A 55602-nucleotide genomic window follows, 5' to 3' on the forward strand; every position below is an offset into this window, starting at 1 on the left:
TCAATTGTCAAAGAACAGACATCGCAGACGCGAGGTCGTGGCCCGTACGCTTTTGGCTTCGGGGCCGTTCGAGTGTCGCTCACGCGGCTCTCTTGAATTTCGCAGAGGGCAGATCTAGAAGCGAACCGCTTCGTCGCCAGCGGCGCACCGCCCTCGTTGGTGAGGCGTATATGGGAAGCATCGGTTTCGTGTCAAGCACCTTTTGGTGAAAGAACCTGCTAATTCCATTGCCGGCTTGGCATCGTGCTGCGTTCCCCGGGTTTCAGTCAGATCGAGCCATGTTGGCTGCAGGGATGGGGTTACGACAGCAATGCTCGTTTTCGGTTAATCCACAGCCTGATGCCGCTGGCGGAAGAGGAGGGATTCGAAACCCCGATAGCGGGTGTCCCCGCATAACGACTTAGCAAGCCGCCGCCTTCAGCCGCTCGGCCACTCTTCCATTTGTCAGCTCCACTCTTCCTATTGCCAGCCGTTGATCAGTTGTGGATAATTTGGAGGCGCCAGCCGGACTCGAACCGGCATACACGGAGTTGCAATCCGCTGGATAGCCGTTCTCCCACGGCGCCTTGACGCTTCGCTTCTAAGGGACGCCACCTCCTGCATCGCTTGACGGACAATGATTGGTGGAGGGAGTAGGATTCGAACTACGAACTCTTAAGAGGGCAGTTTTACAGACTGCTAACATTAACCGCTTGGCCACCCCTCCGAATATCCAAGGTCTGCCGCTGGCGGAGGGGGAGGGAGTTGAACCCCTGAGGCCCTTGCGGGCCTACCCGCTTTCAAGGCGGGCGCATTCAACCGGGCTCTGCCACCCCTCCATATTGGTGCAGCCCGATTTTGGTGCGGACGGCGAGATTCGAACTCGCAACGGGAATACCCGGCCGGGTTTAGGCCGGCTGCGTCTACCGATTCCGCCACGTCCGCCCGCCACGTCCGCAAGTGCTTTTCCAGCTTCGCGCCGCGTTCGCAAAGATCGCGAACCGGGATGGTCGGAGTGGCAGGATTCGAACCTGCGGCCCCCTCGTCCCAAACGAGGTGCGCTACCGGGCTGCGCTACACTGCGGCTCTCCGAGCCCATAGGCCGAGCCGTACGCGTCTGCCGGTTCTCGCCACCAGATGCTTGAGACCAGATCCCCTGTAAGCCGGGTTCTGTCGAGGGCTGCCATTCCTCTTGGACGCCTGTCGCCAGGCGCCTCCTTGCCCGCCACCAAAGCCCTCCCCGACACAGGTCACAGGGCACTTCTTGCGGTTGCTTCCCCCACCCTGTCGCCCGTTTCACCCGTCCCGACTGGGACGGCTCGTCTCTGTTGCCGTGGCTCGCCTCGCGGCGGGCAGGCATTACCTGCTGGGGTGTGTCGGCGAAGCCCGGACTTTCCTCGCTCCACGACATTCGTCGCTTAGTGCGTGGCAGCCCGGAGATCTGGTCTCTTCTGGTGGACCGGCTGGACCGCCATGATCCCAACGTTCTCACCTAGAAAATTTGAGCCGCACAGGGCCAGAGTTAACTATCCCCATGCGGCGGACCGTCTCCGGTTCTGCCAGTTAAATATGCGAACAAAACGGGAAAGTTCAAGCATCACGCGCCCCATGTCCGGTCTGCCAAGGGGCATTCACCGCAAACGGGACCGGAGCCCGAGCGTTCCGGCGATCTGCATGGCGGCGCGGCCAAACCGGCTGGAACCATTCGGCCCGGCTGTTAGTTCCATCAGCGAAGAACGGGACCGCCGAGCGAGCGTCGCAGCGCGACAGGCCTGAGGTCCTCAACAAATCTTCCAGGCCAATATCGCTAAACGTCCGCTGGTGCCGTTCTGGGCACGAACAGGGAGCTTCACCATGAAAATCGCTGAGATAATGACCCCCAACGTCCATCTCGCCAGTCCTGGCGAGTCGCTCCAGAAAATCGCGAAACGAATGGCGGTTGATGACGTCGGATTTCTGCCCGTCGGAGAAAACGACCGACTCGTCGGATCAATCACCGACCGTGACATCGTCGTACGTGCCGTCGCCGAAGGCAAGGACGGCAACGCGACGGTCCGCGACGTGATGACCACGGATGTCAAATACTGCTTCGAGGACGAAGATATCGAGCACGTCGTCCAGAACATGGGTGACATCCAGGTCAGGCGGTTGCCTGTCCTCAACCGCGACAAGCGCCTTGTGGGTGTGGTCTCGCTCGCGGACGCGGCGCTGAAGGAAGATCCGGCAACCGTCGGAATCGCGATGTCCGGCGTGGTCGTCCCCGGCGGCGCACACGCGACGTAAGCGCTCTGCCCGGCAGGCGAGATCGGACTGAGTTCAGCGGCCCGCACTAGCATCGGACCCAAAGTGGGTACCGGTGTGGGGCATCCGATGCTCAACAAAAAGAGCAGCGGCGGCACGAGTCGGTTCGAAATGGCCTCTAGCGTTGTCGCGTCTCAAAGAGCCCAAAGCGACGGCTCGACCGAGCCCTAGCCACACCTTCCCGCCCATATATGCCGGGAGCATCGATGACGCCCCCGGGCTGCACTGGTATTTTGCACGTTTCCGCTTGCACTCTTGCCGTGGCTCAGAGCTACGATTGGGCGATGTCAGTTCGGTGCCCCAGTTCAAAGTGCGAGCAGTGGCCGTCGCCAGCGATCTAGAAGCTCTTCAGGGGTTCCTGCTGGAGGGAGTTGGCCTGTTCATGACCAACCATGCGCGCGTCAAGTCGGACGTTGCCGCCGGAAGACTGGTTCGTGTCCTGCCCAAGTGGGCGGAGCCCGAACCAACGCTCTATGCGATCCGGCCTGGAGGCCGCGTTCAGCCCCGCAAAGTTAAAGCATTCTTGGACTTTCTCATTCCGCGCCTCGATTTGAAGATGATTGACAGCAAAGCTAGCAACATCTGAAGCCGATCCAGCGCGCCACCCTTTGGCGGCAGCCGGCTGATCCGGTTTTGACCGAGCGTAGCCCCTATCAACGTTACAGCGATTTAATGTGCAAGCGAGCGGGAGAATTGCCATAAAGCTTTGATATCGACGAGTCATCCTGCGGGTCGGAGTGCGCCGTCGCGTCTACTTCACCTTGGGAACCGTAGGCGGTATATTTGCCAACCGGAGCGCCGATGGCCACCTGGAAACAGATCGTTTTTGCACTTGTGATCCTCGTCGCGGCTGCGGCCGCCTGGGTTCGCTTTTTTCCAGGCGCGCCGGATGTGCTGGCGCGCTGGGGCATCGACTGGGCTTATGCCGCAACGCCACCAACGGGCGCCGTCGATAACGCCGGGCAAGCAGGCAGCAGCAACGCCGCCGGTCAGCGGGTGGCTATCGTCGCATTGCCGGCAGCCGCCGCCATCATCAACGATCGCCTGCAGGCGATCGGCACCGGCCGCGCCAACGCCTCGGTGACGGTCAATCCCTACAGTTCCGGCCGCCTCGTCGAATTCCTGGTCGAGTCCGGCGCCCATGTCGAAAAGGGGCAGGTGATCGCCACCCTCGATTCCGACACCGAGGTGATCGCACAGGACCGCGCCAAAGTTGCTTTGCAGGACGCGCAGGCCAAGCTCGACCGGGTCAAATCGCTGCGGGCTTCCAACGCTGCGACAGCGGTCGCCGTTGCCGATGCCGAAGTGGTGCTGGCCAATGCCAAGCTGGCGCTTCGCGATGCGGAACTGGCCTTGCAGCGCCGCTCGATCGTCGCGCCGATTGCCGGCGTCGTCGGCATCCTGCCGATTGCCGCCGGCAACTATGTGACCAGCCAGTCGGCGGTCGCCACCCTCGACGACCGCTCCAGCATACTGGTCGAATTCTGGGTGCCGGAGCGCTTCGCCGCCGCCGTCAAGATCGGCGCGCAATTGTCGGCAACGCCGATCGCCAATCCCAACAAAGCCTATACCGGTACGGTTTCCGCTATCGACAACCACATCGATGAAGCCAGCCGTACCCTTCTGGTCAAGGCAAAGATCGCCAACCCGGCCGATTCGCTGCGTGCCGGCATGTCCTTCCAGATCTCCATGAAATTCCCCGGCGACAGCTATCCGGCGGTCAGTCCGCTGGCGATCCAGTGGGGTTCGGACGGTGCCTATATCTGGGCCATCGTGGACGGCAAGGCCAAGCGGGTGGCCGTGCGCATCATCCAGCGCAACACCGAGACTGTGCTGATCGACGCCCCGATCGTCAGCGGCGACATGGTGGTGACCGAAGGCACCCAGAGCGTTAGCGAAGGCAGCGCGGTCCGCATCGCCGGCGAAGAACAGCGCGCCGCGGACGCCGACGGCTGATGACCGCAACCAACAACGCCGCCAGCGATACAGGCTTCACCGCACTGTTCATCCGCAGGCCGGTGATGGCCTTGGTCTTGAACACGCTGATCGCGGTCGCCGGCCTTGCTGCCTTCTACGGTGTCGAAGTCCGCGAACTGCCGGATGTCGATCGCGCCGTTGTCACCGTTAACACGACCTTTGAAGGCGCTGCGGCCGAGACCGTCGACCGCGAATTGACCGACGTGATTGAGGGCGCGGTCGCCCGCGTCTCCGGTGTGAAGACGATCTCGTCCACCTCGTCCTTCGGCACGAGTCGCGTCACCATCGAATTCAACGACGGCGTCGACCTCGACGTCGCCGCCTCCGATGTGCGCGATGGCGTTGGCCGCGTCGTCGACCAGATGCCGGACACGGCGGATGCGCCGCGCATCGTCAAGGCCGACGCCAATTCCGAGCCGGTGATGCGGCTGGCTGTCACCTCCGACACCATGTCGGTGCAGGACATGACGGTGCTGGTCCAGGACCAGATCGAGGACGAGCTTGCCGCCGTGCCCGGCGTTGCCGACGTCCAGGTCTATGGCGACCGCGACAAGATCTTCCGTATCGATGTCGACCAGAACAAACTTGCCAGCCTGGGCTTCACCGTCGCCGACCTGAGGACAGCGCTGGCTTCGGTCGCTTTCGATTCGCCGGCCGGCTCGATCACCACGACCAACCAGGACCTGATCGTGCGTCCGACGGCGGACGTGACCACGCCGGAGGAGTTCGAAAACATCATCATCGGCGGCACGACCCGCATCCGCGACGTCGCCACCGTCACGCTCGGCCCCGATATCGGCCAGACCACGTTGCGTTCGAACGGCAAGACCGGCATCGGTCTCGGCATCATCCGCCAGGCGGAATCGAACACGCTGGATATTTCGACCGGCGTCAGGGCCGCAGTCGCCGCGCTGCAAGCGGATCTGCCTCAGGGCATGTCGATCAAGGTCACCAGCGACGATGCGGTCTTCGTCAACGGCGCGGTGCATGAGGTCGAGATCGCACTCGGCCTGTCCGTCTCCATCGTGCTGATCGTCATCTACGTGTTTCTCCTCGACTGGCGCGCGACGCTCATTCCGGGGCTTGCGATGCCGGTCGCCATGATCGGGACGATCGCCGCCATCTATCTCGCCGGCTTCTCGGTCAACATATTGACGCTGCTCGCCCTGGTGCTGGCGACGGGCCTGGTCGTCGACGACGCCATCGTCGTTCTGGAAAACATCGTGCGACGACGCAACGAAGGCATGGGACCACGCGCCGCAGCCGTGCTTGGTGCCCAGGAAGTGTTCTTTGCCGTCATCGCCACGACGTTGACGCTGGTCGCAGTCTTCGTGCCGATTTCCTTCCTGCCCGGCCAGACCGGCGGCCTGTTCCGCGAATTCGGCTTCGTTCTCGCCATATCGGTGCTTCTGTCCGCCGTCGTGGCGCTGACGCTTTGTCCGATGCTTGCCTCACGCATGCTGTCGGCCGCGCCGCTTCACCACGAAGGCGGCAGCGGCATCGGCGCCCGCATCGGCGGTGCACTGAACACGCTCTACCGGCGCTGCTTGCGCACCTGCCTCGACGCGCCGTGGATCGTACTCCTGGTCGCGCTGCTGTTTGCAGCCACCGCCTTCACGCTGTTCGGCACGATTCGCCAGGAACTGACGCCGACCGAGGATCGTGCCGTCGTGCTCATGCGCGTCGACGCGCCGCAAGGCGTCAGCCTCGATTACACGACCGAGCAGATGCAGAAGATCGAGAAGCTGATCCAGCCGCTGCGCGATTCCGGCGAAATCCGCAATACGTTCGAGAGCGCCGGCCGGAACGGCGCCTACAATGCCGGCTTCATGGTGATGACGCTGGCGCCGTGGGACGAGCGCGACCGCAGCCAGCAGCAGATCATGGCCGACATCAGCCGGCTCACCCGGCAGGTGCCGAGCGTGCGCGTCTTTCCGATGCAGCCCAACAGCCTCGGCATTCGCGGCGCCGGCAACGGCCTGCAGTTCGCGCTGGTTGGCAACAATCGCGCGGCGCTCAGCGACGCTGCTGTGAAGATCATCGCCGAGATGCGGAAGGACGCCCGCTTCCAGTCGCCCCGGCTCTCCGTCGACCCGACGCAACCCCAGCTTTCGGTGGCCATCGACCGCGAGCGCGCTTCCGACCTCGGCATCGACATCACCGGGCTTGCCGATACTTTCCAGGCCATGCTCGACGGCAATGATGTCGTCGACGTCTACATCGCCGACCGCAGCTACGGGGTGAAGCTCGTCTCGACGACCAACCCAATCAACGATCCGACCGACCTGGAGAACATCTTCCTGAAGACGGCCGACGGCCGCTTCGTGCCGATGTCGACGATCGCCACCTTGACCGAGCGCGCCGTGCCGCCCTCGCTGACCCGCGAGCAGCAGCAGCCGTCGGTGGCGATCACCTCCAATCTCAGCGGCGATTTCGCGCTCGGCCAGGCGCTCACCCGCGCCGAGGCAATCGCCACGCCGCTCCTGCCGCCGGGCAGCCGCATCGTCCCCTTGGCCGAGGCGGCGACGCTGGGCGAGACCAACAGCGCCATGATCACCATCTTCGGCTTCTCGCTGGTCATCATCCTTTTGGTGCTCGCCGCTCAGTTCGAGAGCTTCGTCAGTGCGGTCATCATCATGGCGACGGTGCCGCTCGGTCTTGCCTGCGCGATCTTTGCCCTTTTGCTCAGCGGCACCAGCCTCAACGCTTACAGCCAGATCGGCCTGGTGCTGCTGGTCGGCGTCATGGCCAAGAACGGCATCCTGATCGTCGAGTTCGCTAATCAGTTGCGCGACCGCGGGCTCGGCGTCCGCGAGGCGATCGAGCAGGCCTCGACCATCCGGCTGCGGCCGGTGATGATGACGATGATCTGCACCGTGCTCGGCGGCGTGCCGCTGGTGCTGGCGAGCGGCGCCGGCGCCGAGGCGCGCATCGCGCTCGGCTGGGTGATCGTCGGCGGGCTGGGTCTCGCCACCGTCTCGACGCTATTCCTGACCCCGGTCGCCTATCTCCTGCTCGGCCGCTTCGTGACGCCGAAGGTGGAAGAGGCATCGCGGCTGAAGCGCGAGCTCGAGGAAGCCGCCTACACCAATGTCGAGCCGGCTGAGTAGGCCCTTCCGTTTTGCGGAGAGGATGCCGTTTAACTAATTGCCTGTGAAATCCGGCAGTCGAAAATATGGATTTCTCGGATCAAAGGGATACTTTGGTTCACCCTTGCCAGTTGAAACGGCACCCGCGATCAGCACCCCGTTCGGTCCAAATTGATAGTCGATGCCGGCGCAAAGGTGGGCGAGATCCTGGTAGTTAAAACTACGCAGCGCACTACCACCTTCGAATGCGGCTGCTTTGAGTTGCAGGCGTGAGCGGCTCAATCATCCTATCGCAAGGCTCTGACCTTGGCCTTATTGAGCTTGGACCACTGGCATTCGGCGCCGATAACTCGCGCCAGCATGATATTTCTAACTGCGGTCGCGGCTGGATCATCCAAAGGGATCGAATATTTCTTGAGAAAATCGTACTCGGGTCGTTGGTCATCGACTTGCGCCAAAAGGGCGGGAACTTGTCCGCGGCCTCGGCGAAAATTGTACTTGCCATCGACACAAGGACAACCCCGACAAACCGGTGTAACCACATGGACGTAACCTCGAGCTATTCTGATTCAGGACCGTGCCATTCGGCTTGGCCAGTTCGTAGGCACGCGCCCCCATCGCGTCGGCCAGCGGGCACGACCGCTGTCACGTGAGTCCGGGACTTTACCCGTGGAGAGGATGATCGTACTTCGGTAAGCCTTGTCAACGCGAGCCTTCTGCTGGGCGAGGCAAGGGCGCGCGGAGGAATTGCGATGAGCTATCTGGATGAGCTGTTTTCGGTGGCCGGCAAGACCGCGCTGGTGACCGGGGCTGCGACCGGCATCGGGCGCATGGCGGCGACCGCTTTGGTCAGGGCCGGTGCTACCGTGATGATCGCCTCGCGCAAGGGCGAGGATTGCATCAGGGTTGCCGGCGAACTGAACGGCCTCGGCGGCTCCGGCCGAGCCGAGGGCTTTGCCGGCGACGTCTCCAGCGAGGTTGGCATCGCGGCGCTGGTTGCCCAGGTCAAGGCACGGACCGAACGGCTGAATATCCTGGTCAACAATGCCGGCGTTTCCTGGGGCGCGCCGCTGGAAACCTTCCCCTACCATGCCTGGGCCAAGGTGTTCGGTGTCAACGTCACTGCCGTCTTCCATCTGACGCGCGAGCTCCTGCCGCTGCTCGACGCCGCCGCCAGCGATGCCGATCCGGCCCGGGTGATCAATCTGGGTTCGGTGATGGGTACGCAGCCGCTGGCCGACGACGCCTATTCATACTCTGCCTCCAAAGCCGCGGTTCACCACCTGACACGCACCTTGGCGATCGAGTTCGCCGCCCGCCACATCACCGTTAACGCTTTCGCCCCCGGCCCCTTCCAGAGCCGGATGACCGCCTTTGCCACCGCGACCGAGGACCAGGCCAAGCATGTCGGCGGCCATGTTCCGATCGGCCGTATCGGCGCGCCGGATGACATTGCCGGCGCAACGCTCTATTTGTGCAGCCGAGCCGGCAGCTATGTCACCGGCGCCATCCTGCCGATCGATGGCGGGCAGTCGGTGCAGCATGGGCTGACACTGTTCAAGGAATGAAGCCGCTCGCGTTCCGGACGGTTGAAATGGAGGACATCAGCGTGGAACCGATCAGTCTCGATGTGCTTCTGGCCAGCGTCGGCAAGGAAGTCGGCGTGTCGCCGTGGCGGGTGGTTTCGCAACGCATGATCGACCAGTTCGCCGATGCCACGGACGACCACCAGTTCATCCATTGCGATCCGGAGCGCGCCAAGCGCGAGACGCCGTTTGGCGGCACCATCGCGCATGGCTTCCTGTCGCTTTCGCTTTTGTCGGCGATGACCTTCGAGACCATGCCGCCGCTCGAAAACAGCAAGATGGGCGTCAACCATGGCTTCGATTCGCTGCGCTTCCTGGCGCCTGTGAAGACCGGCGCGCGCATCCGCACCCGTTTCGTGCTGGCCGACGTCAAGGTCAGGCCGTCGGGCTGGGTGCAGACGGCGCATGATGTGACCATCGAGATCGAGGGTTCGAAAAAACCGGCATTGACCGCGCGCTGGCTGACGCTGACATTGATCGAGCGCCAGCCGGAAGCGGCCTGAACGGCTCAACGAGCCCCGGCGGAGATGATCTTCATGTGCCGGCCGACCGAGGGGTATCGCCAATCGGAGCGCCGCGACTCCGCTCCCAATGCTTGATTTGACAACGCCTTGTCCGTTTCCGTACAGCGTATATGAATTAGCCAGCCACTAACAGCCGCTAACGGAAGACAGGCGAAAATTGCCGCTCAGCGTCCAGACACGCCGCGAGAAACAAAAGGCCGAACTGCGCTCCGAACTTGTCGATGCAGCGCACAAGCTCGTGCAGGAGGAAGGCTATGAAGGCCTCACCATCCGCAAGCTGGCCAAGCGCGTCGGCTATGCGCCAATGTCGGTCTATTCCTATTTCGCCGACAAGCAGGACATTTTGTTCGCGCTGGCCGAGGATGCGTTCGAGACCCTGGCAAAGCGTATCGAGGATCACCCGGCCGACGATCCGATCGAGGCGCTGCAAGTCGTGATGACCGAATACGCGGCCTTCGGCCTTGGCAATCCCAACGAGTATCGCACGATATTCATGACCGAAAAGGTCAAGCCCCCTGAAGGCAGGACCTTCGCCGAAATGCAAGGGGGCAACCCGTTGATGAAAGTGCTGATCAATAGGGTCGAGGCCTGCGTTGCCGCCGGCAAGCTGAAGGGCGACCCGCGCGCCATTGCCACCATGCTATGGGCGGTCGGCCACGGCACGATCTCGCTGCTGATTACCTTTCCTTTTTATCCGTTCGGCGACCAGCAGGCGTTCGTGAAACGGATGTGCGACTTCACGCTTTCCGCGCTGGCCACCCAGGACGTGCCGCCGCTGACCGAGACGCCGGCCAACTGCTGAAGGTTCCTTCGGTTTCGGACAGCTTAAGATCTTGTACGGCACGGGTGAACGGCACCGCGTGTGCAACTCGTCGCGTGCTGGCGCGGCGCGATTCCCAACATCCACATAAAACTTTTTCGTACATGTACGACTTCTGACTTGAACCCCGCGACTGTCGGGCGTATATGTACGCTACATCGTACATGTACGGAAAAGATTCAGCGGTTAAACTGGAGACAGACAATGAAAAAGACGATCTTCGCCCTCGTGGCCGTCCTGGCATTCTCGAGCGCTGCCTTCGCCGGCCAGAGCCAGCCCGGCAAGCCGGCCGCAGCCTGCGCCGACACCCACGTCAAGCTCGATTGCGGCGCGACCGGATCGGTCGAAGAGACAGGCCCGGCGACCCACAAGGGCTCGACTGAAAACGAGGATCCGCGGCTCGGCATCGACATCGATCCGTGGATCGTGCCCAGCACGTTCTGAGGTTCGAAAACAAATGGGTGGTAGGAAATCCTGACCGCCCGCTTTCGTGGCCATTTCAGCCAGACTCCGCCGGACGGAAGTTATTTCCTGCGCTTCTTCATTCCGGCCACGATCTTGGCCTTGCCGGGCCTTGCGGGAGCGCCCGAAATCGAAGTCCCGGTGATCGACACCGGATCGCTGGCCGGAAACGTATCCTCGAGGCCTTCCTCAAGTTCCTCTTCAATATTTGAGCCTTCATGCGGCTCGTGTTCGAGAGAGCGAACGGCCGGCGTCTTCTGGACTGGTGGATTCGGCGCTGATTTCGACGGCATCGACATCTCCCTCGACTTGCTCCGGCTCCGGCAAACGGTCGGGCGCAGCGAACGTTATGCCGCTGCGTCGCGGGCCGCCTCCGACAGGAAAGTAAAGACATAATCGGAAAAGGAACGCCAGCATTCAACGCGGAACGCGTCGGACGCGGTGCGCAGCAGCACGATTTCGACCTTACCGAGAATGGTGCGCGACGCCGCGCCTACCGGAAAGCCGTCGAGCGACAGATCCTGCGGACAGCCTGAATTGATCGTCGCCGCCGCTGCCGGGCCGGTGACCGATATGGCAACGTTGCGATGCGAGATGCCGACCGCCGAATGCAGTACTGTCACCTCGGCGCAGTCGGCGAGCGGGTCTTTTCCCACCTCATCGATGACCAGCCATTCGTCCGGCCCAAGCCACAAGGCCGTGCGCCCGGCCTTTGCCGCCGAGGTTTTGGGTTTTTGCGGCAGGGTTACGCCGAGCGCCTTCGAAAGCGCCGCGACCGAGGCGTCCGGCGCACGCAGCGAAATGCGCTCTGCCGGTGGCAACACGGCAAGCGTGACGCCGGTTGCGGAAAGCTCCTGACCGGCGAGAGCCGGGCGGCGTTCGACTGACGGCGCAGCGGCGGCAGATTTCTTCGCGGCAGCCTTAGCCATTGAGGCGCTCCCCCTTCTCGTCGAAGAACACCATGCCGGTGACCTCCACCTCGATCGTCGCGCTGGGCATCGGCACGTAAAGCGTCTCACCCATCCGGTCGCGGCCGCCGGCAACCAGGGCCAGCGCGATCGAGCGGCCGCAATTTTCCGACCAGTAGCTGGAGGTGACATGGCCGATCATGGTCATCGGGATCGCCTGCTTCGGATCGCCGACGATTTGCGCGCCTTCTTCCAGCACCACCTTAGGATCCTTGGTCTTCAGGCCGACCAGTTGCTTGCGGCCGTTGGCGACAAGGTCCGGCCGCAGCATGCCGCGAATGCCGACGAAATCGGTCTTCTTCTTGCCGACTGCCCAATCGAGACCGGCATCGTTAGGCGTTACCGTGCCGTCGGTGTCCTGGCCGACGATGATGTAGCCCTTTTCGGCACGCAGCACGTGCATCGCCTCGGTGCCGTAGGCACAGGCGCCATGCTTCTGGCCCTCGGCCCATAGCGCTTCCCAGACGGCCTGGCCGTAGTCGGCCGGCACGTTGACCTCGAAGCCGCGTTCGCCGGTGAACGACATCCGGAACAGCCTTGTCGGCACGCCGCAGATCCTGCCTTCGCGCACCGACATATGCGGCAGCGCCTCGTCCGACATGTCGATGCCTTCGACCAGCGGCGCGATGATGTCCCGAGACTTCGGTCCTTGCACGGCGATCACCGCCCACTGTTCGGTGATCGACGTCAGCCAGACATTGAGATGCGGGAACTCGGTCTGGAGGTAATCCTCCATATGGTTCATGACACGCGGCGCACCGCCCGTCGTCGTCGTCACATGGAAACGGTCGGGTGCAAGCCTGCCAACGACACCGTCGTCATAGATGAAACCGTCCTCGCGCAGCATGATGCCATAGCGGCAGCGGCCGGGCTCCAGTTTCTCCCACGGATTGGTGTAGAGCAGTTCCATGAACTTCGCCGCATCCGGCCCGACCACCTCGATCTTGCCCAGCGTCGAGGCGTCGAACAGGCCGGCCGTCTTGCGCACCGTGACACACTCACGATCGACAGCGGCGTGCATGTCCTCGCCCGCCTTTGGAAAATACCAGGCGCGCTTCCACTGGCCGACATCCTCGAACACGGCACCTTGGCGCTCGGCCCAGGGATGGATCGCCGTCTTGCGAGTCGGGTCGAAGAGCGGACCCCGCGCATGGCCGACGATCGAGCCGAAGGTCACCGGCGTATAGGGCGCCCGGAACGTCGTCAGGCCGACTTGCGGGATCGGCTTGCCGAGCGTCTCGGCGGCGATTGCCAGACCGTGCATGTTCGAGGTCTTGCCCTGGTCGGTCGCCATGCCGTTGGTGGTGAAGCGCTTGACGTGCTCGATCGAGCGCATGCCTTCATGCACCGCCTGGCGGATGTCCTTGGCGGTGACGTCGTTCTGGAAATCGACAAAGGCCTTGACCGTCGTATCCGCCCCGGCGCCGGGCGCCGCACCCAGCATGCCGCGCGACCAGCTCTCGCTGGCGTCGACCTTCGGCTTGTTTCCCTTGGCGGTGTTGGCGCCGACATCCTTCGCCGCCTTGGCGCCCGCCGCATAGGCCTCGTCGATCGTCGCCGATAGCCCGTCCGTGCCGTTGCAGGCGCCGACGGAGACGCAGTCCTGCGCATAGGTGCCGGGCACGAAGCGCTTCGTCTCGTCGTTGAAGGCAACCTTGCCGCGCGACTGCGAGAACAGATGCACCGACGGTGTCCAGCCGGCCGACATCAGGATCGCGTCAACGGGGATGGTACGTTCGCCGCCGCCATTCTTCGGCTGCACGGTCATCGATGAGACGCGCAGTTTGCCGCCGGCGCGGATCACCGCGCGGCCGAAATTGACCTCGATGCCGAGCGCCCTCGCCTCGTCGATCACCGGCCCGGTCGGGTTGTCGCGCAGATCGACGATCGCCGCCACGCCGACACCGGCCTTCTTCAGGTCGATTGCCGCCGCATAGGCGGAATCATTGGCCGTATAGACGCCGACATTCCTGCCGACCGCGACGCCATAATGGTTGAGATAGGAGCGCGCCGCCGACGCCAGCATGACGCCGGGCCGGTCGTTGTCGGCAAACACCATGTGCCGCTCGATGGCGCCGGTCGCCAGCACCACGCGTTTGGCACGGACCTGCCACAGCCGCTCGCGCGGCAGGTCGCGGCCGGGGTTCTGCAAATGGTCGCTGACGCGCTCGACCAGCCCGACGAAATTCTGCGCGTAATAGCCAAAGGCCGTGGTGCGGGACAGCACACGGACGTTGTCCATCGTCTTGAGCGTCGCGACCGCACTCTGCGCCCAGGCAAAGCCGTCCTGGCCATCGATCTTCGCGCCGCTCTCGAAACGCAGGCTGCCGCCGAACTCCGCCTGCTCGTCGACAAGGACGACGCGCACACCGGTCTCGGCCGCCGCCAGTGCTGCGGCAATGCCGGCCGCACCGCCACCCAGCACCAATACGTCGCAATGGGCGAAGCGCGCCGAATAATGGTCGGGGTCCGGCTGGTCGGGGGCGACGCCGAGCCCGGCCGCAGCACGGATCTTGGGCTCGTAGAAGTTTTTCCAGGCGGACTTCGGCCACATAAAGGTCTTGTAGTAGAAGCCCGCCGAAAGCAGCGGCGAGGCGATGTCGCCGAGCGCACTGACGTCGAAGGAAAGCGACGGCCAGCGGTTCTGTGACTGTGCCGCCAGCCCGTCATAAAGCTCCTGCACGGTGGCACGGACATTTGGTGTCTTCCTGGCGGAGTCGCGCTTGATCTCAACCAACGCGTTGGGCTCTTCCGCCCCGGCGGACAGAAAGCCGCGCGGCCGGTGGTATTTGAACGAGCGGCCGACCAGATGGACGCCGTTGGCGAGCAGCGCCGAGGCCAGCGTATCGCCCTCGACACCGGCATAAGATTGGCCGTCGAAGCTGAAGCTGGCAGTCTCTGCCTGCCTGAGGCGTCCGGCGCCGGGAATGCGGAAGGCTGCGATCATTTGGAGGCTCCCGGCAGCTTCGCCGGCTTGGGCTCGCCGGCCTTGTAGGTCAACAGGAACCTGTCGCTGACGGTGTCGCGCACGGCGTTGAAGAACCGCGCACAGCCATGCATGTGCCGCCAGCGCTCATAGATGATGCCTTTGGGATTCGAGCGGATGAAGAAGAACTTTTCGAAGTCGTCATCGCTCTCGACGGCCATGTTAGCCGAACGCGCAATATGCGCCTCGCCGGCGTTGCGGAATTCGAGTTCCGGACGCTCTTCCTCGCAATAGGGGCAGCGGATGAGAAGCATGGTTGTTCCTACAATTCGCCGGGGCCGACGCGGGCGCCGGCCGGTTGATCGCAAAGCCAGTGACCCAACATCACGAAGCGGGCCTTCATCAGTGTGCCACCGCCGCCGCCGCCGCCTCGTCGATCAGGCGGCCGGTGCGGAAGCGCTCGATGGTGAAGGGGGCGTTGATCGGGTGCGGATCGTCTTTTGCGATGGTGTGGGCAAAGACATGGCCCGAGCCGGGCGTTGCCTTGAAGCCGCCCGTGCCCCAGCCGCAATTGACATAGAGGCCGGGCACCGGCGTCTTGGCCAGGATCGGGGAGCGATCGGGCGTCACGTCGACGATGCCGCCCCAGCTCCGCAGCATCTTCATGCGGGTGAACATCGGGAACATCTCGCAGATGGCGTCGAGCGTGTGCTGCAGGATATGCAGGCCGCCGGTCTGCGAATAGGAGACATACTGGTCGGTGCCGGCGCCGATGACCAGCTCGCCCTTGTCGGACTGCGAGATATAGGCGTGCACCGTGTTGGACATCACCACGCAAGGGAATACCGGCTTGACCGGCTCCGACACCAGTGCCTGCAGCGGATAGCTTTCCAGCGGCATGCGCACGCCGGCCATGTTCATGATGACGGACGAATGGCCGGCGGCAACGACGCCGACCTTCCTGGCGCCGATGAAGCCGCGCGTCGTCTCGACGCCCATGACCGCACCGTTCGGCGCCCGCTTGACGCCGGTGACCTCGCAATTCTGGATGATGTGAACGCCGCGCGCCGAAGCGCCGCGCGCATAGCCCCAGGCGACGGCATCGTGGCGGGCGGTGCCGCCGCGACGCTGCAGGGTCGCGCCCATCACCGGATAGCGGGCATCGCGCGAAATATTGAGCGGCGGGCAGAATTCCTTCGCGGCTTCCGGCGTCAGCCACTCATTGTCGATGCCGTTCAGGCGGTTGGCATGGACGTGGCGCTTCAGCACCTGGATATCGTGGACATTATGGGCCAGCATCATGACGCCGCGCGGCGAATACATGACGTTGTAGTTGAGCTCCTGGCTGAGCCCATCCCACAGTTTCAGCGCATGGTCGTAGATGCCGGCGCTTTCGTCATAGAGATAGTTGGAGCGGATGATGGTGGTGTTGCGACCGGTATTGCCGCCGCCGAGCCAGCCCTTTTCCAGCACCGCGACTTTGGTGATGCCGTGCACCGTGGCGAGATAGTAGGCGGTGGCTAGGCCATGGCCGCCGGCGCCGACGATGATGACGTCGTACTCCTTCTTCGGCTCTGGCGAGGACCACTGTTCCTCCCAGCCCTTGTGGCCGCGCATGGCCTCGCGGGCGATGGCGAATACCGAATATTTCTTCAACGTTCCAGCCTCGCAGAATAGCGGCCGGGCATCCAATCGAGCGCCGGCGCGCGAGGTGTATCACTAGCGAAACAGCGCTGCCACCCTTGCGCTGTTTGCGACGGCGCTTGCCGTTTTGCGCCGTGCCTTCAACGGCCGCTGTTTTGAGCTTCGCCTTTTGACGGTTCAGCCGGAGCACGCTTCAGGATGGACGGCCCAATTGCATAGGTCGGCCGCAGATAACCTTGGCGGCAATCGGCAGCGATTTTACGAATTTCCGCATCATCCGACTGCTCCGCCATGGTCACGAAGCGCTCGATGATCACCTCGCGCGGCCTGATAGCCACTGCCGCAGCAAAGCGCCGCAACAGCGCATCCGGATGCTCGAGCAACCGTGGTAGGTCCTTGGAACTCGGCATGAAATGCTGGCCGTAAGCGTTGACCAACGTCCCAAAAGCCGAGTCCGGACGCACGACCGCGGCATTTTCAACTGCAAGCCGTAGTTGCCAGCGCTCTGCGAGGCAGATGAATTGAACAACCCTCCATCGAACGCCGGCATGTTCGTCGTCCAGCCGCAGCATGACACGGCCGAGAATGGCTCCATCCGCCGGCGTCGTGCATCCCAGAAGCGCTTCGATTGCATCGAACCTGATCCCAGCAATCTTGCTGTCGAGCAGGTTGGCGATCTCCGCGACAACGCAATTCATGTTGAAGCTTAGCCTGGGGCTGATCTCGGCCACCAAAAAAGCGGCGGCGGCCTGAGTATGAAGGTTGCCGGACGTCAGCAGCGGCCGGAGGTTTTCAAGGGGAAAGCCTTTGTGAAATTCCGATTGAAGAGCGAACGTCAACTCGCTGTCGCCCTCATAGCCGGGCTCCAGCAACTTGCTCATCATGTCTTGGGGGGTCATTGGAATGGGTGGCGCGTCCACCCGCAATGTTGAATGACGGCTTTGGTAGCTTGGCGTCCGCCCGGCGTCAAGAAATCTTGACAGATGCCTTCGCACGTATCGGGTGGCTTGCCCCGCCGCGGACTGCGATCACCATCCCGATTGCCGGCGACGCTGGCGCGAAGAAAGGGATGAAAACAATGCTCGCACTCGCTAACAAGGTCGCCATCGTCACCGGCGCCAGTTCCGGCATCGGCCACGCCACGGCAAGACTCTTTGCCGAGGAAGGCGCCAAGGTGGTCGTCGCTGCCCGTCGCCAGGCAGAGCTGGACGCGCTCGTCACTGAAATCGAGGAGGCCGACGGCACGGCCATTGCTCTTGCCGGCGACGTCCGCGACGAGGCCTATGCCAAGGCCCTTGTCGATCTTGCGGTGGGCCGGTTCGGCGGGCTGGATATCGCCTTCAACAACGCCGGCTCGGTCGGCAAGATGGGTCCGATTTCGGAACTGTCGCTGCAGGGCTGGCGAGAGACGCTCGACACCAACCTGACCAGCGCATTTCTAGCCGCGAAACATCAGGTGCCGGCGATGGTCGATCGCGGCGGCGGATCGCTGATCTTCACCTCTACCTTCGTCGGCCATACCGTCGGCATGCCCGGCATGACCAGTTACGCCGCAAGCAAGGCCGGGCTGATCGGATTGACGCAGGTGCTTGCCGCCGAATACGGCGCGAAAGGCATACGGGTCAACGCGCTGCTGCCGGGCGGCACCGATACGCCTTCGGCAACATTCAAGACACCTGAATCGCGAGCCTTCGTCGAAAACCTGCATGCCTTGAAGCGCGTTGCCGAGCCTGAAGAGATCGCCCGTTCGGCCCTCTATCTGGCGTCGGATGCGTCGAGCTTCACCACCGGAACCGCGCTGTTTGCCGATGGCGGTGTTTCGATCAGCCGGACGTGAGGCGTTTTCCCGTCGGCGAACGATGGGACGCGGCATGTTGCAAAACCGGCCTTGCTTTCTTGGCGCGATTTAGCGATTGCGTTTTCTGTTCGAAGAATGCTGTCGAAGACGGGCCTAAAACATGCTGCTGATCAGGACCTACATCGCTGCTAGCACAATCGAGGGTGTCGGCGTATTCGCCGCCGAGCCGATCAGGAAGGGAGCGTCGATCTGGCAGCTCGATACTGACTTCGACCGGTTGATCCCGACGGAAAAATATAAGGCCGCGCCGCCGCATCTCAGGGAATTGCTCGACAGATATGCCTATCCAAGCCCGGACCGGCCCGGATTCATGGTCTATGAAGTCGACAATGGGCGCTTCATGAACCACGCCGAAAGGCCGAACACGGATTTCTCGCAGTATGGTGGCGCAACCGCGATCCGCGACATTGCGGCGGGCGAAGAAATAACCTGCGACTACGGCGAATTCTTCGAGGATTTCGAGCGGCTTCATCTGGCCACGGCATAGAGGGAGAGCCTGTCGCCAATTGCTCTGTTGCGAATCAAACGACCCGGAGCGATGATCGGCTCCGGGCCACGTTTCCAACCCCAGCTTAGTTCCGGTGGGCGTGCGGCTCGTCGGTGTGGCGGCCGTCATATTGCAGGTCCAACTCGCGAATCGCCTCCTTGCCTTTCTTCGGATCGACAAGCCTAAGAAGCGCGTCGATCTTGGCCTCCATCCGGTCGGTACTCTCCTTCGATTGCGGCGAACCGACGAAGAGCAGGAACGCCAGGCCGCCGACCTGCCAGAGCAGTTGCAGGAATTCCGACTGCCAGTTCTCGAGCGTGTCGCGGCTCATCTCGACCACATAGCCGCTGACATCGGCCGGTTGGCCGAGCGCGCTTTGCTCATTCAGATAAGCGAACCAGCCGAACCCCCAGTGGCCGACGAGCGACAGAATAAAGAAAGCGAGCGTAATCCAGGCGTAGCTGTAGGCGCGCCACACCGAAGGTGATTTCGGCTTGCCCGCCGGCTTATCGCTTTCATCGTTTGGCATTGTCGCTGTCCGAGTCCGAGCGAGCCAGGAACTGCTCCGTAGTCGCGGGCAGCTTGTTTTTCAGCCACTCGGCCATCGCCTCCTCCTCACGCAGGTTTTGTTCGCAGGCCCGGGCGACTTCTGTTTCGCCAAGGGATTCGGCGGCTGCGATGAGGATCGTGTATGAGGCGATTTCCATATGTTCGAATGTGTAGCTCGCGAGTGAGCCTTTCATCACCTCGTCGCCGGCGAAGACGCCGCTTAGGGACTGCGCCATGGCCAACAGCTTGCCCCCCGCGTCCTTCAGCGTGGACGTATCTTCGCCCAATTGTTCCAGGCAGGTTCTGAGGCGTGCGGCTTGCCCTTTCGTCTCGTCGACGTGCAAGTTAATGCGCTCACGGAGTTCGGGATAACTCTCCAGCCGGCTCAGCTGGCCGTTCAGCATGGTTTCGGCCTGCTCCTCCATCGCATGCGCGTCCCTGAGCCACTGGACGAGCCATTCACGAGTCTCTGACATCGGTTTTCTCCTGTGCTTGCCTATGCGAAACAACCATGGGGAACGAGGTTTGTTCCTTCGTTGATAGAGCCAGGCTGACCGTTTGCCCGATTGGGCAGCAGGATTTATCGGTGGCGGAGAAAACGCCAACGATCGCTCATCGGTGCGGAGAGCCCCCGAACTACCAGAGGTCGTAATTCCTTGCTTCTGACGGCAGTTATGTTATTGATTTGCACGTGGTGCTGATTTGCGCCGACGGCCCGCCGCCGAGGCGGGTTTTTCGTTTCGGCAGTGGACAGAGCGGCATGATTCTGCTATCAGCCGCCACAATTCGTGGTGTAGACCGCCGCGGAGGCAAGCGACTATGGCCACTTGCCTGTTGTTAACAAACCCGAAAGACAGGATTGCCCGTGCAGGTACTCGTCCGCGACAACAATGTTGATCAGGCGCTTCGCGCGCTCAAGAAAAAGATGCAGCGCGAAGGCATCTTCCGCGAAATGAAGATGCGCGGACATTATGAGAAGCCTTCCGAGAAGCGCGCCCGCGAAAAGGCGGAAGCCGTTCGCCGCGCCCGCAAGCTGGCCCGCAAGCGCGCCCAGCGCGAGGGTCTGCTGCCGATGACGCCGCGTCCGGTGGCGGCTGGTGCTGCTGGTGCAGGTGCTCCGCGTCCGCCGCGGTTCTGACGCCAATTTTTCGTCCTTTTCGAAGGATACCCAAGGTGGCGCGATGCGTAATCGCCGCCACCTTTTTGTTGAATTCGACCAGTTCGGAGAGGGCCGGTTCGGAGACGGAACAGACCTGACGGCGCGGCGGGCAGTGAGGACAGAGCAGATATGAACGCAACAAGCGTGGAGCGCAGAACCGCGATGCGCGGCTTCGCCCTGACGGCAGCCCTGCTTTCCGGCTTGGCGCTCGCCGGCTGCCAGACAGCCCCGACCGGCGAATTCACCAACATCGACAAGGCACAAGGGTCGGCCGAGAACATCTCCTCGCTGTCGGCGGTTATCCAGCGCAGTCCCCAGGATCCCGAAGGCTACAATGTGCGCGGCTCCGCCTATGGCCGCGGCGGCCAGTATCAGGCGGCGCTCAAGGACTTCGACACCGCCATCCAGCTCAATCCGAATTTCTACCAGGCCTATTCGAACCGCGCTCTCATCCGGCGCTTCCTCGGCGACCAGGCGGCCGCGCTTGCCGACTACAACCGCTCGATCCAGATCAATCCCGACTATGACGCCGCCTATATCGGCCGCGGCAACCTCTACCGCAAAGCCGGCCGCATCCAGGAAGCTTTCAACGATTTCCAGAAGGCGATCCAGCTCGACACGACAGACGCCCGCGCCTACCACAATCGCGGCCTGATCTACCAGAGCCAGGGCCAGCACGCTTTCGCCATCGAGGATTTCTCGACCGCCATCTCGCTGGCGCCGGACGCCGCCGACCCCTACAATGGCCGCGGCCTCTCCTACCTCGCCATGAACGACGAGGACAATGCCTTCGCCGACATCAACATGGCGATCAAGCTCGACGGCAAGAATGCCGAGGCCTGGTCCAACCAGGCGCTGATCTACGAGCGGCGCGGCGACAAGGCCAAGGCGGCAAAATCCTACCGCGAGGCAGTGCGCCTCAACCCCACCTACCAGCCGGCCAAGGACGGCCTGGCGCGCACCAGCACCGGCTGACCGACGGCAGCGTTGGGCCTGATATGGCAGGCCTGCCGTTTGGCATGGCTTCGAAACCTTCAATGACTGTGCATTGACCCCCGCCTTGATCGCGCCAAGTTTTCGGCGGAACGCTCGGGATGTTCAGCCGTTGTTCAAGGCTATTCGCGAAAAGGACCCCTCCCATGATCAAGAAACTCGCCTGTGCCGCCGCCCTCGCCGCCACGGTGCTCGCTGCCCCTGCCAGCGCGGGCAGACTGGAGCTCGGCGTGCTCGACTGCACCATCGACGGCGGCACCGGCTACATCGTCACATCCAACAAGGGCGTGGCCTGCACCTTTCGCCCTCATCATGGCGGTCCCCCCGAAGCCTATACCGGGGTCATTTCCAAGCTCGGCGTCGACGTCGGCAGGACGCACCAGGGCGAATTGATATGGGCGGTTCTGGCGGCCACCCGCGACCGTAATTCCGGCGATCTTGCCGGCAGCTATTATGGCGTCAACGCCGAGGCCAGCCTGGTGACTGGCGGCGGCGCCAATCTTCTGGTCGGCGGACTGAACAGCGCCTTCTCGCTGCAGCCTCTCAACGTACAGGCGCAGACCGGTGTCAACCTGGCAGTCGCCGTCACCTCACTGGAGCTGATCCACTCTTTCAAATAGGCGGCATAAGCATGGCTCTGCGCGCGGCGTGGAACAGGATAGGACTGTTCCGCGCCGCATGATTTGCGGGGACCTTTGCGGCTTCGAAATTGACCGGTTAACGCGCAGTGGCCGCCAAACTCTCTCGATTTTGTGGGGACGCAGAGAGGATTTAACTTCCGTGCCGCTCATTCTGAGCGCAGCGCTTCGATCGGCTGCAGCCTTGCGGCCTTGCGGGCGGGATAGTAGCCGAAGAAGACGCCTACAGCCGCGGCAAAGCCGATAGCCAGCAGGACGGCGCTGAGGTCGATGATCACCGGCCATTGGGCGATAGAGCCAACGGCAATTGCCGCAGCAATCCCAATAGCCGCGCCTAGAATACCGCCGAGCAAGGCCAGCGTTGCTGCCTCAACGAGAAACTGGGCAAGGATATCTCGCCGTCGCGCGCCGACCGCAAGCCGCAGTCCGATCTCACGGACCCGCTCCGTCACAGTCACCAGCATGATGTTCATGATTCCGATCCCGCCCACCACCAGCGAAATTGAGGCCACCGCCGAAAGCAGCAGCGACACCACGCGCGTGGTCGAACCCTCGACATTCGCAGCTTCGGCGAGGTTGCTCACCACGAAGCTGTCTTCCTGACCTGTCCGCAACCGGTAGCGCTGCCACAGAAGGTTGCGGATAGCTGCCATCGTGTCCTCGGCCGACGCCCAATCGGCGAACTTGACCGTGATGCTGTGCACGAAGGTCGGATTGGCGCGGCTCGTACCGATGAACTGACGTCGCACCGTCTTTAGCGGCACAATTGCCACATCGTCCTGATCATCGCCCCATACGCTCTGACCCTTCCGCTCCAGCAGTCCGATCACCGTGAACGGCACGTCGCGGATGCGAATCGCGGCGCCTACCGGATCGGCTTTTCCGAACAATTTCTCCTGCATCGTAGTTCCGAGGAGCACCACATTGGCGACGCGCTTGTTGTCCTCCGGGGTTATCTCCTGCCCGGCGATAACCCGCCATTCGCGCGCCGAGAAATATTCCGGCGTCACGCCGCGGACCACGCCTTGCCAATTGCTGGAGCCGATCGTGAACTGCTCGCGGGCGTGGAGGAGTGGCGCCGCCACCACGACGCCGGGGATTTCCATCCCGATCGCCGCCGCGTCCTCTTCGCTCAGCCGTGGCGCGCCACCTGCCCCAAGCCGGACGCTGCCCATCTTCGCACTGCCCGGACTGATGCTGATGAGGTTGGCGCCAAGGCTGCGGATCTGGGTTGCGATGCGTTCGCGCGCACCAACCCCGATCGCGATCATCACCACGACAGCGGCCACGCCGATGATGATGCCCAACATGGTGAGCGCGCTGCGCAGATGATGGGAGCGTAATGATCGCAAGGCCGTTCTTGTGCTACCGGACATTGTTGTAAGCCAGCGAGAGATGGCGAGCGTTACCCAGAGATCGGACCTGTTGCACGACAGGGGTGTCGGACACGACGCGACCGTCTCGAAAGGCGACAATGCGATCGGCATGGGCAGCTATCTCCGCCTCATGGGTGACCAGCACAATAGTCAGGCCCTCTCCATTGAGGCGGCGAAAAATTGCCATGATCTCCAGCCCGGTCTGGCTGTCGAGCGCACCAGTGGGTTCATCGGCGAGCAGAAGCAAAGGCTGCGTCACCAGAGCACGGGCAATGGCAACGCGCTGCTGTTGTCCGCCCGAGAGTTCGGCAGGAGTATGTCTGGCCCGATCAGCGAGCCCTACCCTGGCCAGCAGCGCCAGGGCTGCGCGCCGCCGCTCTCCAGCCCACATGCGGCGATAGACAAGCGGCAGTTCCACATTTTCCAGTGCGCTGGCCCGCGGCAGCAGATTGAACGACTGAAACACGAAACCGATGTTGCGATTGCGGATCGCAGCGAGCTCATCGTGATGGAGTCCGCCGACGTAAACCCCGTTCAGCCGATAGCGGCCTTCGCTGGGCCTGTCGAGGCAGCCCAGAATGTTCATGAAGGTAGACTTGCCTGACCCAGAAGGTCCGATCACCGCGACGAATTCGCCTCGTTGAATCGTCATGCTCACCCCTTCGAGCGCCCACACCGGCCCTCCGCCAACACGGTAGCAATGGCGCAGCCGGTCGACTTCGATCAGGGCCATGGATGCCTCACCGCAACCGGAACTTGACCAGGACGGAAGACGTGTCATCGTCCCGACGCGGAGCAGTGGCAAGCCCTGTAATGACCTGCTGCCCCTCGGTCAGGTCGCCTGCCAGCACCTCTGTTGCACGACCGTCGGTGATTCCAAGCCGGAGCGAAACCAGCTTTGGCTCGCGGTCTGGCCCAACTACAAAGACTTCGCCCGGGCTTCCTGCCTCTACGCCCGTTTCGGCAACGGCCGGCGCGGTTGAACGCGCCTCGTCCCCGGTATCATTCGGCGGCCGGAAACGCAGGGCCGCATTGGGCACTTTCAAGACGTCCCGTCGCTTAGACACTACCACGCTCAGATTGGCGGTCATGCCGGGCAACAGCAGCTCATCGGAATTTTCGGTACCGACCACCACTATGTATGTGACGACATTTTGGACGAGCTGCGGTGCCTTGCGGATCTGCTTTACCGTGCCGGTGAAGATTCGGTCGGGATAGGCATCGGCGGTGAAAGTAACCGGCTGGCCAAGCGCAAAACGGCTAATATCGGCTTCCACCACCGAAGCCTCCACCTGCATCTCAGTCAGGTCCTGAGCGATGGTGAACAGGACCGGTGTCTGCAGGCTAGCCGCCAGGGTCTGACCGCCACTAACGGCGCGATTGACCACTGTGCCGGTGACCGGCGCGCGTACATACGTGCGGTCAAGATCGATTTGGGCCTGCTGAAGCACCGCTTCCTTCTGCTTCACCTGGGCAAGCGTGTTGGCGAGCTCGGCTTCGGCCATATTGAGTGTCGCCTTGGCGGCTCGAACGGCTGCCGCTTGCGACAGTTCCTCCGCTTGGGCGGCAGTCGCCTGCGCCTTGGCAGAGTTATGCGCGGTATTCTCCCGCTCCCATTCACCCTGCGCGATGATCTTCTGCTTAGCCAGCGAGCGTTTGCGGTTCGCTTCCTGCGCCGCACCATCGAGCGCGATTTCGGCGCGTGCAGTCTGTGCTGCAGCAGAATCATATCTGGCCGCGGCGGTCTCCATCTCTGCCCTGGCCCGCTCGATCTGCGCTCGCTGTACGGAAACCTGGGTTTGGGCCATCTCCCGTTCGGCAAGGGTTTGCGCAACCCTTGCTTCGTAAATCTCCGGCTCAACCCGGGCTATGACCTGGCCCTTGGTGACCTTGGAGTTGAAGTCGACATAGAGTTCCTTCACCCGACCCGAGAGCTGAGAACCGACTTCCACCATAACCAGTGCGTTCAGCGTGCCAGCCGCCCGCACCGTTGTGACGATCTCGCCGCGCTCCACGCTCTCGGTTCGGTACAATGGAGCATCAGGTTTGACCGAAGACGGCTTCACCAACAGTTGATTGAAAGCCGAAGAAATCTGGGCGGAAGCCAACCATGGCGACGGCGCCACCGAAGAACTCCCCGGCGTCGCCACCGCGCCTATAAATATGGTCGCAAACAGAAAGCTGCGCATCATTGCTCGGCTTCACTCGGGGGCCGGGAGAGAAATCTCTCGGCGCCCTTACCTCGCTTACAGGACCTGTTCTATAGTATCAGGCTACGAAGATTTCGCGTCGTAAACAGCAATCCAAGCGTTTCGGCTACTGCTTTTTGCACTGACCCGTGTTGCCCTCGCAGGCCGTTTCGGTCTTGTTGCCGATATTGCCCTTGCCTTCAGCCGTGTCCTGCGTTGCCGTGCCGAACGCATTGCCATTCACATCCTTCGTGGTCTCATTGCATTGGCAGTCCGGAACCGACCCCGTCTTCTCGCAAGTAGCCACGCCAGCGGCGCCGCAGAAGTCTGTGCACTGCTGCGCCGACACGCCAGGACAGTTGTTCTGCGCCAGCGCTCCGCCTGTCCCAAGCAACAGTGCCCCACCCATGAAAGCCGCAGCCGCGGCCACCTTTAAACCACTACATCCAATAATCATGTTTTCCTCCGAATTTTGCCAGAGCTAGTGGGTGCTGCGCAGGCCATCTCTGGCACTGGTCGGCAGCATAAGGGCGCAAGAAAGCGCTCGATCGGCTCGATCGATATGCTGTGGCAGATGCGGATGCTATGAGGCCGCCAGCAGCGGGTTTAAGCCGCCGGGCCTCCCAAGACTCTTTCGGGTGAAGGGCCCTCTGCGGCGCATAGAACGGCCGCAATACCTGGCGTACGCAAATCGACAGCGCTCATTGTCGTGCTCCAGTACGACCGTAGCAGGATAATATTCGCTATTGCTAATATATTAACCATAACTGCGGAAGCTGGCAACAACTATTTAGGATATACGTCGTCTGACGTACCGCTAAATCGCTTGGGTAGAGCGGCGTCGACATGGCCATCGGCGCATCCAGTCACAGATGCGCAGTGCGGCGGATTGACCTGGAGTTGAGAAAGACGAGCATCCTGGCTTCCCGCCCGTCGCATCTCAGCGCACCCGAAAAAACCGCTTGAGCTCAACTGCGGTTGAGGTTTTACAACCCGCCCCCGAAGCGCCGCGTGCTTGTTGGAATCGAAGAGCGCTCCACCATTTTTAATCGGCGTACAAGAAAGTTTAGGAGGGCGGGGTGACGGAAACCAACACAAACAGGGTCGACTGGCGCGCGCTGTGGGCGAGCGGCGATCTGGCGCGCTTCTGCTTCATCAGCCTCGGCATCCTGCTGCACGCCACCAACGAAACCATGGTGGCAACGGTGATGCCGGCCATGATCGGCGAACTCGCCGGCGTTCAGCTTGTCGGCTGGTCGCTGGCGATCTACGAGCTCGGCGCCATCGTCGCAGGCGCTGCCGCCGGACGGCTGGTGAGCTATGTCGCGCTGCGCACCAACATGGTGGTCGCCGCCCTGCTCTATGCCGCCGGCGCCTTGGTCTGCGCCATCGCGCCCTCCATGCCGCTGTTCCTGGCCGGGCGCTTGATCGAGGGTTTTGGCGGCGGCGCGCTGGTGTCTCTGGCCTTCGTCTCGGTCGAGCGGCTGTTTCCACGCGCCATCTGGCCGCAGCTTTTCGGCGTCATGTCGGCGATCTGGGGCGTCGCCGCCTTCAGCGGACCGGTGCTCGGTGCGTTGATAACCGAGCTGCTCTCCTGGCGTTGGGCTTTCGGCGTCTTCACAGTCGGCGGCACGGCCATGGCGCTGGCGAGCTTTATCGTGCTCGACACGCCTGAGGCAACCAGGCCACAGGCGATCACTGGAACGGCGCCGCCCTTCCCCTTTGCCTCGCTCGGCTGCTTGGCCGTCAGCGTCGTGCTGATTGCCACGGCTGGGGTCGACATTGCCCTGCTGCGTTCCTCTCTACTGCTGGTCCTCGGACTGATCGGGCTTGCGCTGTTCATCCTCATCGACGCGCTGAAGCCGGGCTCGCGGCTGTTCCCGTCGCGGCTGTTCTCATGGCGCACGCCGCTCGGCGCAGGCATGACCATGGTCGCCGCCTTTTCGGTGGCGACCTGTTCCTTCGCCGTCTACGGGCCGCTGCTTCTGACCAGCCTGCACGGCATTCCGATCCTGACCACCGGCTATATCATCGCCGCCGAATCGATCGCCTGGTCGATCCTGTCGATCCTCGTCGCCAATGCGCCGCCGGAACGCGAGAGGCTGATCATCACCGGCGGCGCACTGATGATAGCGGCCGGCATCGCCGGCTTCGCCTACGCCGTGCCGGCGGGTTCGATTCCGCTGATCCTGTTTTGCGCCTTGCTGCAGGGCGGCGGCTTCGGCATTGCCTGGCCCTTCGTCACACGCGTGATCGTGGCATCGGCTGGGGATGGTGAGCAGACGATCGCCTCCGCCGCCGTGCCGACCATGCAGCGCATTGGCTATGCGGTGGGTGCCGCACTGACCGGCATTGTCGCCAATGCCAGCGGTTTTTCCGAAGGCCTGAACCGTGAGGCAGCGGCAAATGTCGCCACCTGGCTGTTTCTCGCCTTCGTCCCACTCGGGATTCTGGGATGCCTCGCCGCCCTCAGGATCTCGGGACCGGCAGCCCGGCCACAGGAAGCGACGAGCTAGACAGTAATCGTCTTAAGCCGTTCGGCGATCAAGGCGGCGAGCCGCGTCGCCACCTCGTCCTTGCTCATCTCAGGCCATTCCTCGACACCGGCCTTCGAGACAATCCGCACTCGGTTGCGATCGCCGCCCATCACCCCGCTTTCGGGGGACACGTCGTTGGCGACAATGAAATCGGCGCCCTTCTTCTTGAGCTTGGCCTCGGCGTTCCTGACCAGATCCTGCGTCTCGGCGGCAAAGCCGACGACCAGGCTGGGCCGCTTCCTGTGATGACCGACACCGGCAAGAATATCGGGGTTTTCGATCATCTGCAGCGCCGGCGGCCCCTCGCCCGCCACCTTCTTGATCTTCTCGCCGGCCGAAGTCTCGCTGCGCCAGTCGGCGACCGCCGCCACGAACACCGCCGCGTCCGCCGGCAGCAGCTGTTCGACCGCTTCCCTCATCTCGTTCGCGGTTTCGACATGCAGCGTGGTGACGTCAGCCGGATCGGCAATACCGACCGGACCGGAGACGAGGTGCACATCAGCGCCCAGCCTAGCCAGTGCCGCCGCGATCGCATGGCCCTGCTTGCCGGACGAGCGATTGGCGATGTAGCGCACCGGGTCGATCGGCTCACGCGTCGGACCTGAGGTGACGATGACCTTTCTGCCTGCGAGCGGCTTCGGCCTGATATCGAGCAGCGCCTCGATCGCGGCGACGATCTCCAGCGACTCGGCCATGCGGCCCTCGCCCGCCTCGTTGCTCTCGGCCATCTCGCCCTTCGCCGGGCCGACGAATGCGACGCCGTCCTTCTGCAACGTCGCGCGGTTGCGCCGGGTCGCCGGATGCGACCACATTTTCGGGTTCATGGCGGGCGCCATCAAGACCGGCTTGTCGGTGGCGATAAGCACGGTCGAGGCAAGATCGTTGGCGTGGCCGTTGGCAAGCTTCGCCATCAGGTCGGCGGTGGCCGGCGCCACGACCAAAAGATCGGCCTCGCGCGACAGGCGGATATGGCCGACGTCATGCTCGTCATTGCGGTCGAACAAATCGGTGAAGACGTGATCGGCAGAGAGCGCCCCGGCCGACAGTGTGGTGACGAATTCCTGCGCTGCAGCGGTCATCACCACCCGCACGGCGGCGCCCCGCTCACGAAGCCGGCGGATCAGGTCGAGCGCCTTGTAGGCGGCGATGCCACCGCCGATGATGAGCAGGATGCGCTTGCCGGAGAGGATCATGCCCGAGGCCAGCTCTTTGTCCAATGTCATGCCGGCCTCAGAGCCGGTTCGATATCGGTATGGATGAAATCATTGCCCTTGAAAAGCAGCGGGAGGTTTCGCGTCTTGGCCAAGGCGTAGGCGAAGCAGTCGCCCATGTTGAGATCAGCACGATGGCGAGATCCACGACCATAACGAGAGTAGGCAAGCCGTGCGACTTGAAGCTGCGCCAAATCAAAAGGAACTACCGTCAACTCAAGACGGTCGATAAGCATTTGGAACTCGCTAGCGTTGACGCTACCGCTTGATCGGCTCGCTACACAATACGCCTCCAGCAGCGTCGCAGTGCTTATCAGTGCAGCAGGTGAGGTTCCGAAAACATCGACGAACGCAGCGGCATCCGGCTCTGCGCCAATGATTGCGATCAATGCCGACGTATCGACTGCGACTGTCACAGAAGTCCCTCGTCCCACATATGATCAGTGAGCGCCTTGAGGTCAAAAGGACGTTCCAACTTCCGTCCGAGCGCCAAAATTTCTTCACGTGACGCCTTCAGCCGCCACGCCCCATTCTCAAGCTTGGTTTTTGGGATCGCCACCTCACGCAAGGCATCCCGCGCTTCCTGCTCCATCGAAACGCCACGCGCGGCAGCGCGCTCGCGAAGCACCTGCTTTACGCTTTCGTCAAGATTGCGGATTGTTATCGTGCTCATGGTCACGCTCCTTGCCCCTTAACATAGGCAATAAGCAGCATGACTGCAATGACAGCACTGCTGTCATTGCTTGCATTCAGAGCAGCTTCCACGCAATGATGACCATTGCCAGCGCGATCACCCACAGCGCCAGCCGGCCGGAGCGGGTGTAGCGCGCCTCGGCCCTACCGATGGCGCGCGCCGTCCTTTCATCGAAACGCAGCCCGTGTTCGGCCATCAAATCGATCTCGCGCGACAGCCGCTCGGTGCGGGCGGCGAGGTCGGGCGCCTGGCGGGCCAGCGCCAGCAGCGCGCTGGCGCCGTCACGTGCGTCGGCCAGCAGAGCACGCGGGCCCAGATTGCCCGATATCCAGCCGCCGACCACCGGCTCGGACGTCTTCCACATGTTGAAGGCCGGGTCGAGGGTGCGGGCGACGCCTTCGACCACCACCATGGTCTTCTGCAGCAGCACCAGCTCGGAGCGCGTCGCCATGTCGAAGAGATCGGTCACCTCGAACAGAAGCGCCAAGAGCTTGGCCATCGAGATGGTTTCAGCCGGCTGGTCGTGGATCGGCTCGCCGATCGCCCGGATCGCCTGGCCGAATGCCGCGACATTATGCTGGCGCGGCACGTAGCCGGCCTCGAAATGCACTTCGGCGACGCGCAAATAGTCACGGGTGATGAAGCCGTAGAGAATTTCGGCGAGGAACCGGCGCTCCTTCTTGCCGAGCCGGCCGGCAATGCCGAGATCGACAGCGACGATGGTGCCATCGGGCTCGACGAACAGGTTGCCCGGGTGCATGTCGGCGTGGAAGAAACCGTCACGCAGTGTGTGGCGCAGGAACGACTGGACCAGGTTGACGGCGATCGCCTTCAGGTCATGGCCGGCGGCAGCGAGGCCGGCAATGTCGTTCATCTTGATGCCGTCGACCCATTCCATGGTCAGTACGTCACGGCCAGTACGTTCCCAGTCGACGGACGGGACGCGAAAGCCGGGATCGTCTTTGGTGTTCTCGCCGAGTTCCGAAAGCGCTGCCGCCTCGAGCCGCAGATCCATTTCGATCTTGGTGGTCTGCGCCAGCGTCTGGGTCACTTCGACCGGACGCAGCCGGCGCGACGACGGAATGTATTTTTCCTGGAGACGGGCGGCGAGGAAATAGCTTTCGAGATCGCGAAAGAAACGGCGGCGCACGCCCGGCCGGATGACCTTCACCGCCACCCGCGAACCGACGCCGTCCTGCAGGGTTTCGGCGATATGGACCTGAGCGATCGACGCGGCGGCGACGGCCTCGCCGAAACTGGCGTAGAGCTCGCCGACCTTGCGCCCGAGCGAAGCCTCTATCGCAGCTATGGCCTCGGCCTGCGGAAAGGTCTGCATCTTGTCCTGCAGCATGGCGAGATCGAGCGCTATGTCGTTGCCGACGACATCGGGCCGCGTCGCCAGGAACTGGCCGAGCTTGACATAGGATGGGCCGAGCCGGACGACGGCCTTGGCCAGCCGGTCGCCACGCTCATAGGCAAGCGCGCGGCGGCGGGTCAACAGCCGCGCCATCCGCCAGCCAAGTTTCGGCAGACCGAAGAGCTCGTCGCCCGGCAGCGCCGCGACTACGCCTTCGCGGACCAGCACCCAGCCGGCCCGCACGAGCCTGAAACCAGCGCCGACACTGCTCATGACTGCGCTCGCCTCAAAGCTTCCAGCCCGAATGAAGCGCAGCTATGCCGCCGGAATAATTGCGAAAAGAAGCGCGGTCGAAGCCGGCGCGGGAAATCATCGCCGCAAAATTCTGCTGATTGGGAAATTTGCGGATCGATTCGACCAAGTAGGAATAGGGCTCGCCGTCGCCGGTCACCGCCTTGCCGATCCTGGGGATAGCGTTGAACGACCACGCCTCATAGGCCTTGTCGAGCAGCGGCATGTCGACCTCGGAAAATTCGAGGCAGAGGAAGCGCCCGCCGGGCTTCAGCACGCGATAGGCTTCCGCAAGCGCCACATCGATGCGCGGCACGTTGCGAATGCCGAAAGCGATCGTGTAGGCGTCGAATGTGGCCTCAGTGAAAGGCAGCTCCTCGGCATTGGCTTCGACGAAATCGGTGTTTGCCATCAGGCCCTTTTTCTCGGCCCGGTCGCGGCCGACGGCGAGCATCGAGCCGTTGATGTCGAGAACCGTGGCATGGGCGTTCCTGCCGCTCGCCTCGACGATGCGGAAGGCGATGTCGCCGGTGCCGCCGGCAACGTCGAGAACGCTCCAGCCCGGTCGTTTCGGTGGATTGAGCCATGCGACCATGGCGTCCTTCCACAGCCTGTGCAGCCCGGCCGACATCAGGTCGTTCATCAGATCGTAGCGGTTCGCGACCTTGTGGAAAACGTCATTGACCAGGGACTGCTTCTCGCCTGCCCCTACACGCTTGAAACCATAGGACGTTTCCATGCCGCCAACGGCCGTGGTTCTCTCAACCGACATTATTTTTGATCCGCCATAAAACCGGCGGGACCATAGCCGATCGATGGTGCCGACGCTATTGTTTAAGGCGCGGTGTTCGGCCGCGCTTCTCGGTCGTGAAATCGTACTTATGTCGACGAGCTGGAGACCTGACGGGATGATTGCATGCCTTTGAAAGCGGAACTGCACTGCCATATCGAAGGGGCAGCGGCGCCCGAACTCGTCATCCGCCAGGCGCAGAAATACGGCAAGGACACCTCGCGCTACATTCAGAATGGCTCTTTCGTCTGGCACGATTTCACCTCATTCCTCGCTGCCTATGACTTCTCCTCCGACCTGTTCCGCACGGAGGAGGACTATGCCCGGCTGGCCGATCATTACCTGACCAGCCTCGCCCGCGACGGCGCCATCTATTCCGAGATCTTCACCTCGCCGGACCACGCCGGCAAGGCCGGCCTGTCGCCCAAGGCCTATACGGACGCGCTCGGCGAAGGCATCGCGCGCGCCAAGGCCAAGACCGGCATCGAGGGCCGCATGATCGTCACCGGGGTGCGCAATACCGGCGTCGAATCGATCGAGCAGGCGGCGCGCTTCGCGGCCCGCTGCGGGCATCCGCTGGTCACCGGCTTCGGCGTCGCCGGCGACGAGCGGATGGGCGATCTGGAGGATTATGTCAGGGCCTTCGAAATCGCGCGGGAGGCCGGCCTCGGCATCACCATCCATGCCGGCGAACTGATGGGCTGGGAGAGCGTCGAAGCCGCACTCGATCACATCCGCCCCGCCCGCATCGGCCATGGCGTGCGCGCCGTCGAGAACCCCGACATTGTCCGGCGCATCGCCGACGAAGGCGTCGTACTCGAATGCTGTCCCAGTTCCAATGTCGCGCTGAAGGTCTTCGACAGTTTCGCCGATCACCCTTTTCCGGCACTGCAGGCGGCAGGCTGCAAGGTGACGCTAAACTCCGACGATCCGCCCTATTTCTGGACCTCGCTGAAGCGCGAATACGACATTGCCGCCGAGCATTTTTCGATGAACGACAAGGCGCTCGCCGCCGTCACCAGAACCGCCATCGAGGCCGCCTTCGTCGACAAGAAGACCAGGACAGCGCTTCTCACCCGCCTCAACAGCGCCGCCCGCTAACTCTCTTTTTTCGGCAAAAGCTGTGGTCGGCGGCGGCAGGCGGTTCCTTGGCCGGCGCATTGTCGCTAGGGTTCGCGTAGGCAGCCGGGATCTCAGGAGAGCACCATGCAGGGCGTCACCGTCGTCGACCACCCGCTTGTCCAGCACAAGCTGACCATCATGCGCAAGAAGGAAACCTCGACGGCCGGCTTCCGGCGGCTGCTGCGCGAGATCTCGCTGCTTCTCGGCTACGAGGTCACTCGCAATCTCGAGCTGACGACGACGACGATCGAAACGCCGATCGAGACGATGGAAGCGCCGACGCTGGAAGGCAAGAAGCTGGTCTTCGCCTCGGTGCTGCGCGCCGGCAACGGCTTGCTTGAAGGCCTGCTAGACCTGGTGCCGGCGGCGCGCGTCGCCCATATCGGTCTCTACCGTGACCACGAAACGCTGGAAGCGGTCGAGTATTTCTTCAAGGCGCCGAGCGATCTCGCCGACCGGTTGGTGATCGTCGTCGATCCGATGCTGGCGACCGCCAATTCGGCGATCGCGGCGATCGACAAGCTGAAAGGGCGCGGCGCCACCAACATCCGCTTCCTTTGCCTGTTGGCTGCCCCCGAAGGCCTCGAGCGCTTCATCAAGGCGCATCCCGATGTTCCGGTCTTCACCGCTTCCATCGACCGCCAGCTCAACGAGAAAGGTTATATCATGCCGGGCCTCGGCGACGCCGGAGACCGCATGTACGGGACCAAATGACCGTGCCACTCGTTTACCGATCGTTTACGCAAACGGCCGCTTTCCGCATCTGTTAAAGCGGCAAACACCATACCGCGATAAGCATGGGCCTTCACGAAGGCCGGTCCATGCTGCGCAATCTTATCATCCTTGGCATGCTCGCCGTAGCATCGGCGTCGTTCCCGATCCTCTATCAGTCGAATCCGCAGATGCTCGATGGCCTGCTGAAATCGGCGGTCGGTACCCGGCCGGCAGTGGAAACGCAAACGGATCTGGATAGACCGGCGACGCCGCGGCCGCTCGGCCGCAAGGTCGTGGTCGCCGCTGACGTGCGCGGGCATTTCACGTCGGCGTTCAGGCTCAACGGTCGAACGGTCGACGGCATGATCGACACCGGCGCGACGCTCGTCGCCATCAACAGTTCGACGGCGCGCAGGATTGGCATCTCGCTGAACGCGTCCGACTTCAAACACGAGGTAAACACCGCCAACGGCGCGATCAGGGCTGCCCTGGTGACCGTCGATCGGCTGCAGATCGGCAAGATCACGGTCGACGGCGTCCAGGCGGTGGTGCTCGACGACAAGGCGCTGCGCACCAACCTGATCGGTCTGAGCTTTCTCCAGCGGCTTGAAAAGTACCAGGTCGAGAACGGCGCGCTGCAGCTCGTCCAGTGAACCAAGATCCCGGAAAAGTGGAAACCGGTTCTCGGAACGATCATCGTCCAACAAGAAGGTAGAGCCTTGCGGACCGGATCACCCGCGCGGCAGGATCCGCCGGATGACGGTTTTTTCCGCGGGCGGCTTCGAAGCACCGATCGCATAGGCCGAAAGCACGGCGGCCGCGGCCGCTTCGGCATCCGCGGGATTGCGGGCATGGACCAGCGCCAGCGCCTCACCGGGGCGCACCTCCGCGCCGACCGGCAACAGCCGGGTGATGCCGACCGCATGATCGATCCTGTCGTCCGGCCGTATGCGCCCCCCGCCAAGCCCGACGACGGCAAGCCCGATGTCGCGGGTCGCGATGCCGGTGACGAAGCCGTGTTCGGTCGCCTTGACCGCAAATTCAGTCGCCGCCTTCGGCAGGTATTTTTCCGGATTCTCGACGAAATCTGCGGGGCCGCCGAGCGCCGCCACCATGCGCGCGAAGACGGCGGCGGCACCGCCGCCGGCAAGCGTCTCGGCGGCGCGCCGCATGCCGTCCTGGTTGGACGACACCAGCCCGGCAGACTGCAGCATGTCTGCGGCCAGAGCCAGCGTCACATCCTCCAGGCGCCGGTCGCGGAAGCGGCCGGTGAGAAAATCGACGGCGTTGCGCACCTCGACCGCGTTGCCGGCTGCCGACGCCAGCGGCTCGTTCATGCCGGTGACCAGTGCTGAGGTCTTCAGTCCTGCGCCATTGGCGACTTCTACCAGGCTGTTCGCCAGTGTTGTTGCGTCGCGCGACTTTTCCATGAAGGCGCCGTTGCCGACCTTTACGTCGAGCACCAGCGACTGCAGGCCGGCGGCCAGCTTCTTCGACAGGATCGAGGCGGTGATCAGCGGCACCGATTCGACGGTTCCCGTCACGTCGCGGATCGCATAGAGCCGGCGGTCGGCGGGCGCGAGATCGGCGGTCTGGCCGATGATGGCGCAGCCGGCTTCGAGCACCGCCTTGCGGAAGCCCGCCACATCCGGCTGGCTGATATAGCCGGGGATGGCATCCATCTTGTCCAGCGTGCCGCCGGTATGGCCGAGACCACGGCCGGAAATCATCGGCACATAAGCGCCACAGGCGGCGACGATCGGCGCCACCATCAGCGAGACATTGTCGCCGACGCCGCCTGTCGAATGTTTGTCGGTGACTGGGCCCGGCAGGTTCGACCAATCGAGCACGTCGCCGGAGTCGCGCATGGCCAGCGTCAGCGCCACCGCCTCGTCGCGGCTCATGCCGTTGAAGAACACCGCCATGGCGAAGGCCCCGACCTGCCCGTCCGAGACGGCGCCTGCGGTCACGCCTTCGATGAAGCTGGCGATCTCCTGCGTCGACAGCTTGTGGCCGTCGCGCTTGCTGCGGATGATTTCCTGGGGAAGCATCAGGCCGGGACCTTACGCTCCGGCAAGCCATCCTGGAACACACGCTGGAGGATCGTCGCCAGACGCGCGCCGCCAACCGGCGCCATGTCCTTGGTCTCCTGGTGCGAAAGCTCCGCCCCGGTCATCCCTGCTGCAAGGTTGGTGATGACCGAGCAGGCGGCGACCCGCAAGCCGAGGAAGCGGGCGAGAATGACCTCCGGCACGGTCGACATGCCGACGGCGTTGGCGCCCATGACGCGCGCCATGCGAATCTCGGCGGGTGTCTCGAAGCATGGCCCGGAAAACCACATATAGACGCCCTTGTGCAGGGCGGTAGCCGTCGCCTTCGCCGCCGTCTCGATCGCCGCGCGAAGGCCGGCATCATAGGCTTCGGTCAGGCCGACGAAGCGGCGGTCGCTTGGCTCGCCGATTAGCGGGTTGGAGCCCGAGAAATTGATGTGGTCGGTGATCAGCATCACCGAGCCTGGCCCCATGTCCGGATCGACCGAGCCAGCGGCGTTGGTGAGGATCAGGTTCGAAATGCCGAGGCCGGCGAGCACCTCCAGCGCCGGCCGCATCGCAGCCGCGTTGCCGTGCTCGTAGTAGTGAGCGCGGCCGGACAGCATCAACACTGGTGTGCCGGCGAAATGTCCCGCCACCACCTCGCCGGCATGGCCGGTAACGCCGCTTCTGGGAAAGCCCGGCAATTCGGCATAGGAAATGCGGACAGCGTCCTCGACCTCTTCGACAAGCCCGCCAAGACCCGAACCCAGCACCAGCGCGGTGGCGGGCGCCAGCCCGTCCAGCCTTTCGACGAGACGATCAAGCGCCTCCTTCATTTCAACCAGCTCTTCATTTCAACCAGCTCTTCATTTCAACATGTCGCCCTGGAAGCCGTAGGGCAGCATGTCGCCCATGGTCACGGTCTCGACCACGCCGCCACTGTCGCAGAGATAGAGTTTGGTTTCCGGCCGGCAAAATTCGGCCAGCCGCTGCCGGCAGCCGCCGCAGGGTGAGCATTTCGCCGTGCGCTCGGCGATCACCGCGATCTCCGTTATCCTGCCGCCGCCGGCCATGATGTAGTGGCCGAGCGCGGTGGTTTCGGCGCACCAGCCTTCCGGATAGGACGCGACCTCGATGTTGGCGCCGGTAAAGACGCGGCCGTCCTCGGTGCGCAGTGCCGCCCCGACCGGAAACTTCGAATAGGGCGCATAGGCCTTGGCCATGGCCGCCTTGGCCGCTTCGAACAGATCATGCGACATTTAGTTTTTCCCTCGCATGATCTTGTCCGAAAAACGGGTTCCACTTTTCGAAGTCATGCTCATATTTTCCTTTTTCGCATGGCCCGATCCGAAAACCGGCTTCCACTTTTCGCGGCCATGCTCAGCGTTCTTTGACATAGGGCACGCCGCCGGCCCGCGGCGGGATCGCCTTGCCGATGAATCCGGCGAGCAGGATGACGGTGAGGATATAGGGCAGCGCCTGCATGAGTTGCACCGGCACTTTGCCGATCAGCGGCAGCGGCGTGCCCTGCAGCCGGATCGACAGCGCGTCGAGGAAGCCGAACAACAGGCAGGCGAACATGGCATTGACCGGCTTCCATTTGGCGAAGATCAGTGCGGCAAGCGCGATGTAACCCTTGCCGGCGGTCATATCCTTCACGAAGCCGCCATTCTGCACCATCGACAGGTAGGCGCCGGCAATGCCGGTGAGCACGCCGGTGCAGATCAGCGCCCGGTAGCGCAGCCAGGCGACCGAGATGCCAGCGGTGTCGACCGCGGCCGGGTTCTCACCGACCGCGCGCATGCGCAAGCCAAAGCGGGTACGGAACAGCACCCACCAGGTGAACGGCACGGCGAGGAACGCGACATAGACCAGCACGGAATGGCCGGAGATGAGTTCCGAATATATCGGGCCGAGGATCGGCACCCCCCTAAGCGCGTCCGCGCCGGGCCAGATGATCGCCCCGAACCGCTCGTCGGGCGCAAGCGCCGGCGTACGTCCTCCTTGCTGGAACCAGGCCTGGCCGAGCATGATCGTTGATCCGGCGGCGATAAAATTGATCGCCACGCCGGAGACGATCTGGTTGCCGCGATGGGTGATTGAGGCAAACCCGTGGACCAGCGCGAAAGCGACCGAGATGAGGATGGCCATGCCGAGGCCGATATAGGCGGAATGGAAGACGGACGCTGCGGCGGCACCGGCGAAGGCGCCGACCAGCATCTTGCCCTCGAGCCCGATGTCGAAGATGCCGGCCCGCTCCGAATAGAGGCCGGCGAGGCATGCGAGCAGCAAGGGCACCGACAGGCGGATCGTCGAGTCCAGAACCTGGATGATGGCGTTGAACATGTCCATCTCAGGCACCCTTCCCCTTGATCGCTTCCATTCCGACAGATCTCGGGCTGACTGAGGCGAACAGCGCCTGGACATAGGGCCGGAACATGTGCTCGAGCGCGCCGGCGAACAGGATGACCAGGCCCTGAATGATGACGATCATGTCGCGGCTGATCGCCGGCATCTCGAAGGCGAGCTCGGCGCCACCCTGGTAGAGCATGCCAAACAGGATTGCCGCCAGCACGATGCCGACCGGGTGCAGGCGCCCCATCAGCGCCACGGCGATGCCGACGAAACCGGCGCCGGAAACGAATTCAAGCGCGACATTGTGCTGATCGCCCATCGTCGGATTGAGCGCCATCATGCCGGCCAGCGCGCCCGAGATCATCATAGCGACCATGATGATGCGGGTCTCCGAAATGCCGGCATAGCGCGCCGCTTTCGAGCTGTGGCCGTAGGTGCGCATCTCGTAGCCGAGTCTGGTGCGCCAGATCAGCACCCAGACCAGAAAGGCCATGGCCAGCGCCAGCAGGAAGCTGATGTTGAACGGCGCCGAACGGATCTTGGCGCCGAACAATTCGATGACCCAGTTGAGCTTCGGCAGTTGCGCGCCGTCGAGGAAGGTGCGTGTCTGCGGCGCCATCGAATTGGCCGGCTTCAAGAATCCGACCAGTGCGTATACCATGACGCTGGCAGCGATGAAATTGAACATGATGGTGGTGATGACGATGTGCGAACCGCGCTTGGCCTGCAGATAGGCCGGGATAAGCGCCCACAGCGCCCCCATCGCCGCGGCGGCGATGATCGCCAGCGGGAAGGTGAGCCACCAGGGCAGCACGCTGTCGAAGGCCAGGCAGACGATGCCGATGCCGAGACCGGCGATATAACCCTGGCCCTCGCCACCGATGTTGAACAGGCCGCAATGCGCCGCAACCGCCACCGACAGCCCGCTGAAGATGAAGGTGGTGGCGTAGAAAAGCGTAAACGCAATGCCTTGCCCGCGGCCGAAGGCGCCCTCGACCAGGACGGCGGCAGCGCGGAACGGATTTTCGCCAACCAGAAGCACGACGAAGCCGGCGACGACGAAGGCAACGGCGAGATTGATTACCGGGATCAGCCCGTAATCGGCCCAGGCCGGCAGCTTGGCGTAAGGCGCGCTCATTCGGCCGCCTCCTGGCGCTCGACGCCGGCCATCAGCAGGCCGAGCTCGCCTTCGGTCGCCTCCGGTCCGCGCTCGCCGACGATGCGGCCGGCAAACATCACCAGGATGCGGTCGGACAGCGAGCGGATCTCGTCGAGCTCGACCGACACCACCAGCACCGCCTTGCCCTGGTCGCGCATGGCGATGAGCCGCTTATGGATGAATTCGATGGCGCCGACATCCACGCCGCGCGTCGGCTGGCCGACGATCAGCACGCCCGGATCCTGCTCCATCTCCCGGGCCAGCACGATCTTTTGCTGATTGCCGCCGGAGAAATTGGCGGTCTTGAGCCGGCAATCCGCCGGACGGATGTCGTATTTAGTAATCTTGTCCCTGGCGTCGTTGCGGATCGCGTCGATGTCGAGGAACGGCCCCTTCAGATATCGTTCGTCGTCGTGATAGCCGAGGATCGAATTCTCGTTCTCCTCGAAGGCCAGCACCAGCCCGACATGATGACGGTCTTCCGGCACATGGGCGAGACCGCGGTCGCGCAGCTCGCCGGGATCGGCGGCCCCGGTGAGATCGATCGGCTTGCCGTCGAGCATGACGGAGCCCGAGACGGCGCGCCTGATGCCGGAAATCGCCTCGAGCATTTCGGATTGCCCGTTACCGGCGACGCCGGCGATGCCGACGATCTCGCCGGCGCGCACATCGAAGGAGATGTCGTCGACCATGGTGACGCCGCGGGAATCCTTCACTGTCAGGTTCTTGACCGCGAGCTTGACGCCGCCGGCTTCCGTCTCGCCCTTCTCGACCCTGAGCAGCACACGGCGCCCGACCATCAGCTCGGCCAGTTCCTCGACTGTGGTCTTCTTGGTCTCCCTGGTCGCCACCATCGTGCCTTGGCGCATGACCGAGACCGTGTCGGTGATCGCCATGATTTCGCGCAGCTTGTGGGTGATCAGCACGATCGTTTTGCCCTGCTCCTTCAACTGCTTGAGGATCCGGAACAGATGGTCAGCTTCTGCAGGCGTCAGCACGCCCGTCGGCTCGTCGAGGATCAGGATTTCGGCGCCGCGATACAGCGCCTTGAGGATTTCGACACGCTGCTGCAGGCCAACCGGCAACTCCTCGATGATCGCGTCGGGATCGACCTCCAGCCCGTATTCGCGCTCGAGCCGTTCCAGCTCCGACCGCGCCTTGGTGATGCTCCTCTTCAGCAGGGCATCGCTTTCGGCGCCGAGAATGACGTTTTCCAGCACCGTGAAATTGTCGACCAGCATGAAATGCTGATGCACCATGCCGATGCCGAGCGCGATGGCGTCGTTTGGCGTCTTGATCGACGCCGGCTGGCCGCCGACGCGGATCTCGCCGCTGTCGGCCTGGTAGAAGCCATAGAGGATCGACATCAGCGTCGACTTGCCGGCGCCATTCTCACCGACAATGCCGTGGATGGTGCCGCGCACGATCTCCAAATTGATGTCGCGGTTGGCGCGCACGGCGCCAAAACTCTTGTTGATGCCGATCAACTCGATTGCGGCTTGCGCCATGCAGCCTGTCCCACTCTTATTTTTTTATCGCTTGGTCAAAACGCCTAGCATGACGCCCCGTCTGTGCCAATTGGCCGGAGCAGCGTTCACTCTCGACAAATCACCGCCCGCTTGTCAATTTCGAACGTGGCCGCGGCCTTCACAACGCTATCGCATCGGCCTGAAAATCGGGTTGGATTGTCAGCAGCACGACGCGAAGATTGTAAGGCTTAGAGCGTATTTTTGGCGTCCAATTGGACGCATGTCGTTCTAATGTGGCGAATCCCGAAATTCGCATCTCTTGAGAGTTGCGCAGCAAGAAACCGAGGTTTTTCAGATGACCATGCCCTCCGACCGGCTGACGACGCTGGAAATCCGCGCCGCCGAGCAGGAGAGGATCATCGAGGAACTGTCCGGCCAGATCGCCGAGCAGTGGAAGGTGATCGAGCGCATGCAGCGCAAGCTCGATGCGCTGACCGACCGCTTCCTGGCGCTGGAGGAACAGGCCGCACCCGACGTGCCGGTGACCAAGCCGCCGCATTGGTGAGCATACTGAGAAAAGCAAAACCGCCGGGCTTTCACCCGGCGGTTTCGATCAGATCGGCAATCTCACGATCAATAGGGGCAGGCATTGTCCGACATGTAGTCGTGCACCTTGATAGTACCGGCGACGATGTCGGCCTTGGCCTTTTCGACCGCCGCCTTCATCGCGTCGTCGACAAGCGCCCTGTTGTTGTCGTCCATAGCGTAGTCGACGCCGCCTTCCTTGAGGCCGAGATCGTTGATGCCGCCGGTGAACTTGTCGTTCTTGGCGTCCATGAAGGTGTTGTAGACGGCGACGTCGACGCGCTTGACCATGGAGGTCAGCACCTTGCCGGGCTGCAGGCCGTTCTGGTTGGAATCGACGCCGATGCCGAGCTTGCCGGCGTCGGCTGCCGCCTGCAGCACGCCGACACCGGTTCCGCCTGCCGCCGCGTAGATCACGTCGGCGCCCTGGTCGATCTGCGTCTTGGCGATCTCGCCCCCTTTGGCCGGATCGTTCCAGGCTGCCGGCGTGTCGCCGGTCATGTTCTGGATCACATCGGTCGCGCCGGCCGCTTTGGCGCCGCCGACATAGCCGCAGCCGAATCTGCGGATCAGCGGAATGTCCATGCCGCCGATGAAGCCGACCTTTTTGGTCTTCGAGGCCATCGCCGCCATCACCCCGACGAGATAGGAGCCTTCCTGCTCCTTATAGACGACGGAGCGGACATTGGGCTTGTCGACGACCATGTCGATGATGGCGAACTTGGTCTCGGGAAACTCGACGGCGATCTTCTCCAGCGCATCTGCCCAGGAGAAGCCCGCCATGGCGATGGGATTGCGGCCGTCCTCGGCGAAACGGCGCAGTGCCTGCTCGCGCTGGGTCGCGTTGCTGACCTCGAATTCCACATAGGCGATGCCGGTTTCGGCCTTGAACTTTTCGGCGCCATTGTAGGACGCTTCGTTGAATGACTTGTCGAACTTGCCGCCGAGATCATAGAGAAGTGCTGGCTGAATGTCCGCGGCGAAGGCCGGAAGAACCATCGCAGTTGCGGCCAGCAGGCCGAGAACGATACGTTTCATGTGATCCACACCCTGTCGGTTATTTTTTCCGTTATGCACCGCCTGCCTGCCCGGCTCTCCGGCAGGCATGCGACATCAGACAGGAGTGTCTTCCTCCCGCTTCGGGCCAATCTGGCACGGCCCGAAACAAAATTCACGCGGAATTTTGACCTTTGGAAAAGCGTGGCGCCGTATCCCGGCGCCACGGATCATTGTCTCGCCAAAGGCCTCAAGCCGAGACGGCAGCCGGGATGGCGCAGGTGACGCCGGTGCCCTGCAGATTGCAATAGCCGTAAGGATTCTTCGCCAGATATTGCTGGTGGTCTTCCTCGGCGAAATAGAACTCCGGTGCCGGAGCAATCTCGGTGGTGATCCTGCCGCGGCCGGCGCCGCGCAACGAGGCCTCATAAGCGTCATGCGATGAGATCGCCGCCTGGTGCTGCGCATCGCCAAACGTGTAGATCGCCGAGCGGTAGGTGGTGCCGACATCGTTGCCCTGGCGCATGCCCTGCGTCGGGTCGTGGCTTTCCCAGAACAGCTTCAGAAGCTGTGCATAGGACACGATCTTCGGGTCGTAAACGACGAGCACGACTTCGGCATGGCCCGTAAGGCCGGTGCAAGTTTCCTGGTAGGTCGGGTTGGGAGTAACGCCACCCGCATAGCCGACGGCCGTGACCCAGACACCATCGACCTGCCAGAACAGGCGTTCGGCGCCCCAGAAGCAGCCCAGCCCGAACATCGCCGTCTCCAGCCCCTCGGGATACGGCCCCTTGAGCGGCCGCTTCGAGACGAAGTGCTTGGATGCCGTCGGGATAGGCTTGGCGCGGCCCGGCAGCGCCTCGGCAGGCTTCGGCAGATTGAGCTTCTTGTTCAGCATGTCGCTGAGAAACATGTGCGGTCTCCCTTTCTCTTTGTTTGGGGCGCTGGAAAGCTATCACGTCTAGGCGAACCGCCCGGTCGGCCGCTCCCGCCTGTAGCCGATCATGTAGAGAATGAAGGCAAGCACCGCGAACACGGCGAAGCCGGGCTGGTTGAGCACCCAGGCGATGGCGCCGTCCCATAACAGCGGGCCAAGCTTGTCGCGGACGAAGCTTTCGAAGGTGCTTCGCGTATCCGGCGAGACGGCCAGCCAGCTCGTGTTGAGCGGGGTCATGACCAGCGCGGAGGCCGCCACCGAGCGTGTCGCGTCTATCACCGCCATAATGGCGGAAACCGAAAGCGCGACCAGTGCCGCGAGACGGAAGACGAAGCGGAACATCCAGACCTTACCTCCCCGGAAGCTTATCAGAAATGTCTGTATCGGCCTGATAAATAGGATCTGCCCGCTTTATCCGCAATCGCGACACGCGAAGTGAACCCACGCCGCCGGTTTGCGCCACTGAGGCGCCAGTCGGCAAAGTCACCGCCGCCGATCGCGGCGATCGGCTGCCAAGGCAGCACTGGTGACATGGACAGAGCATCCCTGTCCGACAAAGGGAATAGAGTGCCGTTATGTCTTGGCATTCGGCACCGGATCGACTAGATGAGCCCCGCGCCTGTTGCTTTGACGGCTCAGGTGCGGGGAAAGGGTGTCCGCTGGTTGACGGCGCCCACGGTGCGGAGTTCCGGACCGGAATCCCCGAAGGGAGACGCATCTCCCCAACCCGCGCGGCGAAACCGGCCGCGGCGAAAGTGCTAAGACGGAGAGGTGGCCGAGTGGTTGAAGGCGCACGCCTGGAAAGTGTGTTTACGGGAAACCGTAACGCGGGTTCGAATCCCGCTCTCTCCGCCAGCCAACTTCCTTAAAAGTCGTTTGTTTTCAAAAAACTTCGTTGTAGCCCTTGACCGCCGCAGCGCGAAACATATCTCATTCTGTGTAACAAACTGTGTAACATTAGAGCGACGTTATGCGACGATCTGTGGCTCCAAGGCCGCACAAGCGGGACGGCATATGGTATCTTGTACGCCGCGTGCCGAAGGAATTTTCGGCGTTTGATCGTCGCGGCCTGGTACGCATTTCCACGGGGGTCGCTGTTGCTGACGATCCGCGCGGTGTACGGGCTCGCGATGCGGTACGGAGCCTCGGCGCCGGGCTAGAGGCATACTGGCGCAAACTTGGCGATGGCCAGTCCGCAGAGGCAGCGCTGCGCTTCGAGGCTGCGAGGAAGCGCGCGCGATCGTTCGGGATAACCTATCGCACCAATGAGGAACTGGCGGCGGGGCCGCTCGAGGAACTCGTGACCCGCATCAAGCTGCTTCTCGACAGAAATGTGGTCGAGGACGCAAGGAACGTCTCTGCGGTGATGGGAGGAGAGCAGCGGCCGGCGCTGCGCCTGCGCGGTCTCCTCAAGGAGTTCGAAGCGATCGAGCAGCAGAACCTGCTGGCTATGTCGCCCAACCAAGCAAAGAAGTGGCGTAATCCCAAGAAGCGCGCGATCGCAAACTTGATTGGCGTCGTGGGCGACAAGGAGATCGCTCGCCTGACGCGGGACGACGCGGTCGCCTTCCGCGAGTGGTGGCAGAAGCGGATCGTCGGAGGCGGCCTCGATATCGGCACGGCCAATAAGGACATCGGCCACATCTCCAAGATGCTGCGTGTCGTCGACCTCACTCACCAGCTCAAGCTGGAGCCAGTTTTCCACAATCTGCGCCTTTCCGGTGCCGTTGCGGCTCAACGCGCTGCGTTCACGGCCGAATTCGTGCAGGGAGAGATTCTCGCCGAAGGCGCACTGGACGGGCTCAACGACGAGGCACGCCATCTTGTCTATTTGATCGCCGACACGGGACTCCGGCTCTCTGAAGCGGCAAACCTCACCACGGAAACAATCCACCTCGATCACGAAATCCCGCATGTGCGGGTGCGCCCCAATGGCCGTCGCTTGAAGACCGATCATTCGGCCCGTGACATACCGCTAGTCGGTTGCGCACTTGAAGCGATGAAGCTTCATCCGAACGGCTTTCCGCGTTATCGCGACAAGGCGGCGTCGCTTTCGGCGCTCGTCAATAAGGTACTCACCAACAAGAAACTTCTGCCGACATCGGAGCATAGCCTCTACAGCCTACGCCACACCTTCGAGGACCGACTAACGGCGATCGAGGCGCCGGAGAAAGTGATAGCGTCCTTGATGGGCCACAAATGGATCCGGCCGAAATACGGCGCCGGACCCTCCCTGGCGCAGAAGCGCCAGTGGCTCCAAAAGATCGCCTTTACCCCGCCCGCACGTATCTGACGGTTGTGAGGCGCCGTCGCGGGTAAGATCCTTGGGGGCCGCCAAAGCCACGGGTATGTCCCTGCTCATCGAGATCCGAGGCCGAAGAACTCGCCCCTGCGCCGGCCGCCGCTGCCAGAGGGAGGTGAACGAATATCAGGCGGGCTTCAAACATTGTGATTTGGCGCTATGGAACGACAGTCGGCCATCTCGGCAGTTCCGGCGGGCGACCGGTCGTTTTCGAGTCGGCGCGGCAGTAAATCTCGGGGCTGCTCAAGGACTTGCTGGCGAAGGAAAACGCGGCCGTCGAAAAAGCGTCCCAGCAGGCGGGCCATTTCTCGCTCGGCTTCAGTCGACGCCCAATCGGACCAGGGACGTGCTCGAAATCCTGGTGCTCAGCCACAAGGGCGTATTCGATTCCAATGACGGCGGTTATGTCCAGGCGGCGGTCCGCATCGAAGATGGCGCTCGTCCTGAGCCCGAGCCGGCCGAGACTCGCGAGGTCATTCTTATATCGCTTCGGAAATGCCGGAAGGTTGAACTGCTTGGTAGGAGCGTAGCGCTGATGCTTGGCTGTAAGCATCGTTAGCCAAGCGCGGCGATTAACAAGGCGGGCTTCCCGCCATGTCCGATCCACCCATCCGGTCCTTTACGCTCTCCTCGATGTGCAAGCGAGTCACAACTCCTTCGCGTGCTCTTTTACTGCCGAATCAAGCGCCTGGCTTAGAGGGACCGCTTTGGAGAATAGGAAGCCCTGAGCGGTTCTGCAGCCAAGCTTGTACAGAGTTTGCCGATCTGCCTCTGTTTCGACGCCCTCGGCCATGACCTCGATTCCGAGCGTCCTACCAAGATCAATCACCGTTTTGACAAGAAGCCGGTCCTCCCGGGACTTAGCTAAGCCGCGAATGAAGCCCTGGTCTATTTTCACCTTGCGTATCCGGCTGTCCTTGAGCGATGCCAACGTGGAAAAGCCGGTACCGAAGTCATCGAGCGCGATGGAAATGCCAGCATGCGAAAGCCGGCCGAGCTTTTCATCCACTCTGTCCGGGTCCACTGGGGACTCTTCGGTAATCTCGATTTCGAACATCGTTGTAGGGAGGCCTTTTGCCGCCAGACCATTCAGAACCATGTCGTCGATATCGCCGGCTTCCAATTCGCGCGGTGAAACATTCATCGCCACACGAACATCTCGACAGTCAGCTTTCACCAAGCCATCGATAAGGGCACAACAGTCGGAGAATACCGTTTGAGTCAGCAGTTGAAGCATTCCGGTTTCGCGTGCGGCTGTCATGATTTCTGGTGGAGAGATAGAACCATGAATCGGATGAGACCACCTCAGCAAGGCTTCAAATCCGACCACGGCCTTGGTGTCGAGTCTTACGATGGACTGGAACCAAGGTGCCAAGCTTCTCGTCTCAATAGCCGAATGAAGGTCGCGTTCGATGGACTGGCGGCGTTGCAGTTCCCTGTCGAGTTCGGCATCGAATAGGCAAAATTCATTCCTGCCACGACGCTTAGCTGTGTAAAGGGCGACATCCGCTCGCAACAACATTTCCGTAAGCCCGGGGCTTTCAGCCAAGTATATTCCTATAGATGCCCCGATCCGGACGGACGCCACCTCAGGATAGGGGCTGGCAACCTTGGCTATGATATTGGATGCGAGATTACTGGGAGAAAGCGAATCCCACAGTGAGGGAAAAAACAGCACGAATTCATCGCCGCCGATACGGGCGAGCGTTGAGCCTTCCGGTGCTTCCGCCTGTATCCGGCGGGCGATCATGACAAGTAGTTCATCACCGGTCCTGTGACCGTAGGTATCGTTGACAGATTTGAACCCGTCTAGATCAATCAGCATTGCAATGAAGGGGCCGTCTGTGTTCTCGAACTTAGCGATTGCGTGTTCGAGGCCCCGCCTGTTGAGAAGGGCCGTCAGGTGGTCCTCCCGGGAATTGCGCTCCATTTCAGCCGCAAGCCGCTCCGCCTCATGTCTCAGGCGGCTCGCTTCGCGGAAGCGCGCCTGTCCAACAAACGAGGCTCGAACCAAACCGCCCATGAAGAGCAGAACGGCAAAAGCCAGAATGTAGTCCTCAAAGTTGCCTTTCGCCGACAAGCACCCCACCGTGATGAGGAGCGGCGGTGTGATGAAGTTGGTCGCCACCGCGGCATATGCACTGCCATATGTAACCGCACCAGCTGCGATGCCCGCCAGAATAATCAGATGCAGCGGTGCTTGAGGAGTCGTGTATCCAACCGTAAGGACGGCAAGAAGGGACCATGCAAACCCTGCCAGAAGAGCAAGGATACTAAACCAGCGAAGCCGCCGCGAAATCCCTGTTAAACCGTTGTGGTGCCCCGTTTCCTTTAGCTGATAACGGGCGAGTGCAAGGCGGGCGGCATTTATCGCATTGACGACCAGGAACCAGATTGCGGCGGCAAAGCCGCTGCCAGAAAGGGCCTGCACTGTCAAAATAAGGCCTGATAGGACGGCGCTTATCGGCATTGACACGAAGAGACCGGCCCTCAGGTCAGCAAGCTGATCTTGAAGGATTCTGGCCTCCAGCGCGTGTTCTTTCGTTAGGGCCATAGACCGGTCAGCTTGCTTCCACGCTTCTTCCCAGCGCAGCCTATGCAAGCCCACTGAAGGACGGGTTAATTATTCAACGGGCTATCAGCCTTCTGGGTCGCGCAGCCAAGCAATTCAGTGGCCCTGGGGAGCGGCCAGTCGCCGAGGGATGCTTAATTCTCCGTCCCTGGCAGCCAGCACCGGCAGCTCTACGCCTTCCGATTCAGCTTGGTGGTCCAATTTCGAGATGGGACGGCGCTCGCGGAGCCATCGTCCCATCTGCCTTTGCTAGTATGAGCCGATCGTGCTCCTTCAGGCGACAAGGTGTGAATTCTGAGTTGTGCCAGCCACGGGGTCAGGCACTTGCCGGGTACGGATCAACGACCTACGGGCTGAATCGATACTGCCGCTGATCAGCGCCGCGGCTCCTGAAGGCTACCCTTCGAGATGTACTCACTCTGAGTAGCAACTTCACGCCGCCCAATATGTCTGACGCCATTTCGCATGAGGGCGGCCAGCACGCGCTGCGCCCGGTCTCGGTTTCCGAGCCGCCGCCGCGCTACCTCAACCTCGTGCTCCAGCCGCTCGAAAGTCGGCGTGTAGGCTTCGCCGTGACGAACGACCAAATAGGCCGCAACAGCCAGACACCGTTCGAGCTCCGCGAACGATGGTGGAGGACCGGGAAATTTGGCGGCGCGCGGCATGGTCTGGCTTGACCAACTCTCTGCTTCGACTACTCAGAACCTGAACCTGACTGTCATCGCAAGTTCTCCGGCGCGCCTACAGCCGGAATGCCTTCCCTTCTAGCCTTGGCAAACGCTCTGTCGCCTTCCAGGAATTCCGTCAGCATGAAGGGAATGAGCTCGGTGACCGATTCGGACTCGCCGTAAGTCTGACGGTAGAGCGCGGCATATTCTTTCAGGGCTTGGTTCAGCTCGGCGCTGACAGTGACGGTGATTTTCGAAGGTGTCCGGTCGGGCAGCTTTCCGAGTTTAAGGGTCGACATGATTCCTCCTTCTCAACCCGAATACGGCCGCAGCACGAGATCCTTGTGCACGATGACGCGCAGCGGCCAACCAGGGCGGACGGTGATGGTGGGTTGAATATTCAGGTTCTTTTCGGTGATGCGCTGGCCGGCCCGACTGACGTTTTGCTGGGCGGATTCGCGCATCGCTTTCACCAGATCGCTTTCGTTTTTCCCAAAGCTCAACTCGGTACCAACGCCCAGTAACGTGGCCAGCGCCACCCCCTTGATCAGCTGCCAGGTGTGGAAATCCACCTTATCCTCGAGCCCCGCGTAGCCGGCGGTGTCTGTCGCCGGCAGATTGTCGATTTCGATCGAAGAGCCGTCAGGTAGCACAATGCGCTGCCAGACCAGCAGAGCGCGCTTTTGCCCAAAGGCGACAACGCTGTCATAGGTGCCGATCAGGCGTGACCCTTGTGGAATGAGCAAGGTGCTGCCGGAGACTGTGTCGTGCACATTCTCGGTAACCTGCGCGACGACAAGGCCGGGCAAGTCGGAATTAATGCCGGTGATCAGGCTTGCTGCGATTACGCTGCCGGCCATCAGCTGATAGGGCGAGGCCGACGTCTGCAATGCATGCGGATTGTAGATCCCGCTTGTGGTCCGCTGGCTCACAAAATCAAGCTTGCGCTGTTGGTTGTTCTGGTCGCCTTCGGCCGGCGCGACGGAAGCTGGCGCGCGTCCGGCGTCGGATTGAGGAAGGGGTGCCTCATACCGCGGCTGCACACCTTTCTCATCCCCGGCGACATCCGTCGGCTTGGGCCGGTTTTCGATCCGGAACAAGACTTCCGATTCACGCGCCTCGATCGCCTGCTGGGCAAGGCGCTGCTCCTCGGCGGAGACCTCCTGCCCCGGCGCAATGCCCAGCTGGCGCTGCCGCTCAAGGATGGGGCGACCGAGGTCGCCCGGTAGCGGCGGTCCAAGCACGGGAGGCTTCGGCTTCATTCCGGAGTAGTCCTTGGGAAGCGCTTCAAGTCCCTCCGCAGTTGGCTTGCGGTCGGTATTGTAGAGGTCTTCCGCCTGCTCTTTGATGCGCAAGGCAGGTCCTTGAAGCGCCATCATGGTGACGCCGAATATGGCACCGGATCCGACAGCAGCGATCGAGATGACCACGCGGCGCCTGAAACGCACCGTGCGGCGGGGAGAAGCCCGCAACTGCAGTTGCTCGGGATCGATTTTCGGGGGCGCATTGGATGGGAAGGTATCGGTCATGACCGCTCTCCTCACCGGCTGGAACGCGCAAAGAGTGGTATCCGCCGTGGCGGCTGCCGACCGTCGGTCCTCGTGATGCGCACCACCTGCTGCCGCTTGGTGCCCAGGCGCAATTCGGCCGCGGCGAAGAGACGGTCGACGATGTAGTAGTTGCCGCGCATGCGGTAGTTGACGAGCTGGCTGTTCCCGTCAGCGCCGACGAAGAAGAGCGGCGGCGCCTCGCCCTGATCGATGCGGCGCGGGAATTCGATGTAGACCTTGCTGCCGTCGTCGAAAGCGCGCGTCGGTCTCCAGGGCGGCGTATCACCGCTGATCGAGTAGCGGAAGCGAATGTTCTCGAGCGCCACATTCGACGCCACCGGCGTGACAGCCTCGGCCTGAGCGTTGCGTTGGCGCAGCGCGATGATCTGGTCCTCGCTGTAAGTCCAGGAGACCGCCGCCATGGCGGTCTTCTCAGTGCTTTGAAGCTGCAGGTGGTATGTCCGCCGTTCCGTGGTGATCACCAAATTGGTGCTAAGCCCCGGCGCGAAGGGTTTTACCAGCACATGGGTGCGCTGATTGTCGCCGGTGCCGCTGACAGTGTCGCCAATAACCCAGCGCACTGTGTCGCCAGCCGACACAGATGTCAGTTTCTCTCCTGGCTGGAGTGCGATGTCGACGACTCGCTCGGGCGCGGCATAGAGCTGATAGAGCGCGCCATCGGCAAAGGGATAAACCTGCACCGCGTTGACATAGCCATACCTGGTGGGTTGCTGCGTCGCTGCTTTGTTGGCATCGGCGACACGTTCTTCAGGGGAACGCTTATCCTCGGCGACCTTGCCCGGATCGGGCTGCAACTGGCCGGGCAGCGGCAAGGGTTTCGGCACCTCGACAATCTTTACCGGCTTCTCCGGCGCTTTCTCGATTGCCGCTGGTTTGAAATCAGCCGTGTCATAGGAAATCTGAGGCGGCGGTACAGGCTTCGATGCACAGGCGGAAAGAACCACTGCCGACGCCGACAGGATCAGCGCGGCACGAAACGATGGCACTCTATTTGTCATTGGCAGGCTCCTTGGGGGAAACTGATGTCGGTGCGGCGCTGTCAAGCTCTCGCGACCAGTCGATGGCGTTGATAAAGACGCCAAGCGGGTTGTTGCGCAGCTGATCGGTATTCCACGGCGGCCGGAGCACGACGGTCAGGATCCCGGTCCAGCGCGTCGTGCTGGAGAGACTGCCGCGCTCAAACACCTGCTCGGTCCATTTGACCTGGAACGAGCTGTCGGAGGCTCTGACCACACTGGTCACCTGGACGGAAACGCTGCGTGTGCCGATCTGACCGAAAGGGTCGTTCGCCTTGGCATACTCATTGAGGAATAGGGCCCCGCGGTCGGTGGCAAAGTCATAGGCTGCCAGCCAGTTCTGCCGCACCAACACCGGATCGGTGGAAACGGAGCGGACATTCTGGATAAAACGGCCGAGATGCCAGGCGATCTGGGCATCGGACGGCTCGTAATCCTGGATCGCCGGCGCGACGGCGCGCGCCTCGCCGAAGCGGTCGACCTCGACGACATAAGGCAAGACACGGCTTTGCATCGAGTGCCATACCAGTCCGCCGGAGAGCCCGGTCGCCAAGGCCAGACAGCCAATAGCTGTCAACCGCCAGTTGCGGGCCTGCACACGAGATGAGCCGATGCGCTCGTCCCAGAGCTGGGCGGCTTTTTGATACGGCGTGACCGGCTCGGGTGTCTTGCCGTAACGTTGAACGGGTCGCTTGAAGAGCATTTAGTCGTCCTTGTCATGGAGAGAGGGATTGGCGCTGCCTCCCGGCCTATCGCCATCCCGAACAGCCTGAATGGCCGCGTGTCGATGCGCACGGGCTGTCTGCTCAGAACGCAAGCGCCTCGCCCAAGTGGGCGCGGCATCGGGGGCGGCACCGGCAGGGCTTCCGGTCATTGATGCGGTCGGCGCACCGCCGGTCGCAATCCAGGCGGCCTCGCGCCCGACACCCGCGCTGCGCCCGAAGCCTTCCGCGACCGATCCTGCTGCTTGCATCGCGGCGCCGCCGGCGGCAGCGGTTACACCATGCATTCCAGCAGCCACACCGGAGAGGCCGGTGTCAAACGAGGTCGCACGTCCCAACTGCCACGCCGAGAAAGCTGCCGAACCCATGGTCGTGCCGGCTCGGATGGCGGCGAGACCGCCGCCGGTTGCCATGCGCGCACCGGCAAACGCCGCGCCTCCGGCAACGAGCGATGCGCCAGCAGCAGCCGCGGTGGTGCTCAGCGCGGCGCCCGCGCCGAGCTGAGGGGCACCCGAGACAAGGCCCGAAGCTATCCCGGGTCCAAAAATGCCGAGCCCAAGTAGTGCGAGCGCGCCCAGCACCTGTGACATTGCGGCAGCAAGGTCCGGCTCCTTGCCCTGCAGTGCGGAAGCGAATTGACCGAATAGCGTGGAGCCGATGCCGACGATCACGGCGAGCACCATCACTTTTATGCCCGACGAGATCACATTGCCGAGCACGCGCTCGGCCAGAAACGACGACCGATTCCAGAGTGCGAAGGGAACCAGAACGAATCCGGCGAGCGTGATGAGCTTGAACTCGAGGATGGTGATGAAGAGCTGGATCGAAAGGATGAAGAAGGCGATGATGACCAAGAACCAGGCCACGAGCAGCACAAAGATGGTGAGCGCGTTGCCGAAGATCTCGGGGAAGCCAAGAAGCTGGCTTGCTTGATCAAGCAGTGGCCAGGCGCCCTCGAATCCGGTCGCGGCAATGCGGCCTGGCCGCATGAGATGGTCGGCGGGGAGGTTGCCGGCGGATGCATTGATGCCGAGGCCGGCGAAGGACCGATAGATGATATCGGCGAGGTTCTTGAAATTGCTGAGGACAAAGGCAAAGAAGCCGACATAGAGAACCTTGCGGATGAGGCGGCCGAGAATGTTGGGTTCGCCGCCGAGCGCCCATGCCAGGCCGGCAAGTGTAATGTCGATGCCGATCAGGATGGTTGTGAGGAAGGCGACCTCGCCCGAAAGCAGACCGAACCCGCTGTCGATATAGCGGATGAAGGTCTCCATGAAGCGATCGATGACACCGAGATCATTCATGAGCCGCCTTCCTCGTCGTAAAGAACTGATGCTCAGTTGCCAGGATAGGCGGTGCCGGAGCCAAGGAAGCGTCGCGTCGTCTCGCGGGCGGCTTCCTCGGACTGCGCCTTGCGGGCGGCATCCTCGGCCTCAGCCCGAAACTGCGTCGCCAAGAGCGTCTGGATCTGCATCTGCTGCTTGGTCGAAAGCGCCATCAGCTGGTTGGTGGCCTGGCTCGCCTCAAGCGCACCGGCGGCGCCCTGGCTGCGGTTGACGAGATCGGCAAGCAGATCGCCGTCGGAACGCACGTTCTCGACGATTTGCGACTGCACATCCATCGTCTGGCGGAAAGCCTTCATGGCGTTCTGCCAGCGCTCGCGCGCGGCGCTCGCCACATCGCTGACCTTGCTCGTCGCGTCGTAACTTTCCGGATATTGCTTGCGCCACTGGTCTTGAAGCTTGTTGAGATCAAAGCTCAAACCACTCGCCTGCTCCATCAACCCGTCGACGCGATGGAGCGCACCGGTGAGTTGGCCGACCGAGGAGAAATCGAGGCGCTGAAGATTGCGCGCCATATTCTGCAGCATGGTCGCCTGGTTCTGCAGCGACTGGATCTGATTGTTGATCTGCTCCAATGCGCGCGCCGCAGTCAGCACGTTCTGAGAATAGTTCGACGGATCGAACACAATAAGAGCGTAAGCTGGCTGGACGTAGTCAGCCATTGGTTTGGCCATCAGGGAAACGGTGATCAGGCCGGTGAAAAGGCGGCGTCCCATCATGACGATTGCTCCTTGTTTGGTTGAGGAAGGTCTAATTGAGGGAATTGGCGGAGAAGCTCGGCGGCCCAATCGAGGCCGCGCGCATTCAGGAAGTGGGTGGCAAACCTGCCCTGCCCGTGCTCGGACAGGACGCTGTCGATCAGGGTCTGCGTGGCCGGGTCGGAGGCGCCGCAAAGCGCAAGTGCCACGGGGCCGAGCCCAAGCTCGAAGAGGCGGTTGCCGCGGCGCGACTGCAGATAGTAGTGACGCTTCGGCGTGGCGCGGGCGACCAACTCGATCTGCCGCTCGTTCAGGCCAAACCGATCGTAGGCAGCCCGCGCCTGCGGTTCCACGGCACGATCATTCGGCAGGAAAATGCGCTGGGGGCAGCTCTCGATGATAGCGGGCGCTATTGCGGAGCCAGCGATATCGGCAAGCGACTGGGTGGCGAAGATCACCGACACGTTCTTCTTTCGCAGCACCTTCAGCCATTCGCGGATGCGGGCGGCGAACAGAGGGTTGTCCAGGTAGACCCAAGCCTCGTCGAGCATCAGCAGCGTCGGCCGCCCATCGAACCGCTCCTCGAGGCGATGGAACAGATAAGTGAGCACCGGCAGCATGGCGCTTTCCTGATGCATCAGCTCCTCGGTCTCGAAACACTGAACATCCGACAGCGCCAGCCGATCATCATCGGCATCGAGCAGCCGGCCGAAAGGGCCGTCGAGCGTGTAAGGCATGAGTGCCGACTTCAGCGCATTGGACTGAAGCAGCACCGACAGGCCGGTCAGCGTGCGTTCTTGCGCTGGCGCGGTAGCGAGGCTGCTGAGCGCCGACCAGATTGCCTCCTTCACCTCAGGCGTGACGGTAACGTTCTCATTGTCAATAAGGCCGGCGATCCATTCGGCTGCCCAACTGCGCGTAGCCTCGTCACCAAT

Annotated in this window: 55 protein-coding genes, 7 tRNA genes and 1 other RNA gene (1 of these 63 only partly in view); 21 read left to right on the forward strand and 42 right to left on the reverse strand. The window is 62.5% G+C overall.

Annotation, left to right across the window (positions count from 1 at the left end; translation table 11 throughout):
• Nucleotides 1-346 precede the first annotated feature (346 nt).
• The 7 genes from ACWTU8_RS29015 to rnpB form a co-directional block, all read right to left on the reverse strand.
• Nucleotides 347-439: transfer RNA gene (locus ACWTU8_RS29015), tRNA-Ser, on the reverse strand.
• A 53-nt stretch (nt 440-492) separates the two neighbouring features.
• Nucleotides 493-566, reverse strand: a tRNA-Cys gene (locus ACWTU8_RS29020).
• Between the two features lie 55 nt (nt 567-621).
• Nucleotides 622-706, reverse strand: a tRNA-Tyr gene (locus tag ACWTU8_RS29025).
• 20 nt (nt 707-726) lie between these two features.
• Nucleotides 727-818, reverse strand: a tRNA-Ser gene (locus tag ACWTU8_RS29030).
• Between the two features lie 20 nt (nt 819-838).
• Nucleotides 839-924 (reverse strand) — tRNA-Leu (locus ACWTU8_RS29035).
• Between the two features lie 62 nt (nt 925-986).
• Nucleotides 987-1063: transfer RNA gene (locus ACWTU8_RS29040), tRNA-Pro, on the reverse strand.
• A gap of 59 nt (nt 1064-1122) precedes the next feature.
• Nucleotides 1123-1424, reverse strand: an RNA gene (gene rnpB, locus ACWTU8_RS29045) — RNase P RNA component class A.
• A 409-nt stretch (nt 1425-1833) separates the two neighbouring features.
• Between rnpB and ACWTU8_RS29050 the strand changes: the two genes are divergently transcribed.
• The 4 genes from ACWTU8_RS29050 (at nt 1834) to ACWTU8_RS29065 (ending at nt 7367) form a co-directional block, all read left to right on the forward strand.
• On the forward strand, nt 1834-2262 hold the full coding sequence (locus ACWTU8_RS29050; protein ID WP_455850841.1) for a CBS domain-containing protein: 429 nt from the start codon (nt 1834-1836) through the stop codon (nt 2260-2262).
• 295 nt (nt 2263-2557) lie between these two features.
• On the forward strand, nt 2558-2866 hold the full coding sequence (locus tag ACWTU8_RS29055) for a LysR substrate-binding domain-containing protein (RefSeq protein ID WP_455850842.1): 309 nt from the start codon (nt 2558-2560) through the stop codon (nt 2864-2866).
• Between the two features lie 215 nt (nt 2867-3081).
• Nucleotides 3082-4236 carry an efflux RND transporter periplasmic adaptor subunit gene (locus tag ACWTU8_RS29060; protein WP_455850843.1) on the forward strand — a complete coding sequence of 385 codons (1155 nt, stop codon included), beginning with the start codon at nt 3082-3084 and terminating at the stop codon, nt 4234-4236.
• Nucleotides 4236-7367, forward strand: a complete 3132-nt coding sequence (locus ACWTU8_RS29065; RefSeq protein WP_455850844.1) for an efflux RND transporter permease subunit — start codon at nt 4236-4238, stop codon at nt 7365-7367. The genes ACWTU8_RS29060 and ACWTU8_RS29065 overlap by 1 nt, the downstream gene beginning before the upstream one ends.
• A gap of 33 nt (nt 7368-7400) precedes the next feature.
• Here the strand turns inward: ACWTU8_RS29065 and ACWTU8_RS29070 are convergent, their stop codons facing one another.
• Complete coding sequence (locus ACWTU8_RS29070) at nt 7401-7628, reverse strand: hypothetical protein (protein WP_455850845.1); 228 nt, start codon at nt 7626-7628, stop codon at nt 7401-7403.
• A 470-nt stretch (nt 7629-8098) separates the two neighbouring features.
• Between ACWTU8_RS29070 and ACWTU8_RS29075 the strand changes: the two genes are divergently transcribed.
• From ACWTU8_RS29075 to ACWTU8_RS29090, 4 genes are all read left to right on the forward strand, one after another.
• Entirely contained in the window at nt 8099-8914 is an 816-nt protein-coding gene (locus tag ACWTU8_RS29075) for an SDR family oxidoreductase (protein WP_455850846.1), read from the forward strand.
• Between the two features lie 26 nt (nt 8915-8940).
• Complete coding sequence (locus ACWTU8_RS29080) at nt 8941-9435, forward strand: MaoC family dehydratase (protein WP_029348059.1); 495 nt, start codon at nt 8941-8943, stop codon at nt 9433-9435.
• Between the two features lie 178 nt (nt 9436-9613).
• Nucleotides 9614-10258: a TetR/AcrR family transcriptional regulator gene (locus ACWTU8_RS29085; RefSeq protein WP_455850847.1), complete on the forward strand. Its 645-nt coding sequence runs from the start codon at nt 9614-9616 to the stop codon at nt 10256-10258.
• A gap of 222 nt (nt 10259-10480) precedes the next feature.
• The gene (locus ACWTU8_RS29090; RefSeq protein WP_455850848.1) at nt 10481-10720 is read left to right on the forward strand and encodes a DUF680 domain-containing protein; all 240 of its coding nucleotides are present in this window, start codon (nt 10481-10483) and stop codon (nt 10718-10720) included.
• An 80-nt stretch (nt 10721-10800) separates the two neighbouring features.
• On the opposite strand, the gene ACWTU8_RS29095 is transcribed toward ACWTU8_RS29090, so the two are convergent.
• The 6 genes from ACWTU8_RS29095 to ACWTU8_RS29120 form a co-directional block, all read right to left on the reverse strand.
• Nucleotides 10801-11031 (reverse strand): hypothetical protein, encoded by a 231-nt coding sequence (locus ACWTU8_RS29095; protein ID WP_455850849.1) that lies wholly within the window; start codon nt 11029-11031, stop codon nt 10801-10803.
• A 54-nt stretch (nt 11032-11085) separates the two neighbouring features.
• On the reverse strand, nt 11086-11667 hold the full coding sequence (locus ACWTU8_RS29100; RefSeq protein WP_455850850.1) for a sarcosine oxidase subunit gamma: 582 nt from the start codon (nt 11665-11667) through the stop codon (nt 11086-11088).
• Entirely contained in the window at nt 11660-14653 is a 2994-nt protein-coding gene (locus ACWTU8_RS29105) for a sarcosine oxidase subunit alpha (protein WP_455850851.1), read from the reverse strand. Before ACWTU8_RS29105 ends, ACWTU8_RS29100 begins: the two co-directional genes overlap by 8 nt.
• A complete protein-coding gene (locus ACWTU8_RS29110) occupies nt 14650-14946 on the reverse strand; it encodes a sarcosine oxidase subunit delta (protein ID WP_455850852.1) in 297 nt (98 codons plus the stop codon). Before ACWTU8_RS29110 ends, ACWTU8_RS29105 begins: the two co-directional genes overlap by 4 nt.
• Nucleotides 14947-15034: 88 nt before the next feature.
• Nucleotides 15035-16288 (reverse strand): sarcosine oxidase subunit beta, encoded by a 1254-nt coding sequence (locus ACWTU8_RS29115; protein WP_455850853.1) that lies wholly within the window; start codon nt 16286-16288, stop codon nt 15035-15037.
• Nucleotides 16289-16416: 128 nt separating this feature from the next.
• Nucleotides 16417-17175 (reverse strand): hypothetical protein, encoded by a 759-nt coding sequence (locus ACWTU8_RS29120; RefSeq protein WP_455850854.1) that lies wholly within the window; start codon nt 17173-17175, stop codon nt 16417-16419.
• A 179-nt stretch (nt 17176-17354) separates the two neighbouring features.
• On the opposite strand from ACWTU8_RS29120, the gene ACWTU8_RS29125 reads away from it, so the two are divergent.
• Together ACWTU8_RS29125 and ACWTU8_RS29130 are read left to right on the forward strand one after the other, a co-directional pair.
• A complete protein-coding gene (locus ACWTU8_RS29125) occupies nt 17355-18113 on the forward strand; it encodes an SDR family oxidoreductase (protein ID WP_455850855.1) in 759 nt (252 codons plus the stop codon).
• Between the two features lie 121 nt (nt 18114-18234).
• Nucleotides 18235-18621 (forward strand): SET domain-containing protein, encoded by a 387-nt coding sequence (locus ACWTU8_RS29130; protein ID WP_455850856.1) that lies wholly within the window; start codon nt 18235-18237, stop codon nt 18619-18621.
• Nucleotides 18622-18706: 85 nt separating this feature from the next.
• On the opposite strand, the gene ACWTU8_RS29135 is transcribed toward ACWTU8_RS29130, so the two are convergent.
• Both ACWTU8_RS29135 and ACWTU8_RS29140 read right to left on the reverse strand, forming a co-directional pair.
• Nucleotides 18707-19150 carry a DUF6766 family protein gene (locus ACWTU8_RS29135; protein WP_455850857.1) on the reverse strand — a complete coding sequence of 148 codons (444 nt, stop codon included), beginning with the start codon at nt 19148-19150 and terminating at the stop codon, nt 18707-18709.
• Nucleotides 19137-19646: a ferritin-like domain-containing protein gene (locus ACWTU8_RS29140; RefSeq protein WP_455850858.1), complete on the reverse strand. Its 510-nt coding sequence runs from the start codon at nt 19644-19646 to the stop codon at nt 19137-19139. Before ACWTU8_RS29140 ends, ACWTU8_RS29135 begins: the two co-directional genes overlap by 14 nt.
• A 389-nt stretch (nt 19647-20035) precedes the next feature.
• Between ACWTU8_RS29140 and rpsU the strand changes: the two genes are divergently transcribed.
• From rpsU to ACWTU8_RS29155, 3 genes are all read left to right on the forward strand, one after another.
• On the forward strand, nt 20036-20308 hold the full coding sequence (rpsU, locus tag ACWTU8_RS29145; protein ID WP_023675331.1) for a 30S ribosomal protein S21: 273 nt from the start codon (nt 20036-20038) through the stop codon (nt 20306-20308).
• Between the two features lie 150 nt (nt 20309-20458).
• Nucleotides 20459-21304, forward strand: a complete 846-nt coding sequence (locus ACWTU8_RS29150) for a tetratricopeptide repeat protein (protein ID WP_455850859.1) — start codon at nt 20459-20461, stop codon at nt 21302-21304.
• A 164-nt stretch (nt 21305-21468) separates the two neighbouring features.
• The gene (locus ACWTU8_RS29155) at nt 21469-21942 is read left to right on the forward strand and encodes a DUF992 domain-containing protein (protein WP_029348080.1); all 474 of its coding nucleotides are present in this window, start codon (nt 21469-21471) and stop codon (nt 21940-21942) included.
• 167 nt (nt 21943-22109) lie between these two features.
• On the opposite strand, the gene ACWTU8_RS29160 is transcribed toward ACWTU8_RS29155, so the two are convergent.
• From ACWTU8_RS29160 to ACWTU8_RS29175, 4 genes are all read right to left on the reverse strand, one after another.
• The gene (locus ACWTU8_RS29160) at nt 22110-23270 is read right to left on the reverse strand and encodes an ABC transporter permease (RefSeq protein WP_455850860.1); all 1161 of its coding nucleotides are present in this window, start codon (nt 23268-23270) and stop codon (nt 22110-22112) included.
• A 55-nt stretch (nt 23271-23325) separates the two neighbouring features.
• A complete protein-coding gene (locus ACWTU8_RS29165; RefSeq protein WP_455850861.1) occupies nt 23326-24069 on the reverse strand; it encodes an ABC transporter ATP-binding protein in 744 nt (247 codons plus the stop codon).
• Nucleotides 24070-24076: 7 nt separating this feature from the next.
• Nucleotides 24077-25528, reverse strand: a complete 1452-nt coding sequence (locus tag ACWTU8_RS29170) for an efflux RND transporter periplasmic adaptor subunit (RefSeq protein WP_455850862.1) — start codon at nt 25526-25528, stop codon at nt 24077-24079.
• A 124-nt stretch (nt 25529-25652) separates the two neighbouring features.
• Complete coding sequence (locus tag ACWTU8_RS29175) at nt 25653-25955, reverse strand: hypothetical protein (RefSeq protein ID WP_455850863.1); 303 nt, start codon at nt 25953-25955, stop codon at nt 25653-25655.
• Between the two features lie 649 nt (nt 25956-26604).
• Here ACWTU8_RS29175 and ACWTU8_RS29180 point away from each other — a divergent pair.
• Nucleotides 26605-28041 (forward strand): MFS transporter, encoded by a 1437-nt coding sequence (locus ACWTU8_RS29180; protein WP_455850864.1) that lies wholly within the window; start codon nt 26605-26607, stop codon nt 28039-28041.
• On the opposite strand, the gene coaBC is transcribed toward ACWTU8_RS29180, so the two are convergent.
• From coaBC to ubiE, 5 genes are all read right to left on the reverse strand, one after another.
• Entirely contained in the window at nt 28038-29255 is a 1218-nt protein-coding gene (gene coaBC / locus ACWTU8_RS29185) for a bifunctional phosphopantothenoylcysteine decarboxylase/phosphopantothenate--cysteine ligase CoaBC (RefSeq protein WP_455850907.1), read from the reverse strand. The genes ACWTU8_RS29180 and coaBC overlap by 4 nt on opposite strands.
• 26 nt (nt 29256-29281) lie before the next feature.
• Complete coding sequence (locus tag ACWTU8_RS29190; protein WP_455850865.1) at nt 29282-29689, reverse strand: type II toxin-antitoxin system VapC family toxin; 408 nt, start codon at nt 29687-29689, stop codon at nt 29282-29284.
• Entirely contained in the window at nt 29686-29946 is a 261-nt protein-coding gene (locus tag ACWTU8_RS29195; protein ID WP_029348087.1) for a FitA-like ribbon-helix-helix domain-containing protein, read from the reverse strand. The genes ACWTU8_RS29190 and ACWTU8_RS29195 overlap by 4 nt, the downstream gene beginning before the upstream one ends.
• 76 nt (nt 29947-30022) lie before the next feature.
• On the reverse strand, nt 30023-31597 hold the full coding sequence (ubiB, locus tag ACWTU8_RS29200) for a 2-polyprenylphenol 6-hydroxylase (RefSeq protein ID WP_455850866.1): 1575 nt from the start codon (nt 31595-31597) through the stop codon (nt 30023-30025).
• Between the two features lie 13 nt (nt 31598-31610).
• Nucleotides 31611-32387, reverse strand: coding sequence for a bifunctional demethylmenaquinone methyltransferase/2-methoxy-6-polyprenyl-1,4-benzoquinol methylase UbiE (gene ubiE / locus ACWTU8_RS29205; protein WP_455850867.1), 777 nt, complete (start codon nt 32385-32387; stop codon nt 31611-31613).
• 144 nt (nt 32388-32531) lie between these two features.
• Here ubiE and ACWTU8_RS29210 point away from each other — a divergent pair, with 144 nt between their 5' ends.
• From ACWTU8_RS29210 to ACWTU8_RS29220, 3 genes are all read left to right on the forward strand, one after another.
• The gene (locus ACWTU8_RS29210) at nt 32532-33506 is read left to right on the forward strand and encodes an adenosine deaminase (RefSeq protein ID WP_455850868.1); all 975 of its coding nucleotides are present in this window, start codon (nt 32532-32534) and stop codon (nt 33504-33506) included.
• A gap of 105 nt (nt 33507-33611) precedes the next feature.
• Nucleotides 33612-34241: a uracil phosphoribosyltransferase gene (gene upp, locus ACWTU8_RS29215; RefSeq protein ID WP_029348092.1), complete on the forward strand. Its 630-nt coding sequence runs from the start codon at nt 33612-33614 to the stop codon at nt 34239-34241.
• 107 nt (nt 34242-34348) lie between these two features.
• Nucleotides 34349-34894, forward strand: a complete 546-nt coding sequence (locus ACWTU8_RS29220; RefSeq protein ID WP_455850869.1) for a TIGR02281 family clan AA aspartic protease — start codon at nt 34349-34351, stop codon at nt 34892-34894.
• A gap of 78 nt (nt 34895-34972) precedes the next feature.
• On the opposite strand, the gene deoA is transcribed toward ACWTU8_RS29220, so the two are convergent.
• The 6 genes from deoA to ACWTU8_RS29250 form a co-directional block, all read right to left on the reverse strand.
• Nucleotides 34973-36292, reverse strand: coding sequence for a thymidine phosphorylase (gene deoA, locus ACWTU8_RS29225; protein WP_455839470.1), 1320 nt, complete (start codon nt 36290-36292; stop codon nt 34973-34975).
• On the reverse strand, nt 36292-37110 hold the full coding sequence (locus ACWTU8_RS29230; protein WP_095520853.1) for a purine-nucleoside phosphorylase: 819 nt from the start codon (nt 37108-37110) through the stop codon (nt 36292-36294). The genes deoA and ACWTU8_RS29230 overlap by 1 nt, the downstream gene beginning before the upstream one ends.
• A 30-nt stretch (nt 37111-37140) precedes the next feature.
• Entirely contained in the window at nt 37141-37533 is a 393-nt protein-coding gene (cdd, locus tag ACWTU8_RS29235) for a cytidine deaminase (RefSeq protein ID WP_029348097.1), read from the reverse strand.
• 121 nt (nt 37534-37654) lie between these two features.
• Complete coding sequence (locus ACWTU8_RS29240; protein WP_029348098.1) at nt 37655-38626, reverse strand: ABC transporter permease; 972 nt, start codon at nt 38624-38626, stop codon at nt 37655-37657.
• A gap of 1 nt (nt 38627) precedes the next feature.
• A complete protein-coding gene (locus tag ACWTU8_RS29245; protein ID WP_455850870.1) occupies nt 38628-39767 on the reverse strand; it encodes an ABC transporter permease in 1140 nt (379 codons plus the stop codon).
• The gene (locus ACWTU8_RS29250; RefSeq protein ID WP_455850871.1) at nt 39764-41296 is read right to left on the reverse strand and encodes an ABC transporter ATP-binding protein; all 1533 of its coding nucleotides are present in this window, start codon (nt 41294-41296) and stop codon (nt 39764-39766) included. The genes ACWTU8_RS29245 and ACWTU8_RS29250 overlap by 4 nt, the downstream gene beginning before the upstream one ends.
• 316 nt (nt 41297-41612) lie before the next feature.
• Here ACWTU8_RS29250 and ACWTU8_RS29255 point away from each other — a divergent pair, with 316 nt between their 5' ends.
• Nucleotides 41613-41822: a SlyX family protein gene (locus tag ACWTU8_RS29255; RefSeq protein WP_455850872.1), complete on the forward strand. Its 210-nt coding sequence runs from the start codon at nt 41613-41615 to the stop codon at nt 41820-41822.
• 68 nt (nt 41823-41890) lie between these two features.
• Here the strand turns inward: ACWTU8_RS29255 and ACWTU8_RS29260 are convergent, their stop codons facing one another.
• The 3 genes from ACWTU8_RS29260 to ACWTU8_RS29270 form a co-directional block, all read right to left on the reverse strand.
• A complete protein-coding gene (locus tag ACWTU8_RS29260) occupies nt 41891-42880 on the reverse strand; it encodes a BMP family lipoprotein (protein WP_455850873.1) in 990 nt (329 codons plus the stop codon).
• 208 nt (nt 42881-43088) lie between these two features.
• Nucleotides 43089-43751: a peptide-methionine (S)-S-oxide reductase MsrA gene (gene msrA, locus ACWTU8_RS29265; RefSeq protein WP_287095660.1), complete on the reverse strand. Its 663-nt coding sequence runs from the start codon at nt 43749-43751 to the stop codon at nt 43089-43091.
• 48 nt (nt 43752-43799) lie between these two features.
• Nucleotides 43800-44117 (reverse strand): hypothetical protein, encoded by a 318-nt coding sequence (locus tag ACWTU8_RS29270; protein WP_455850874.1) that lies wholly within the window; start codon nt 44115-44117, stop codon nt 43800-43802.
• A 423-nt stretch (nt 44118-44540) separates the two neighbouring features.
• Between ACWTU8_RS29270 and ACWTU8_RS29275 the strand changes: the two genes are divergently transcribed.
• From ACWTU8_RS29275 to ACWTU8_RS29285, 3 genes are all read left to right on the forward strand, one after another.
• Nucleotides 44541-44630, forward strand: a tRNA-Ser gene (locus ACWTU8_RS29275).
• Between the two features lie 127 nt (nt 44631-44757).
• Nucleotides 44758-46068 (forward strand): tyrosine-type recombinase/integrase, encoded by a 1311-nt coding sequence (locus ACWTU8_RS29280; protein WP_455850875.1) that lies wholly within the window; start codon nt 44758-44760, stop codon nt 46066-46068.
• Nucleotides 46069-46192: 124 nt separating this feature from the next.
• Nucleotides 46193-46636, forward strand: coding sequence for a hypothetical protein (locus ACWTU8_RS29285; RefSeq protein ID WP_455850876.1), 444 nt, complete (start codon nt 46193-46195; stop codon nt 46634-46636).
• A gap of 87 nt (nt 46637-46723) precedes the next feature.
• Here the strand turns inward: ACWTU8_RS29285 and ACWTU8_RS29290 are convergent, their stop codons facing one another.
• The 8 genes from ACWTU8_RS29290 to trbE form a co-directional block, all read right to left on the reverse strand.
• Nucleotides 46724-48631, reverse strand: coding sequence for a putative bifunctional diguanylate cyclase/phosphodiesterase (locus tag ACWTU8_RS29290; protein ID WP_455850877.1), 1908 nt, complete (start codon nt 48629-48631; stop codon nt 46724-46726).
• A 736-nt stretch (nt 48632-49367) separates the two neighbouring features.
• The gene (locus ACWTU8_RS29295) at nt 49368-49616 is read right to left on the reverse strand and encodes a DUF2274 domain-containing protein (RefSeq protein WP_455850878.1); all 249 of its coding nucleotides are present in this window, start codon (nt 49614-49616) and stop codon (nt 49368-49370) included.
• Between the two features lie 12 nt (nt 49617-49628).
• Nucleotides 49629-50846 (reverse strand): TrbI/VirB10 family protein, encoded by a 1218-nt coding sequence (locus ACWTU8_RS29300; protein ID WP_455850879.1) that lies wholly within the window; start codon nt 50844-50846, stop codon nt 49629-49631.
• Nucleotides 50847-50857: 11 nt separating this feature from the next.
• Nucleotides 50858-51886 carry a P-type conjugative transfer protein TrbG gene (trbG, locus tag ACWTU8_RS29305; RefSeq protein WP_455850880.1) on the reverse strand — a complete coding sequence of 343 codons (1029 nt, stop codon included), beginning with the start codon at nt 51884-51886 and terminating at the stop codon, nt 50858-50860.
• The gene (trbF, locus tag ACWTU8_RS29310) at nt 51876-52607 is read right to left on the reverse strand and encodes a conjugal transfer protein TrbF (protein ID WP_455850881.1); all 732 of its coding nucleotides are present in this window, start codon (nt 52605-52607) and stop codon (nt 51876-51878) included. Before trbF ends, trbG begins: the two co-directional genes overlap by 11 nt.
• Nucleotides 52608-53930, reverse strand: coding sequence for a P-type conjugative transfer protein TrbL (trbL, locus tag ACWTU8_RS29315; RefSeq protein WP_455850882.1), 1323 nt, complete (start codon nt 53928-53930; stop codon nt 52608-52610).
• A gap of 32 nt (nt 53931-53962) precedes the next feature.
• Nucleotides 53963-54688, reverse strand: coding sequence for a P-type conjugative transfer protein TrbJ (trbJ, locus tag ACWTU8_RS29320; protein ID WP_455850883.1), 726 nt, complete (start codon nt 54686-54688; stop codon nt 53963-53965).
• Nucleotides 54685-55602, reverse strand: the 3' portion of a protein-coding gene (gene trbE / locus ACWTU8_RS29325; protein ID WP_455850884.1) for a conjugal transfer protein TrbE. It continues 1548 nt past the right edge of the window; 918 of the gene's 2466 nt are visible here — the last part of the coding sequence; its start codon lies beyond the right edge, outside the window; the stop codon is at nt 54685-54687. The genes trbJ and trbE overlap by 4 nt, the downstream gene beginning before the upstream one ends.

Source organism: Mesorhizobium sp. BHbdii (assembly GCF_053848045.1).

Excerpts from the sequence above, each read along its gene's own strand:
- ACWTU8_RS29050 (WP_455850841.1), top strand. The coding sequence starts at position 1,834 with ATGAAAATCGCTGAGATAATGACCCCCAACGTCCATCTCGCCAGTCCT.
- ACWTU8_RS29060 (WP_455850843.1), top strand. The coding sequence starts at position 3,082 with ATGGCCACCTGGAAACAGATCGTTTTTGCACTTGTGATCCTCGTCGCG.
- ACWTU8_RS29065 (WP_455850844.1), top strand. The coding sequence starts at position 4,236 with ATGACCGCAACCAACAACGCCGCCAGCGATACAGGCTTCACCGCACTG.
- ACWTU8_RS29075 (WP_455850846.1), top strand. The coding sequence starts at position 8,099 with ATGAGCTATCTGGATGAGCTGTTTTCGGTGGCCGGCAAGACCGCGCTG.
- ACWTU8_RS29080 (WP_029348059.1), top strand. The coding sequence starts at position 8,941 with ATGGAGGACATCAGCGTGGAACCGATCAGTCTCGATGTGCTTCTGGCC.
- ACWTU8_RS29090 (WP_455850848.1), top strand. The coding sequence starts at position 10,481 with ATGAAAAAGACGATCTTCGCCCTCGTGGCCGTCCTGGCATTCTCGAGC.
- ACWTU8_RS29095 (WP_455850849.1), bottom strand. The coding sequence starts at position 11,031 with ATGCCGTCGAAATCAGCGCCGAATCCACCAGTCCAGAAGACGCCGGCC.
- ACWTU8_RS29100 (WP_455850850.1), bottom strand. The coding sequence starts at position 11,667 with ATGGCTAAGGCTGCCGCGAAGAAATCTGCCGCCGCTGCGCCGTCAGTC.
- ACWTU8_RS29105 (WP_455850851.1), bottom strand. The coding sequence starts at position 14,653 with ATGATCGCAGCCTTCCGCATTCCCGGCGCCGGACGCCTCAGGCAGGCA.
- ACWTU8_RS29110 (WP_455850852.1), bottom strand. The coding sequence starts at position 14,946 with ATGCTTCTCATCCGCTGCCCCTATTGCGAGGAAGAGCGTCCGGAACTC.
- ACWTU8_RS29120 (WP_455850854.1), bottom strand. The coding sequence starts at position 17,175 with ATGACCCCCCAAGACATGATGAGCAAGTTGCTGGAGCCCGGCTATGAG.
- ACWTU8_RS29125 (WP_455850855.1), top strand. The coding sequence starts at position 17,355 with ATGCTCGCACTCGCTAACAAGGTCGCCATCGTCACCGGCGCCAGTTCC.
- ACWTU8_RS29130 (WP_455850856.1), top strand. The coding sequence starts at position 18,235 with ATGCTGCTGATCAGGACCTACATCGCTGCTAGCACAATCGAGGGTGTC.
- ACWTU8_RS29135 (WP_455850857.1), bottom strand. The coding sequence starts at position 19,150 with ATGCCAAACGATGAAAGCGATAAGCCGGCGGGCAAGCCGAAATCACCT.
- ACWTU8_RS29140 (WP_455850858.1), bottom strand. The coding sequence starts at position 19,646 with ATGTCAGAGACTCGTGAATGGCTCGTCCAGTGGCTCAGGGACGCGCAT.
- ACWTU8_RS29150 (WP_455850859.1), top strand. The coding sequence starts at position 20,459 with ATGAACGCAACAAGCGTGGAGCGCAGAACCGCGATGCGCGGCTTCGCC.
- ACWTU8_RS29155 (WP_029348080.1), top strand. The coding sequence starts at position 21,469 with ATGATCAAGAAACTCGCCTGTGCCGCCGCCCTCGCCGCCACGGTGCTC.
- ACWTU8_RS29160 (WP_455850860.1), bottom strand. The coding sequence starts at position 23,270 with ATGTTGGGCATCATCATCGGCGTGGCCGCTGTCGTGGTGATGATCGCG.
- ACWTU8_RS29165 (WP_455850861.1), bottom strand. The coding sequence starts at position 24,069 with ATGGCCCTGATCGAAGTCGACCGGCTGCGCCATTGCTACCGTGTTGGC.
- ACWTU8_RS29170 (WP_455850862.1), bottom strand. The coding sequence starts at position 25,528 with ATGATGCGCAGCTTTCTGTTTGCGACCATATTTATAGGCGCGGTGGCG.
- coaBC (WP_455850907.1), bottom strand. The coding sequence starts at position 29,255 with ATGATCCTCTCCGGCAAGCGCATCCTGCTCATCATCGGCGGTGGCATC.
- ACWTU8_RS29195 (WP_029348087.1), bottom strand. The coding sequence starts at position 29,946 with ATGAGCACGATAACAATCCGCAATCTTGACGAAAGCGTAAAGCAGGTG.
- ubiB (WP_455850866.1), bottom strand. The coding sequence starts at position 31,597 with ATGAGCAGTGTCGGCGCTGGTTTCAGGCTCGTGCGGGCCGGCTGGGTG.
- ubiE (WP_455850867.1), bottom strand. The coding sequence starts at position 32,387 with ATGTCGGTTGAGAGAACCACGGCCGTTGGCGGCATGGAAACGTCCTAT.
- ACWTU8_RS29210 (WP_455850868.1), top strand. The coding sequence starts at position 32,532 with ATGCCTTTGAAAGCGGAACTGCACTGCCATATCGAAGGGGCAGCGGCG.
- upp (WP_029348092.1), top strand. The coding sequence starts at position 33,612 with ATGCAGGGCGTCACCGTCGTCGACCACCCGCTTGTCCAGCACAAGCTG.
- ACWTU8_RS29220 (WP_455850869.1), top strand. The coding sequence starts at position 34,349 with ATGCTGCGCAATCTTATCATCCTTGGCATGCTCGCCGTAGCATCGGCG.
- deoA (WP_455839470.1), bottom strand. The coding sequence starts at position 36,292 with ATGCTTCCCCAGGAAATCATCCGCAGCAAGCGCGACGGCCACAAGCTG.
- ACWTU8_RS29230 (WP_095520853.1), bottom strand. The coding sequence starts at position 37,110 with ATGAAGGAGGCGCTTGATCGTCTCGTCGAAAGGCTGGACGGGCTGGCG.
- cdd (WP_029348097.1), bottom strand. The coding sequence starts at position 37,533 with ATGTCGCATGATCTGTTCGAAGCGGCCAAGGCGGCCATGGCCAAGGCC.
- ACWTU8_RS29240 (WP_029348098.1), bottom strand. The coding sequence starts at position 38,626 with ATGGACATGTTCAACGCCATCATCCAGGTTCTGGACTCGACGATCCGC.
- ACWTU8_RS29245 (WP_455850870.1), bottom strand. The coding sequence starts at position 39,767 with ATGAGCGCGCCTTACGCCAAGCTGCCGGCCTGGGCCGATTACGGGCTG.
- ACWTU8_RS29250 (WP_455850871.1), bottom strand. The coding sequence starts at position 41,296 with ATGGCGCAAGCCGCAATCGAGTTGATCGGCATCAACAAGAGTTTTGGC.
- ACWTU8_RS29255 (WP_455850872.1), top strand. The coding sequence starts at position 41,613 with ATGACCATGCCCTCCGACCGGCTGACGACGCTGGAAATCCGCGCCGCC.
- ACWTU8_RS29260 (WP_455850873.1), bottom strand. The coding sequence starts at position 42,880 with ATGAAACGTATCGTTCTCGGCCTGCTGGCCGCAACTGCGATGGTTCTT.
- msrA (WP_287095660.1), bottom strand. The coding sequence starts at position 43,751 with ATGTTTCTCAGCGACATGCTGAACAAGAAGCTCAATCTGCCGAAGCCT.
- ACWTU8_RS29270 (WP_455850874.1), bottom strand. The coding sequence starts at position 44,117 with ATGTTCCGCTTCGTCTTCCGTCTCGCGGCACTGGTCGCGCTTTCGGTT.
- ACWTU8_RS29290 (WP_455850877.1), bottom strand. The coding sequence starts at position 48,631 with ATGGCCCTAACGAAAGAACACGCGCTGGAGGCCAGAATCCTTCAAGAT.
- ACWTU8_RS29295 (WP_455850878.1), bottom strand. The coding sequence starts at position 49,616 with ATGTCGACCCTTAAACTCGGAAAGCTGCCCGACCGGACACCTTCGAAA.
- ACWTU8_RS29300 (WP_455850879.1), bottom strand. The coding sequence starts at position 50,846 with ATGACCGATACCTTCCCATCCAATGCGCCCCCGAAAATCGATCCCGAG.
- trbG (WP_455850880.1), bottom strand. The coding sequence starts at position 51,886 with ATGACAAATAGAGTGCCATCGTTTCGTGCCGCGCTGATCCTGTCGGCG.
- trbF (WP_455850881.1), bottom strand. The coding sequence starts at position 52,607 with ATGCTCTTCAAGCGACCCGTTCAACGTTACGGCAAGACACCCGAGCCG.
- trbL (WP_455850882.1), bottom strand. The coding sequence starts at position 53,930 with ATGAATGATCTCGGTGTCATCGATCGCTTCATGGAGACCTTCATCCGC.
- trbJ (WP_455850883.1), bottom strand. The coding sequence starts at position 54,688 with ATGATGGGACGCCGCCTTTTCACCGGCCTGATCACCGTTTCCCTGATG.